The following is a 56,501-nucleotide window of genomic DNA, read 5'->3' as shown; positions in this document are numbered from 1 at the left end:
CCCTGCAGGACGGCCCCGAAGTAGCGGGCCAGGCCCGGCGCGTCGGTGTCCGCGGGCAGGATTCCCGCCGTCACATCCGCGCGGATGGCCGCCTCGAACGCGTCGACGTTCGCCCGGCGCAGCGTCGCCAGTAATTGCACGACAGCGGAATTGCTGGTGTTCACCCCGGCGCTGATCACCATGCAACCGGGCGGGCGGCCGGGCAGGGTGTACTCGCGCGCGGCCTCGTGCAGGGTGCGGGTGATGGCCGCGCGGGCGGTCGGCTCCTCGGCCAGGGCGGTCGCGGCGAAACCGCCGTAGCGCAGGCCGTAGGTCTCGACGGCCTCGTTGAAGAGCTGCACCTTGTCGCCGAACGCGGCGTACAGGCTCGGGGCGCCGATGCCGAGCTCCTTGGTGAGGTCGCTGATCGAGGTGGCCTCGAAGCCGCGATCCCAGAACAGGCGTAAGGCCTTGTCCAGTGCGGATTCTCGATCGAAGGAGCGGGGGCGGCCCCGCGCTGCTGTGGCCATGTCAGGCATTTTATAGCGATCGCTATTTAATGTGCTACGGTCCCCTTCTGTAACGATCGCTAGAGAAAGGAGAGGGCGTCGTGGGCGCACTCACTGGCAAGACGGCACTGGTCACCGGCAGCGGACGTGGCATCGGACGGGCCATCGCGGAACGACTCGGCCGCGACGGCGCACGAGTCGCCGTGCACTACAACGAAAATGCCGCCGCCGCAAAGGAAACCGTCGCCGCGATCGAGACCGCCGGCGGCACGGCTTTCGCCATCCAGGCAACCCTCGGCGTCCCCGGCGACGCCGAAGCCCTCTGGGCGGCCTTCGACGCACACGCCGACGGCCTCGACATCCTGGTCAACAACGCCGGCACCGACGGCGTCCGGGAACCCATCGGGGGTACCGACGAAGCAGCCTTCGACCGCGTCTTCGCCATCAACACCAAGGCCCCCTTCTTCGTCACCAAACTCGGCCTCGACCGCCTCCGCGACGGCGGCCGCATCATCAACGTCTCCACCGGCCTCACCCGAGGCGCCCACATGCCCGAACTAATCGCCTACACCATGACCAAGGGCGCAATAGATTCCCTGACCAGCGTCCTCGCCAAGGGCGTAGGCCCCCGAGGCATCACCGTCAACGCGGTAGCCCCCGGCGTAGTGGACACCGACATGAACGCCGCCTGGCTCCGCAACGACGAAGCCTGGTCCGCCACCAGCACCCTCTCCCCCCTCAACCGCGTAGGCCACCCCACCGACATAGCCGACATCGTCGCCTTCCTCGCCTCCGACGACGCCCGCTGGATCACCGGCCAATGGATAGACGCCACCGGCGGCGCACTCCTCTGACGCCGGGCCATCGGTTGGCGTAGCCCCTGGTGGCTTGTGGGCGCAGCACCCAGCGGCGCTTGGGGGTCCGGGGCGCAGCCCCGAAAGCGCGGTTGGGGGTTCGGGGGCGAAGCCCCGGCGCAGGGGGGTGGAGCCGTGAGTCTCGAGAGTTGGGTCTCCCCATTAGGCTGGGCGCCGTGCTGTCAGTTGTGCCCAGTCCCGTCGTCGTGCGCGCGCCGTCCAAGGTGAATCTGCACCTCGGGGTGGGTGATCTCCGTGAGGACGGGTATCACGACCTCACCACCGTTTTCCAGGCGCTGTCACTCAGCGACGATGTGCAGCTCTCGCCGGCCGCCTCACTCACGGTGAAGGTGACCGGCGAGAGCGCCGACCAGGTGCCCACCGACCGCACCAACCTGGTGTGGCGTGCGGCCGTGCGGCTGGGCGAGGTGGCGGGTAAGCCGCCGCTGCTGGATATCGCCATTGCCAAGGGGATTCCGGTGGCGGGCGGCATGGCCGGCGGCAGCGCGGACTGCGCCGCCACCCTGGTCGGTTTGAACGACCTGTGGGAACTCGGCCTGGGCCGTGCCGAATTGTCCGATATCGCAGCCGAACTCGGCAGCGATGTCCCCTTCGCCCTGCACGGCGGCACCGCCCTCGGCCGCGGTCGCGGCGAGAAACTGCTTCCGGTGTTGTCCCGCAACACCTTCCACTGGGTACTGGCCCTCGCCAAGGGCGGCCTCTCCACCCCCGATGTCTTCCGCGAACTGGATCGTCTCCGCGAGGCCGGCGACCCGCCTCGCCTCGGTAACCCGGAAGACCTGCTGCAGGCCCTGGCCTCCGGCGCCCCCGCCCAGCTGGCCCCGCTGCTCGGCAACGACCTCCAGGCGGCGGCCCTCTCCCTGAAACCCGAACTGCGCCGCACCCTCCGGGCCGGCGTCACCGCGGGCGCCCTGGCCGGTATCGTCTCCGGCTCCGGCCCCACCTGCGCCTTCCTCTGCGAGAGTGAGGAATCCGCGGTCGCGGTGGCCGCCGAACTCTCCGGCGCCGGCGTCTGCCGCAGCGTCCGCACCGCCTACGGCCCGGTCCCCGGCGCCCGCGTCATCAGCGACACTCCGGACTCGGCCAAGCGCTGAGCGGCTCGGCGTTGCCGAACCCTCCGGCACCGCCGTCGCCCGAGCGTCGAACCTGCCGGCGCCCGCCGATCGGACTGTGGCGGTGGGGTTTCGATCGGCCCGGCGCAACCAGCAGGTGCGGATCCGCTGTCAGGTCGCCACGGGCACTTGCCCGCTCGGCTGGGTACCGAGGCGGTGTGCGAAGTTCGCGGCGGGCGGGCTCCTGATCAGAGCAGGGCGTCGGCGAAGCGGTCGACTTGGCTGGGGTCGGTGCCGTAGCAGTAGAGCATGACTTCGTCGGCGCCGAGGTCCTCGAATTGTTTTACGGCGGAACGCATCTCATCGACGGTGGTGAGCATGCCCGCGGCCGTCTGGTCGGCGTGGCCGCTGAATTCGTAGTAGTCGAGGATCGAGGCGCGGGCCTGATCGACCAGCGGCCGCGGACCCAGGACGGCATTCACCTGGGCCACGATGCGCGGCGAGCCGGTCCGGCCGTGCTCGGTCCAGGAGCGGCGGGCCAGGTCGAACAGGTTGCCGGCCCAGGCGGGCGCCGCGGCGGCGAGCAGCCCGCCACCCCAGCGGCCGACCCGGTCGATGGCGGCGGGCTGGAAGCCGCCGAACAGCAGTTCGGGGCCCGCCGGGGTGAGGGGAGCGGGGCCGATCGGACCGCAGGTGTCGCTGAACGGTGCACCGGACCAGAGGCCGCGCATGATCGCCATCTGCTCGTCGAGGCGTCGCCCGCGCGTGCGGATATCGGTGCCGGTGGCTTCGTGATCGTCTTCGCGCCCGCCGACGCCGAGGCCGAGTACGAACCGGCCCCCGGACAGCCGGTCCAGGGTGGCGGCCTGCTTGGCGAGCAGGGCCGGATCACGCAGGGGCGCGAGCAGCACCTCGGTCTGCAACCGGATCCGGGAGGTGGCGCCCGCGAGCACCGCGAGCGTGATCAACGGTTCGGGATTGTGGAAGACCAGCCGGTCGAGCAGGCCGAGGGTGGAGTACCCGGCCGCGTCCGCGCGGTGGGCCCATTCGGGTAGGACGGCAGGGTCGGCAATGGGAAGGCCGAGGCCGATGTGCATGGAATCCTCCGGTGAAGTGGGTGTGCGTCATCACGTCGCCCACTCCTCACCTCATGAACAGAGGCTGGGCTCCCTCACTGCGACAGTACTGCTGGAGAGCCGATCGGATTGCCGCCCACAGTACGACGGATTTCGTCGGGAGCGCAATTGGCCCCCAAGGCGACAACTGATTTCGTGCGGCTCCGGGTAACTCATCGGGTACCGGCTGAGTCTCCACATATGCGCCCGCCGGTCCGCAACGCGAGCTGAGTAGGCTTCGACGGTTCGGCTGAAGGCGCGGAGAGGCGGATTAGTCCAATGGCCAACCTGATCAACCTGGAAGCGGTCACCAAGAGCTTCGGCATCACACCGCTGCTCGACAACGTCTCACTCGGCGTGCAGGAGGGTGAGCGGATCGGGGTGGTCGGTTTGAACGGTGGCGGTAAGACCACCTTGCTGGAGGTGCTGACCGGTCTCGAGCCGCCCGACAGCGGGCGCGTCTCCCGGCGCGGCGATCTGCGGATGGCCGTGGTCACCCAGCGCGGCGTGCTGCCGGAAGGCGCCACCGTGGGCGAGGTCGTGCTCGCCGGTCTGGCTGAGGATCAGCGCACCGACGGCGTCGCAGAGCACGAGTGGGCCGCCAACACCCGCATCCGCAACGTGGTCGAGGGCATCGGCATCGCCGGCCTGGGCCTGGACACCCCAGTCGCCAACCTCTCCGGTGGCGAGCGCCGCCGCACCGCGCTGGCCGCCGCCCTGGTGCGCGACCTGGACCTGCTGGTGCTGGACGAGCCCACCAACCACCTCGACGTCGAAGGTGTGCAGTGGCTGGCCGAGCACCTGCTCTCCCGCCGCAGCGCCCTCGTGGTCGTCACCCACGATCGCTGGTTCCTCGACACCGTGGCCACCCGCACCTGGGAGGTGCAGGGCGGCGGCGTCGAAACCTACGAAGGCGGTTACAACGACTGGATTTTCGCGCGCGCCGAACGGGTCCGGCAGGCCGACGCCAGCGAGCAGCGCCGCCAGAACCTGGCCCGCAAGGAACTGGCCTGGCTGCGCCGCGGCGCGCCCGCCCGGACCTCCAAGCCGCGCTACCGCATCGAGGCCGCCGAGGCCCTGATCGCCAATGTGCCGCAGCCGCGCGACTCCGTGGAACTGGCGTCGTTCGCGCGAAAGCGCCTGGGCCGCGTGGTGATCGAACTCGAGGACATCACCCTCGCCACCCCGGACGGCCGCGAACTGGTGCAGGACCTGACCTGGCGGCTTGCGCCCGGTGAGCGCGTGGGCCTGGTCGGTGTGAACGGATCCGGCAAGACCACCCTGCTGCGCGCGCTCGCGGGCGACGGTGAATTGAAGTCGGGCAAGCGGATCCAGGGCCAGACCGTGAAGATCGGCTGGCTGCGCCAGGAGCTCGACGACCTGCCGCTGGACATGCGCGTACTGGAGGCGGTTCAGGACGTGGCGCAGCGAACCATGCTGGGCGACAGGGAGATCTCCGCCGGCCAGCTGGCCGAACGCCTCGGCTTCACCCCCGCCAAGCAGCGCACCCCGGTCGGCGACCTGTCCGGTGGCGAGCGCCGCCGCCTGCAGCTGACCCGAATCCTCATGAGCGAGCCCAACGTCCTGCTGCTCGACGAGCCCACCAACGACCTCGACATCGACACCCTGCAGCAGCTGGAGGACATCCTCGACGGCTGGGCCGGCACCATGGTGGTCATCTCCCACGACCGGTACCTGATCGAGCGCATCTGCGACTCCACTTGGGCGCTGTTCGGTGACGGCAAACTCACCAACCTGCCCGGCGGTATCGAGGAGTACCTGCGTAAACGCATCGCCCTCGTGGCCGCGAAGACCGCCGCCTCGGCTCCCGCCCCCGCGAGTTCCGCTGCCCCCGCCACGGATTCGGCCGCCTACCGCGCGGCGCGTAAGGAATTGGCGCGCCTGGAACGCGCGCTGGAAAAGCTCACCGAACGTGAGGCGAAGCTGCACACCGCTCTCGCGGAGGCGGCTACCGACCCCGACAAACTCGTCACGCTGGGTACCGAACTCAAGCAGGTCCAGTCCGAAAAGGACGCCACTGAGGAGCGCTGGCTCGAATTGGCGGACAACGCCTGAGTTCGAAAAGCGGGCTCTACCCGTGCTGTTCCAGGACCTGAGCGTCCAATAACGGCACGGGTAGGCAGGTCCGCACGAAACCCGCACCGAACGAGGTCAATTCGATGGTGCGGTAGAAGACCTTGGTGCCGAAAGCGGTGCGCTTGAGCATGCGCCGCACTTCCGGCAACGCTTCCAGCAGCTGATACCGGTTGGGATTGCCCAGCGGCTCGCGCGTGACATCGATCAGCCCGAGCCGATCCAGATTGACCAGGTACTCGCTCACGCGATTCGGATAGCGCAAAGCCGCGTCATCACCGAGCAGGCAGAAATCCCCACTGTGAGAACGCCGTCCAGTCCGCACTGATACCGACGGCTGCGGCCCGTCGAGGTATAGATGCCGCACGACCCGCGCCTCATCGGGCGCGAGCTCGCTGAGGATCCGCGCGTACGCGGTGTAGTGGTGATTGTCGTCTTCGGCATGAATATCGGCCGACCGGTGAATCAATTCCGCGCCCCGTGCACGCAGCACGGTCGACGTACATTGCTCCGGCGCCGCCACCTCGGCCACCTCGGGCGCCGCGACTCCCAGCGCGTCGCGCACCGAATTCCGCACCTGCGCACCGGCTTCGGAGAGGATCTCGCGTGGCGCCTGCCCGGCGATACTGCCCCGCAACACCACGGAGGTGACGCCGAGCGCGGTACTCAAACTCCACGCGCTCGCCTCCACCGCGGCCGAGACGGCCACGCGCACAATGCCGGTCGCGGCGCGCATGGGCGCCCCGCTGGACCTGCGCGGATCGACCACCGCCGGCAGCCCGGCGGGTTCCCGCACAGCCACCTCGGTGGAGGCTGCCGCGTGATCGTCCTCGCCCGTGCCGGTTTCGGTCATATCCATGTCGTAGCCACTCCTGTTCCGAAGATCAGGAGGTGAGCGTAACCGGCGATGAGACCCAACACGCCGCCATGCACGAACAAAAGCCATTCATCTTGTTTGATGGCCGATCGCAGCATGTCCACGAACTCGGGAGGCGAGAGCGCCGACATTTGTTTGGCGATGTATTCCTGCACCTGCCGCCCCTGCTGCGCGTTGAAGGCGGGGTCCGCGAAGGCGACCGGGGCGAGCGCCATGGCCTCGGAGGTGAAACTGTCCTGCAGCGAGTCGTATTCGCGGCTGCCCAGGGCGAACTTGACCACCGACTTGGCCGGGCCCAGCGCCCGGTCGGCGGCGGGCCGCAGGGTGTCCTCGAGCATCTGCATGGTGCGGTCCGAGCGCGGGCCGTTGAGCAGTTCGTCGCCGATATTGGCGACGGTCATGATCTGCGAGGCCACCATCTCGGCGTAGCCCTCGGTGATCTCGGGCTGCCGCTTGATGAGCAGCCCCTGCCGCCACGGGCACCACCACTTCGGATAGGCCGGCGCGAAGATCATGTTGATGCCCACCCAGTTGACCACCCAGCCGATGATCACGCCGCCGATCGGCAGCACCACCAGCGGCGACCAGCCGGTCCAGTGCAGCAGCCCGACCAGCACGACACCCATGGGTGCGCCGAAGTAGAAGCCGAAGTTCTGCATGAACCGCAGCTCCTTGGCGCCGAGCACCTGGAACACGTTGTTCAGCATCTGCGGGCGCGCCTGGAAGTAGCGGATGCACATCTGCTTGACGTCGAGCAGCTGATCGATGTTCGCGCCGAGTTCATCGGTGAGTTCGTGCAGAATCTCGGGGAGTTGCTCGCGGACGCGGTTGTGCACCATCTCGCGGACGCCGGTGGGCAGGTTGTACCAAAGCTGCGGATGGTCGCGCTTCAGGATGTCTTCGACAATGTCGCGAATCTGCAGATCCGCAATTTCCACAAAGTGCTCGGCGAGCTTGTCGGGTTGCAACTCGCGATAGAAATCGGCGACGCTCCCGAGTTTCGCGAGCCCTTTGTCCACGGCGATGCTCGCCATCTTGTCCGCGCGCGACGGCACGATCCCCTGCCAGCCGACACGCCCGTCGTACTGCAGCAATGGCAGCACCTGAATCCGCTTGGGCAGCAAAGGAAACACCGCGGCGAGACCGGGCATATGGAAGCCGTGGAACTTGATCGGCCGGAACAACATCAGGACGCCGGTCCAGTTGGTGATGTAACCGATGATGCCGGTGAAGAGGGGGATGGTTATAACTTCAAGCAGGATTGTCGGACGTACCCCGAAGAGACTCTCTAGCACGACACCCTCCTGCCGACCCACACCGGAACCGCCGCCGGCGTCTGGACCCCATCGGCGATTCGGACCTTACTGTCTATTTACGAATCGAGTCCAGCGGTGGAGTGTCTGAGTCGGAGATCTCGGTCACACTGGCCGCTCTCGGGTTCCTTCCTCTCCATAGGACCACGAGAATGGCGGGGACCACAGTCAAATCGGACGCGGGTCGGGCGTGCGAGCGGGGCAGGGCGCCGGGAGGGGATCGCATGTTGGGCGTCGGGGGCCTCGCGTGAACGAGTAACCTTTCGCATGGTTTGCCGGGTTCGACATGCTCGGCCGTCCGGTGGCGGCAATAATCTGTGGACGATGGGTTCACCTGGCGATATTCGGAGATGACGTGGCAGAGGACAGGACCGGGCGGGACGTGGTCCGTCCGGGTTCGCGCGCCGTGGAACGCAGCTCGGATGTGGAGCAGCGTCAGATCAGTAACGAGGCGCGACTGATCCGCGGAGCGTTCCGGGCGGCCGGCCTGGTGGCCGGCACCGCCGTACGCGGTAGTCAGTGGGCCGTCGGCACCAGCTTCGAGATCACCAAGCAACTGACCCAGGCGGCACTGGACGGCGAATCCTCCGCCGATATCGCCGAGCGCACGGGGGCGGCGCTCCGGTCCATCGCACGCAGCGCGCTCGGCGTCACCGAGGGGTCGGTGCGCGAAATCGTCAGCTACGTGCCGACTCCCGTGGGCGCGCCGCAGCCGACTCTCACCAATGGACTGCTGCGTTCGGGCACCAACGAGGATCTGCGCCGCCGCGGGGACGCGTTGCTCGCGCGGTCGGCCGACGTGTACTTCACCGAGGACGTGCACCCCGCCTACGACCGGATCCTCGATCAGCTCGCGCCGGACGAGGCGCGGATCCTGCGGTTCATGGCGCAGAACGGGGCGCAGCCGACCGTCGATGTGCGGACCAATCGGCCGCTGGGGATCGGGTCCGAACTGGTTGCGGGGGATCTGACTTCCGTGCCGGAGCAGGCCGGCGTGCGGTATCCGGATCGGGCCCGCCACTACCTGATCAACCTCAACCGGCTCGGACTGACGATGATCTCCGAGGATCCGGTCGTGCTCTCTCGCTACATGGTGCTGGAGGTCCAGCCGGTGGTGGAGCAGGCTCTCAAGAAGGCCGGGCGAGTTCCCAAGATCGTCCGAAAGAGCCTGCGCCTGACCGAATTCGGCGAGGACTTCTGCAACACCTGCTTCTCGATCGCCTGATCAACCCATGGTGCCCGTGCCGTCGGTGCTGGACGGCTCGGTGCGTGGACTGTCGGCCGGGTCTCGGGCGATGAGGCCCCAGCGGCTGGAAGTCAGTCTGAGACTGGGTAGGTCCGAGAGGGATAGCACTACTTCGTAGGTGCGCTCGTAGCCCGTGTGCGCGATGCGCCATCGGCCGTCTTCGCATTTCACGTACTGGTCGCTGTAGAAGGCGGCCCCGCGGAGCAGCATATTGTGCCCCGGGATCAGCACCGTATCGGCGAGGTACCAGGTGCCGGTCGCGGTATCGCCGTTCACGTCGATCTCGGGGTGATCGCAGCGGTGTTCGGTGATGACGTGCGGCCCCAGCGTGTTGCGCATGAAGGCCAGAAACGCGTCGCGCGATTCGAACTGGAGGTACTCGCTGTAGGTGGCGGTGGCCTCCGGAATCATGGTGTCGGCGAACTCGTCCCACGCCTTGGTGTCCAGTGCGCGCAGGTAGCGGAACTTCAGCCGGCTGATCGCCGCGACGGCATCGGAATCCATGCCCTCCACAATCCCATCCGGTATCGGGATCCTTAGGGGATTGGTACGTATTTGTATCGGATCGCTATCAGAACTCTTCACCAGCGAGCCCCGGAGGGGTCCTCCCGGCCGGTCGGAGCGGCTGCGGGCGCCGATAACGACAGCCGAGGCCAATCCGTGACATCACGATGCAACTGCCGATCGTGACTCGCGACCACGACGGCCGCGCCGGTCGCCCGCAAGGCCTCGGTCAGTTCGTCGACCAGGGCGATGGACAGGTGATTGGTCGGCTCGTCCAGTAGCAGCACATGCGGCCGGGTCGCCAGCGCGCATGCCAGGTCGAGCCTGCGCTGCTGACCCATGGACAACTCGCCGACCCGCTTGTTCGCATCGCGGGCCGAGAGCAGGCCCAGCGCCGCCAGCCCGGCCGCTTCACCCTCGGCGAGCAGGCCCCGCGTCGTCAGTTCCGCGATCTGCTCGGCGAAGACCTCCCGGGCCGTGCGATGCGGCGGTTGCGCCGACTCCTGCCGCAGCAGCCGCACCCGCGCCTGCCGCGCCCGCTGCACCGTGCCGCTGGCCGGGGCCAGCAGGCCGGCCAGGACCGCCAGCAGCGTGGACTTGCCCGCACCGTTGCCGCCGGTGACCAGCAGGTGATCACCGGAAGCCACCACGAGATCGACCGGCCGCGGCAATCGCCGTGCGACAGTCACGTTTTCGGCCCGGACCAGGAGTACGCCCGGGCGGACCGGCAGCTCCGGCATGGTGAACCGCTGCGGGGGAACGGGTGCGGTGAGGCGATGGCGTTCCAGCTCGTCCTGCCGGCGATGCACCGCGCGAGTCAAGGCTCCGGCCCGGGTGGCGCGCTGATGTTTGCCGGTGCCCTTGTCCGGCCGCCAGCCGGTGACGAGGCGGTTCTGCGCCTTCGACAGATCCTGCGCCAGGCGCGTGCGCTCGGACTGCTGCTCGGCGTATTCGGTTTCCCAGCGCTCGATTTCGGCGCGGCGGCCCTCCCGATAGCCGGGGAAGCCGCCGCCGTAGACACGCGGGACGCCGTCCGGTGTCGGATCCAGGTCAAGGATCGTATCGGCGACATCCGTGAGCAGCGCCCGATCGTGGCTCACGACCACCACGCCGCCCGGATGGACGCGCAGCCGGGCGGTGAGGAAATCCAGTGCGGCCCCGTCGAGATGATTGGTCGGCTCGTCCAGTAGCAGGAAATCGTCACCGCCGGCCAGCAATACGGCCAGCCGCACCCGATAGCGTTGTCCCACGGACAGACTCGACAGCGGGCGGGTTCGATCGGTGTGCGCGCCGAGTCCCGCCAGTGCGATATCGACGCGCCGGTCGGCGTCCCAGCCGTCCAGTAGTTGCACGAGATCCAGTGCGGCACTGTACTCTTCGTCCGCTCCGGGCTGTTCCGCGGCGAGCGCCAGCGTCGCTTCGTCGAGCCGGTGCAGGGCCGCGCGCGTGGCGGCGAGCTGTTCGTCGATGACATCGCCGATGGTGCGGTCGTCGTGGCCGGGCATCTCCTGGGTGGCGAGGGCCAGCGTGCCGATGCGCTGCACACTGCCCGCGTCGGGGGTGAGCTCACCCGCGAGAACATGCAGCAGTGTGGATTTGCCGCGCCCGTTCTCACCGACGATGCCCCAGCGCGAGTTCGGTGTCACCCGCATGTCGACGCCGGTGAGCACTGCGCGGTCGCCGCGCTGCACCCGAATGTCCGAACAGGTCAGTTGTGCCCGGGCACGGGCAGGGTGGGTCCAGATGGTCATGGTTCTTCCTCCGGGCACACGTCATCCGCCGCAGCGGGAAAGGGTGTGGTGTGCCGTGACTCGATGAAGGACGCACTCGGGGCGCGTCAGGGCATCGAGGTATCTCAGAGGAAGAAGGGAAGTTGCACGTCACCGAGGCTAACAAGGGCCCCGGTGACGCGTCGACCCATTTTCCGGCTATTCGGCGCCGGCGACCAGGGTTTCGAGGGTGAGGGTGGGGTGTTCCTTCTGGACGTAGGCCAGTTTCCACTTGTCGCCGAAGAGGGCGAGGAGGACGCCGTCGGTGCGGGTGAAGACCTCGACGCCGCGCTGCCGGGAGAGCTCCGGGGCCGATTCGGCGTCGGTGCGGCGGGCGATCTGGTACGGCAGGTGGTCCATGGTGGTTTCGACGTTGTATTCGCCGATCATGCGCGCGGTGACGACCTCGAACTGCATGGGGCCGACCGCGGCCAGCACGGGGGCGGCGTCGCCGCGGGCGTCGTTGCGCAGGACCTGCACCACGCCTTCGGAATCCAGCTGGTCGATGGCCTTGCGGAACTGCTTGTACTTGCCGGCGCTCTGCGCGCGCAGCACCGCGAAGTGCTCGGGGGAGAAGGACGGGATGGGCGGGAATTCCACCTTCTTGTCCACGAACAGGGTGTGGCCGGGGGCCAGGGCGGTCGCGTTGACGAGGCCGACCACATCACCCGGGTAGGCGGTGTCGACGGTGGTGCGTTCGCGGCCGAAGACGGTGAGCGCGTACTTGGTGGCGAACGGGCGCCCGGTCTGCGCGTGAGTCACCACCATGCCGCGCTCGAATTCGCCGGACACGATGCGCATGAAGGCCAGCCGGTCGCGGTGCGCGGTGTCCATGCCGGCCTGCACCTTGAAGATGACGGCGCTGAACGGATCCGCGGTTCCGCGTTCGCCGCCGTTCGCGTCCTTGCGGGCGCGCGGCGCGGGCGCGAGTTCGATCAGCGTCTCGAGGATCTGGCGCACACCGAAATTCAGCATGGCGGAGGCGTAGATGACGGGGGAGGTCTGCCCGGCCAGGAACATCTCCTGATCGTGGTCCTGCCCGGCGGCGGAGAGCAGTTCGCTCTCCTCGGCGGCGGTCTCCCACACATCGGTCTCGCGTTCGGCGGCCTGCTCCGGGGTGTAGTGCTCCTCGGGGGCGATGGTCGCGCCGCCGGCGGTGCGGGTGAAGTGGATGTACTCGGTGGCCGCGCCCTCTTCGCCGCGGCGTAACAGGCCGCGGAAGTCACCGGCGATACCGACCGGCAGGAACAGCGGGGTCGGGGTGAGGCCGATGCGCTCGAGGATCTCGTCCAGCAGTTCCAGCGGCGCGCGGCCCGGCCGGTCCCACTTGTTGATGACGGTGATCACCGGAATGCTGCGGTCGCGGGCGACCTGAAAGAGCTTGAGCGTCTGCGGTTCCAGGCCCTTGGCGGCGTCGATGAGCATGACCGCCGCGTCGACCGCGGTGAGGACCCGGTAGGTGTCCTCGGAGAAGTCGGAGTGACCGGGGGTGTCCACCAGGTTGATGACGCAGTCCCCGTACTCGAACTGCAGCGCGGTCGAACTGACCGAGATACCGCGCGCCTTCTCCATCTCCATCCAGTCGGAGACGGTCGACTTGCGCCCGGCCTTGCCGTGGATCGCGCCCGCCTCCGAGATGACCTTGGCGTGCAGCGCCAGCGCCTCGGTGAGCGTCGATTTACCCGCGTCCGGATGCGAGATCACCGCGAAGGTGCGCCGCCGCGCCACCTCGTCGGCCAGCCGCCCGGTGCTGGGTGCGGTGGTCGCATCGGTGTTCGGCGAACTCACTGGGGACTCCTTTTGCGCAGACGATGGCAGCCGTTCCAGGGTACTGGTCGGCGCGGCCGGTCAGCGCGCGAGGCCGAGGAGGTCGATCTCGATGGTCAGCGGGACAGTGACCGCGAGGGTGCCGCGGTGGATCCCGGTGGGTACGTAGAAGCGCGTCGTGGCGTCCAGTTCGTACGAGTGAATCGCCGGTTTGCCGTCCTCGTCCTCGACGCGCCAGTAATGCGGAATGCCGGCTCGTGCGTATTTGAACGGCTTCGTTTCGCGGTCGCGTTCCATCGATTCGTCGGAGACCACCTCGACCAGGAGCAATACCTGCTCCGGCAGGAATTGGGTGCGATCGGGGTCGTACGGAACACGGCCGATGAGTACGTCCGGTTCGGGCCGGCTGGTCTTGCTCAGCCGCACGGTCATCTGCGCCTCGACGGTATGCCCTTCCGGCACTTGCCCTTCCAGCGCCGCGGTGAGCCGTCGGATCACCCGATCGTGCCACGACCGTTGCGGAGACATCATGAAGATCAGCGCTCCATCGATCAATTCGGTGTGACGGGGCAGGTCCGGAATGCGATCCAGGTCGTCCGCTTCCCAGCCGGTAGGCCGCGGCGGATACATCCATGCCGGTAGCGTTGCGGTCATTTGGCATCCGTTCCTGGCTGCGGTGATCTCCTGAACCCAGCCTAACGGTCGACGGTGACCGGGGTCAGGCGGGAGTTCCCAGGTATTGGGCCACGGCCCACTCGACGAGCAGGGGTACGTCGGTGCCCGGGGCGATCGCCTCGTAACTGCGGTTGGCTACCACGACGGCGATGCCGTGCAGGTTCGTCCAGAGGCTGAGGGCGCGGGCGCCGGACGGATCGTCGACGGCCGCGGCGACCAGGCCGCGCCAATGCCGGAACAGCGGCAGGGTGGCGGTCTCGCACAGGTTCTCCCCGGCGCCTTCGAGCAGGTCGTGCCGGAACATGAGGGTGAACATCTCGCGGCGGCGGGTGGCGAAATCCACGTAGGCCAGGCCGGTGCGGATCAGTCGTTCGCGTGGCGAATCCGCTTGTACCGCTTCGATTTCGGTGCGGAGATCGGCGTAGCCGCGGGCGGCGATGGCGGCGAGCAGGGCGTTGTGGGTGGGGAAGTACCGGCGGGGTGCGCCGTGTGAGACGCCTGCCGCCCGGGCGATGGCGCGCAAGCCCAACTGACCCGCCTCGATGTCCTCGAGCATTTCCACGCCGGCTGTCACCAGCCGATCCCGCAGGGGCTCAACCGCACTCATAGGTCACCTTCATCGCCAAACAGGAGTACTTCACCGAAGGTGGCTTCCGCGGCCGGATCAATCGCTGGGTCATGAAGGCCACCGGACAGGTCCCGGTCGACCGGACCGGCGGCGGTAGAGGCTCCGATTCGCTCGCTGCCGCGGTCCGTATTCTCGAGCAGGGCGGAATCTGGGGCATTCACCCCGAGGGCACCCGTTCCCCCGACGGCCGTATCTATCGCGGCCGCACCGGTGTCATCCGCGTCGCCATGGAGACGGGCGCGCCCGTGATTCCCGTCGTCCTGTCCGGCACCGATCGCGTGAACCCGCGCAACCGGCGTTTCCTGCGTCCCGCGAAAGTGCGTGTCTCCTTCGGCCGCCCCCGTTATTTCCTGCCCGCCGATCAACACGGCGTGCGCACCGCCACCGACGAGCTGATGGCTGATATCGTGCGGCGGTCCGGGCGCCCGTATGTGGACTGCTACGCCACGACTTTCAAGGCGAGCGCCTGATAGTGCATCAGGGGCCCCCGTTGCAAGGGGTTTCGGGGCTGCGTGTTAGAGTTCTCGGGTTGTCTCGGCGAGGGTGCGGCACCAGCTGCCCACCGTGATCGACGCGGCTCGGCTATCGCGCCGTCTGTGTTCGTTCCATTTCGCCCGACGAGCAGACCAATACGAGTCAGGACGCCACCGTCTCCTGACGCGCATGCAGACCGAAGCCGACAGCCGTAGGAGCCAATCGTCATGTCCGACGTTTCCATTCTCGAAGCCACCGTTCGCACCGAATTCGGCAAGGGTGCCGCCCGCCGTACCCGTCGTGACGGCAACGTCCCGGCCGTGCTGTACGGCCACAACGAGGAGCCGAAGCACCTCGCCGTGAACGCCCAGGCCTTCGCCGCCATCCTGCGTCAGAACGGCACCAACGCCATCCTGAACCTGGAGATCGAGGGTCAGAAGCAGCTCGCGATGACCAAGTCGGTCGTCGTGCACCCGATCCGCCGCTACATCGAGCACGCCGACCTGCTGATCGTGCGCCGGGGCGAGAAGGTCACCACCGACGTGAACGTCGCCCTGGTCGGCGATGCCGCGTCCGGCACCCTGGTCACCCAGGGCACCACCGTGCTGTCCATCGAGGCCGAGGCCCTGCACATCCCCGAGTCCATCGAGGTCTCCATCGAGGGCGTCGAGGCCGGCACCCAGATCCTCGCGGGCCAGATCGCGCTGCCGAAGGGCGTCACCCTGGCCGGTGACCCGGAGGCGCTGATCGTCAACATCATCGCCGCCCCGGCCGCCGAGGCCGCCGAGGGTGAGTCGGCCGAGGGCGCCGACGAGGCTGCCGCCGAGTAATTCGGTCTCGCACAACGGTTCTCGATGACCGAGGCAACGGCCGGGCCCGTGCTCGTGATCGGACTGGGTAACCCCGGACCCGAATACGAGCGCACCCGGCACAATGTCGGCTTCATGGTCGCCGACGTGCTCGCGGAGCGCGTCGGCGGCCGTTTCACCGTGCACAAGAAGTCCGGCGCGGACCTGCTCGAGGCGCGCCTGGACGGCCGCAAGGTGCTCATCGCCAAGCCGCGTTCCTTCATGAACCTGTCCGGGCGCCCCGTCGCGGCGCTGGCCAAGTTCTTTTCCGTGCCCGCCACCGATGTGATCGCCGTGCACGACGAACTGGACCTGCCCTTCGGCACCATCCGCCTCAAGCGCGGTGGCGGCGAGGGCGGCCACAATGGCCTGCGCTCCATGTCGCAGGCGCTCACCACCAAGGACTACCTGCGGGTCCGCTTCGGTATCGGCCGTCCGCCCGGCCGCCAGGATCCCGCCGATTACGTCCTGAAGCCGTTCTCCGCACCGGAACGCAAGGAAGTTCCGGTCATCGTGGAACAGGCGGCCGACGCCGTCGAGCTGTTGCTCCGCGTCGACCTCGAAACAGCCCAGAACCAGCTGCACTGACGCTGGCTCGCTGAAAACCTTTGTCAGGCAAGCCGATCGGCCGTCGCCGCGCGGCGTAGCTTGCCCGACGAGGTTTTCGGCAGCGCGCCCGGGCCCAGCACCGTGACACTGCGCGGCCGCGCGCCCACATCGGCGAAGACGGCGTGCACGATCTCGTGCTCGATGCGTTTCACCTCGTCGGGATTCTGAAAGTCGTTGCTTTCCACCACGATCGCGAAACTCTCGCGTTTCTGCCCGGCGTCCAGCCGCACGGCCACCGCATTGCCCGGGCGTACGCCGTGGATACGCAGCGCGGCGCGTTCGATATCGGTGGGGAAGATATTGCGGCCGCCCATGATGATGACGTCCTTGATACGGCCGCACACCACGATCAGGCCCTCATCGGTGAAATAGCCGATATCACCGGTGTCGAGCCAGCCGTCCGCATCCTGGGCGGGCCGGAAACCGGACACCGTCACATAGCCGGAAGTGACCGCGGGACCGCGTAATTCGATGACACCGACACTGCGCACTGGCAGTGGTTGCCGCTCGTCGTCGACGACGCGGCCCTCCAGATTGTCGACCAGGTGGCCGAGCGTGGGCAGGCGGCGGATCGCGCTCTGATGGTGTTCCGGATTCTTCACCGGGACCGCCTTGCCGAGCGCCTCCAGCAGGTCCGCGTCCACGACGTCGAGTACCTGCCCGAGTCCCGGATCGGGGACGGACACGGCCAGGGTGGTCTCGGCCATGCCGTACACGGGGGTCAGCGCCATCGGGTTGAGCCCGAACCGTTTTCCGGCCTCGGTCATGGCCTCCATGGTGTCCGGATCGACGGGTTCCGCGCCGTTCCACATGTACCGGATGCTGCTCAGGTCGAGCGCCCCGTCCTCGGCATTGCGGAGTCGGCGCGCCAGCAGCGAATACGCGAAATTTGGTGCCGCGGTGACGGTGCCGCGGTATTTGGAGATCAGCTCGGCCCACAGTAGCGGCCGCGTCAGGAAGTCCAGCGGCGTCACGCACACCACTTCCGCGCCGAATTGCATGGGCACACTGAGGAATCCGACCATGCCCATGTCGTGGAACAGCGGCAGCCAGCTGATCATCACATCTTCGGCGAGCTGGAATTTCACCCGATCGAACATGGCGTAGGCGTTCACGAAGAAATTGCCGTGCGTGATCCGCACGGCCTTCGGCGAACCGGTCGACCCGGACGTCAGCTGCTGCAGTGCGATATCGGATTCCGCGGTGGGCACCGGATCGATCGCCGGGCCCGCGCGCATGCTGTCGATGGTCACCACCGCGATGCCGCGTTCGCGCAGAATCGGTTCCGCCGCTTCGAAAGGCGCGCCCAGGATCACCGCCCGCGCCTCGATCATCCGCAGCACGGTTTCGGTGTCGCGCGCCCACAGCGCCAGATCGGTGCGCGGGGTCGGCTGGTGCAGCATGGTGATGGAGGCGCCGCGCATCCAGATCGCCTGGCAGGCGGGCGCGATATCCACCGGCATGCCGGCCAGCACACCGACCGCGTCACCGTGGCCGATCCCGGCCGCGGCCAGCCCGCCCGCCATGCGCCGGGCGATGCGATGGATCTCGCCCCAGCCCTGGCGGCGCGGCGCGTCCGGTTCCCCGGTGACGAGACCGCGCTCGGACAGGCGTGCGGTGGCATACATTTCGTCGGTGAAGCGGCTCACGATCGGCTCCTCGAGACGGCGTCCGGCTCACCCCAATATCCCGCGTCCGCGGAGGCCCGTTAACCGTTTCGGCGTTACGCGAGTGCTTTGACCGCTTCCACGAAGCGATCCAGCTCGTCGAACCCGACAAAGCAGTGCGGCGAGGCCCGCACCACCGACGCCAGACCGCGGTCGCTCATATCCAGCAACGTCGAGGAACGATGGCTCACCGTCACGGTGATGTCCTGCGCGCGCAGCCGGTCGCGCACCTCGATCGGATCCAGCTCGCCGACGGTGAAGGACACGATGCCCGCGTGCTGGGTGCCGCGGTCCCGCACCGTGACACCCGGAATCTCCGGGAGCGTCTTGCGCAGGTACGCCGCGCGTTCCGCAATGGCCTCGTACACCTGCGCCGGACCGAGATCCAGCAGGTAGCGCACGGCGGCGCCGAGACCGAGGCGGGCGGCCACATCGCATTCCCAGAATTCGAACCGGCTTGCATCGGGGGCCAGCGTGTAATCGTCGGGCGCGGTCCATTCCGCGCTGTGCAGATCGAGGCGGCCCGGTTCCATGGACATGGCCAATTCCGGCCGCACGTACAGGAATCCGGTGCCGCGCGGCCCGCGCAGCCATTTGCGGCCGGTGGCCGACAAGGCGTCCACATCCAGTTCGGCCACGTCCAGCGGCAACTGCCCGGCGGACTGGCACGCGTCCAGCAACACCAGCGCCCCGACCCGATGCGCGATGCGCGCGGCCTCGGCGACCGGGTTCACCAGGCCGCCATTGGTCGGAACGTGCAGCAGCGAGACGAGTTTCACGCGCTCGTCGAGCATCGATTCGAGCGCGTCGAGATCCAGCTGCCCGCTGCTGTCGCTCGGAATCGTCTCCACCACGGCACCGGTCTGCCGGGCCCGCTGCAAGGCCGCGATCGCATTGCTCGCGTAATCCGCGCCGGAGATCAGAATTCGATCACCCGCGGCCAGCGGCACCGCGTAGAAGAAATCACTCCACGCGCGACTTGCGCTGTCGCCGAGCGCGATAGCCCCGGGATCGGCATTGACGAGTTCGCCGATCGCCGTCTTCACCGCGTGCAGGTCGTCCAGCCGCTCGTTCGCCGCGGCATAGCCGCCGATCTCGGTCTCGCGGCGCAGATGCTCGATCATGGTGTCCAGCACGACCCGCGGCGGCAGCGACGATCCGGCGCTGTCCAGGAACACCCGGGATGGCTCGGTGGAGTCGTCGAAAGCGGCGATGTCGGCCCGGAGGCGAGTCAGATCCAGCACTCTTTCGACGATAGTCAACGATCGCACGGCCCGGGGCGACCGTTCGGTCCCCTCGCCGGCGGCCGTGCGCGGTGAGCCGAGGCCGTGGATTCATGGCCGATATCCGCTGGCGTGGGTTTGCGGACTTGCCTCGTGAACCGGCATCGCGGGGATCTCCAGGTGCGCCGGTGCTCACGGGCTGAGCAGGGCGAATTCGGTCGATACCGACATTTTCCGCCGATCGGCGGACGTCGCGGAATCCGCAGGGGCGGCTGGGCTGTTCCCCAATTCGTCAGATTTTTTGTCATGGGTGGTCGTTACCCTGGTTTGGGTCGCTGTCGATCCCCACGGCGACTATCCGTTGAGCGGAGGTTGGTCATGGCCTTCACGGCTTCCCCTGCCGACGCCCTGCGAAACGGTCTTGCCTTACAGACGCCCGACGGCGAGTTCAGCTCACGCGCCGCCGCCGAAGCGTATGTCGAGAAGATCTGTTTCAAGCAGGGCCCACCGGCACTCATAGGCGCCGAACTGGAGTGGCTCACCGCGCAAGGTGAGTCTTCGGCGTCCGACCCGCGTCCCGACCTGGAAGTTCTGGCCGACGCACTCGGACCGTATGCGCCAAGGTCCATTTCCCCTGATTCCCCGGCGGTGCCATTGCCGGGAGGCAGCCGGGTCACCATCGAACCCGGCGGTCAGATCGAATTGTCCAGTGCCCCCTTCGGCAGTGCCGCCGAACTGTGTGAGCGCCTGCGGTCCGATACGGCCCGCCTGCGGGAGCTGCTCGAATCCCGCACCATCCGAACCTTTTCCGCCGCCGCCGACGCGCATCGGCCTTCCCGGCGGGTCCTGCAGTTGCCGCGTTACCGCAGCATGGAGCAATCCTTCGCCGGTATCGGGCCCTACGGCGCGCTCATGATGTGCAATACCGCCGCCACCCAGGTGAGCGTCGACGCCGGTAGCGATCGGGGGGAGATCGCCGCGCGCTGGCGGGCCCTCTACGCCGCCGGACCGGCCCTGGTGGCGGCGTTCGCCTGTTCACCCGTGCTGGAGGGCGCGCCGCCGGGCACGTGGGCCTCACAGCGCATGCGGGCGTGGTTGCGACTGGACCACCTCCGTACCCGGCCACCCGTGCACGATTGGGCCGATCCCATCGCGGGCTACGCGCGCTGGGCGCTGGACGTGCCGCTACTGTGCGTCCGCTCGGACGGCGCGGACTGGACCGCGCCGGCCGGGGCCACCTTCGCCGACTGGCTGTGCGGCGCGCTCGACGGGGAGCTCGACCGCCGGCCCGACCGCGCCGACCTCGACTATCACCTGACCACGCTGTTCCCGCCGGTGCGCGCCGCCGGGTACCTCGAGGTCCGGTACATCGACGCCCAGCCGGAGGCGGACTGGGCGGTGCCGGTGCACGCCGTCGACGCGCTCATGTCCACCCCCGCGACCGTCGCCGAGGTGAGGACGCTCGCCGCCGGCACGGCCGGTCGCTGGTCCGAGGCCGCATGCCACGGGCTGGCCGATTCCGAATTGCGTTCCACCGCAAGCGACCTGCTCGAGCTGGCCGCCGCGCGTGCCGCAACCCCCGGCGCGGCACGGCAATTGGCCGCCGCCGCCGAACGATGTCGCAGCGGCCGCACTCCGCTCGACGATTCCGAACCACGAGGTGTGCTGTCATGAGTATTCAGTTGCCCGGCACCGACCGGGCCGAGACCGAGCGGTTACGGGAGAAGATCGCCACCACCCTGGAACGGGCCCGCGCCCGCACGGCCGGGCTCACCGCCCTGGACGAAGCCGAACTGGTGGCACAACATTCGCGCATCATGAGCCCGCTGGTCTGGGATCTGGCGCATATCGGAAATCAGGAAGAACTCTGGCTGGTGCGGGACGTGGGCGGGCGCGAACCCGTGCGCGCCGATATCGACCAGCTGTACGACGCGTTCAAGCATGCGCGGGCGGATCGGCCCGCGCTGCCGTTGCTGAATCCGCAGGAGGCCCGCGCGTATGTGGGCACCGTGCGGGAGAAGGTCTGGGATGTGCTGGAGCGCAGCCCCTTACGCGGCAATGAGCTGGTGTCGGACGGTTTCGCCTTCGGCATGATCGCCCAGCACGAGCAGCAGCACGACGAGACCATGCTGGCCACCCACCAGCTGCGTACCGGGGAGGCCGTGCTGTCCGCGCCGCCCGCTCCGGCCGCGCGGGTGCGGGTCAGCGGTGAAGTCGTCATTCCCGCAGGCGAATTCGTCATGGGCACCGATACCGACCCGTGGGCGCTGGACAATGAGCGGCCCGCGCATCCGGTGCACGTACCCGGGTTCGCCATCGATGCCGCACCCATCACCAACGAGCAGTACCTGGCCTTTCTCGCGGACGGCGGTTACGAACGCCCGGAATTGTGGTCCGAGCGCGGCTGGGCGCATCGTGCCGAGGCCGGTCTGGTGTCCCCGCAGTTCTGGGAGCAGGACGGCGGCGGTCATTGGTGGCGGCGCGTTTTCGGCACCATGCAGCAGTTGCGGCCCCAGCAGCCGGTGGTCCACGTCTGCTGGTTCGAGGCCGAGGCCTACGCGAACTGGGCGGGCAAACGCCTGCCCACCGAAGCCGAATGGGAGAAGGCCGCGCGCTTTGACCCGGCTACCGCCCGCACCCGCCGCTACCCCTGGGGCGACGCAGATCCGGACGATTCGCTCGCGAATCTCGGTCAGGCACACCTGGAACCGGCGGACGTCGGCGCCTACCCCTCCGGTGCCTCGCCGGCGGGCGTGCATCAGCTGATCGGTGACGTCTGGGAGTGGACCGCCTCGGGCTTCGACCCGTACCCCGGCTTCCACGCCTTCCCGTACCGCGAATACTCCGAGGTCTTCTACGGCGGCGACTACCGCGTCCTGCGCGGGGGCTCCTTCGGCGCCGACCAGGTGGCCAGCCGCGGCACCTTCCGCAACTGGGACCACCCCATCCGCCGCCAGATCTTCTCCGGTTTCCGCCTGGCCAGAGACTTGAGATCGGACGAACGCTGATGTGCCGCCACCTCGCCTACCTCGGTCCCCCCACCGCGGTCGGCGACCTCCTCACGCGCGGCCCCCACTCCCTCCGCACCCAATCCTGGGCCCCCCGCGAAATGCGCGGCGGCGGAACAATAAACGCCGACGGCTTCGGCGTCGCCTGGTGGCATCCGGCGGACCCCGCCGTGCACACCCAGGGCCCCGGCGTGACATGGCACGGCGGCCTCACCCCCGCGCCCGCCGCGTCCTCCGATCCGGCCAATGCCCTGCTTGCCAGCCGATATCGGAACGCCGCCCCGATCTGGACCGACCCGGCCGTCGATGAGGTGCTGCCGCAACTACATTCGACCGCCGTCCTGGCAGCCATCCGCTCGGCGACCGTCGGTATGCCGGTCGAACGGGCTGCCTGCGCCCCGTTCACCCACGGCCGCTGGGCTTTCAGCCACAACGGCGCGATCCCGAACTGGAGGCGAGTCTTGACTGCCGTAGCGGCGCAATTCGGTTCGCCATCGCTGCTCGAGGCGGAATCGCTGACGGATTCGGCCGCCCTGTGGGTGATCCTGCACGGGTTGCTCACCGACGGGCAGTCTCCGGGCGGTGCGGCTGAGCAAGCCACGTTGGCGGATGACGGCGCGGTGCAGTCCTTTTCGTCCGCGTCGTCGGTTGCCTTCGGGTCGAGCGTGAGCGTGTCTGCGGTATCGGGGAGCGCGCCGCGGGTGGCGGCGTGGAGCCGGACCTCGGTGGCGGGTGGGGCGAACGTCTCCGGTTCCGGGGGCGCGGCGGCCGCCGGCGGCTTGCCACCCGAGGTCGCGTTGCGGCTGGTGACCGCGGCGGTGCTGGCGGAGGAGCCGGGGGCGCGGCTGAATTTGCTGTTGGGGGATGGGGAGACGGTTTGGGCCACTACCAGGCATCACTCGTTGGCGGTTCTTGCTGGTGAGGGGTTTGTGGTGGTGGCTTCGGAAGCTTATGACGATGATCCGGGCTGGTTGGCGATTGCCGAAGGGCAGTTGGTGGTGGCGCGGGTCGGGCGGCTGAGTGTGGAGCCGCTGGAAAAACTTAGTGGAAAGGCTTTTTCATGAGTTCGGCGACGCTGGAAGTTCATTTGACCGACGAGGATCTGACGGCTGGGCTGCGCGAGGATGTGCGGCTCGGGCTCACGGCGGAGCCGAAGTGGCTGCCGCCCAAGTGGTTCTACGACGCGCGGGGGAGTGAGCTGTTCGAGAAGATCACCGAGCTGCCGGAGTATTACCCGACGCGGACCGAGCGGGCGCTGCTGGAACGCGTGGTCGGGGAGATCGCGCAGGTTGCGCAGGCGGAGATCCTCGTCGAGCTGGGGGCGGGGTCGGCGGCCAAGACCCGGCTGCTGTTGCAGGCGCTGACCGCCGGTGGGCCGTTGCGGACCTATGTGCCGCAGGATGTTTCCGGTGCGGCGCTGAGCGCGTCGGCGGCGGAGGTGGCGGAGGAGTTCCCGCAGCTGAACGTGCACGGTGTGGTCAGTGATTTCACGGCCACGCTGGACAATCTGCCGCGCGGCGGCCGGCGCATGATCGCCTTCCTGGGCGGCACCATCGGCAATCTGGTCCCGGCGGAGCGGGCGGATTTCCTCCGCGCGATTCACGATGTGCTGGAACCGGGCGAGCAGTTGCTGCTGGGCGCGGGATTGGTCATCGATCCCGCGGTGCTGGTGCCCGCGTACGACGATGCGGCCGGTGTCACCGCCGAATTCAATCGGAATGTGCTGCATGTACTGAATGCCCGGCTGGGTGCGAACTTCGACCCGGAGAAGTTCGCGCATGTGGCGTTGTGGGATGCCGAGCAGGAGTGGATCGAGATGCGCCTGGAGGCAACCGAATCCATGACGGTCGAAATCCCCGAGCTAGAACTGACCGTCCAGTTCGATAAGGGCGAACAGCTGCGCACCGAGATCTCCGCCAAATTCCGCCGCGAAGGTCTCGAAAGCGAGCTGGCCGCAGCCGGTTTCACCACCGAGCGAATCTGGACGGACGCAGACGACCGGTTCGCACTTTTGCTGGCCGAACGCCGCTAGAAACCGGCATTCACGGCACCGCCGCACTGCCTCCGATTTAGTATCGGAGGCAGTGAAGCCGTGGGAGATATTCGGCCTCGCCCTGGGCGTCGTCGCATTCTGCCTGGCCCTGCCGCTGCTGCTGGGCTGGAGCCGGGAACGCCTGTGGTTCGGCGGCGGCACCCTGCTCCTGCTCGGCGCTCTCGCCCTGATCCTGGTGCCCCTCCCGCATCCGGCCGGCCCGGTCGACTGCGGCACCGTGCTCGCGCCCCGGCACACCTGGACCGGTCAATCCCTGTGCGCCGCCGAATCGAACTGCAGCAACCCCGATTTCCGCCTGCAATGCGCCGACAATCGCACCGCGCGCTGGCAGACCATCGCCATCGTGACCACCGGCTCGCTCGCGATCATGACCGTGAGCGGCGCCCGGGTCATCCCGTCACGGCCGCCAGCCACTCGATGAGCGGCCGCAACTGCTCCCAGGCCTTGCGGATCTCCTTGCCGGCGCGCGGCGTGTTCAGCCATTCGGGCGCGCCGAATTCCCGGCTGGCGACGAGGGATCGGTGCCGCAGTAGTTCGATGCGCGGATGGTCGAGGTCGTAGCCCTTGGGCTTGGTCTTCAGCTTGTCCCCGCCGATGCTGTACCCCTTCGAGTTCAGCTGGGACAGCAGGGCTTCCAGCTCCGGCCCGCGCACGTCATTGTCGATGGTGGTGCGCAGGCCGGCCAGCTGATCGGGCGAGGGGCCGTAGATGCCGCCCGCCACGAACAATCCGGCCGCCCCGATCTGGACGTACCAGCCCGCCCCCGCCGAGGAATGCACGACCGCGCCCTGATGATCCTTATAGGGCGACTTGTCCTTGGAGAACCGGACATCCCGGTACGGCCGGAAAATCTTGGCCTCGCCGAAATCGTTCTCCAATTCGGCCGCAAGGGCTTTCATCGGGTCCCGGACCGACTCCTCCCAGACCTGCTTGTTCGCATTCCAGAAGGCCTTCGAGTTGTCGGCTTCCAAGTCCTCGTAGAAATCGAGTCCCGTGAGCGGGAATCCGGTGAATTGCGCCATGGCTACTTATTCTTGGGCATGACCCCGGAACCGTAGATCGCCAGGCCGATACCGAAACCGATCACCATGCACACGCCCGCGGCGATGGCGGCCCACTTACCCAGCGGCTCGCCCTTCTTGTTGCCGACGATGCCCAGCACGATGCCGGCGATGCCGAAACCGGGCGGGCAGAACAGCAGTGCGATAGCGGCACAGACGAATCCGATGATGGAGTAGGTCTGGGCGCCGGTCCGCGGCGGGGGCGGCATCTCGCCGTAGGGCTGCGACGGGTACGGCTGGTACGCCGGTTGCCCGTAAGGCTGCGGCTGCCCGTACGGCTGCTGACCGTAGGGCTGCGGCGGCTGGCCGTAGGGCTGCTGACCGTAAGGTTCCGCCGGCTGCCCGTACGGCTGTTGCCCGTAAGGCTGCTGACCATAAGGCTGTTGCCCGTACGGCTGCTGCGCTTCGGGCCCCGCCGGGTAGGTCGGGTATCCGCTCGGCGGCTGGTCGGTGGGCGGGTACTTGAACGTCTCGCCGGCGGGCGTCTCGCCCTCCGGCGTGGCCGGGGCTTCGGGCTTCTTGAACATGTCGTCCGGTCCCGTACCGGGTTCGTTCGGCGGCGTGCTCATATCGAGCCCTTCCTCGTGATGGTGTCAAGCCTTCACATGGGTATCACAATGCGGGGCCTTCTGCGCAACACGTTTCAGTCGCCCGGTTCGTCCACTATGTCCATAGCGGCGAGCTCGGCGGGCCGGTCGTCCTCGGCGGCGTTCTCCTCGCGCCGGCGACGGCGGGTCCATTCCTGATCGAGTTCGGCGCCGATGCCCAGGCGGCCCTCGTCGTCGCTCTCGCGATTGGTGATGACGAGGTCCCGGGGCGGGTCGGTGATGTACCGCTCGTACTCGCGGATCTCGTCCTCTTGATCGTCGTCGCCGAGGTCGTAGTCGACATTGTCGACGTCGCTGTCGAAGACCTGGTCGGTGTCGAAGACCTCGTCCATCAGGCGGGCGTCGTCCTCATCGGGCCGGTCGGCCATTCGGCACCACCTCTCCGCGCCTTTCAGCGCACCAGTAGCAAACCCTGAGTCCGCGTTCAACGCTACCGCCTGACCCGCCCGATTCATACGAGCCCGTTTCAAACTCGCGCCAGGTCTCCGCGCACGAAAAAGCCCTCCCGCGTGCGCGGGAGGGCTCTCGTGTCCGGGTGCGGTGCGCGGGTTACGCGTTCCCGTTGAAAAGGCCGGTGACGGAACCGTTTTCGAAGACCTCGCGGATGGTCATGGCCAGCAGCGGGGCGATCGACAGCACGGTCAGCGTCGGGAACTTCTTGTCCTCGTCGATGGGCAGCGTGTTGGTGACCACGACCTCCTTGGCGCCGCAGTTGGCGAGGCGCTCGGAGGCGGGGGCGCTGAGGATGCCGTGGGTGGCGGCGATGATCACATCGTTCGCCCCGGCCTCCTTGAGCACCCGGACCGCGCCGGCGATGGTGCCACCGGTGTCGATCATGTCGTCGATCAGCACGCAGGTGCGGCCTTCGACCTCACCGACGACGCGGTTGGCCACGGTCTGGTTGGGCACCAGCGGATCCCGCGTCTTGTGGATGAACGCCAGCGGCGCGTCCGCGAGCGAGTTGGCCCACTTCTCGGCGACCTTCACGCGGCCCGCGTCGGGCGAGACGACCGTGATGTTGGACAGGTCGTAGTTGTTGCGGACGTGCTCGGCCAGCTGCACCTGGGCGTGCATGTGATCGACCGGGCCGTCGAAGAAGCCCTGGATCTGATCGGTGTGCAGGTCGATGGTGATGATGCGATCGGCGCCCGCGGTCTTGAGCAGGTCGGCGATGAGGCGCGCGGAGATGGGCTCGCGGCCGCGGTGCTTCTTGTCCTGCCGGGCATACGGGTAGAAGGGCAGCACCGAGGTGATGCGCTTGGCCGACCCGCGCTTGAGCGCGTCGATCATGATCAGGTGCTCCATGACCCACTGGTTCAGCGGGGCCGGGAAGCTCTGCAGCACGAAGGCGTCGGAGCCACGTACCGATTCCTCGAACCGGACGAAGGTCTCTCCGTTCGCGAAATCGCGTGCGGTCTGGGGGGTGACGTGGACGTTGAGTTCCTTGGCCACCGCCTCGGCGAGCTCGGGATGAGCGCGTCCGGAGAACAGCATCAGGTTCTTCTGGTTATCGGTAGAGAACGCGGTCACTGACGTTCGCCATCCTTTTGCTCGTCGGTAATCTCATTGGCCGTCATCGCCGTCTTCACGGTTGGCCTTTTCGGCGGCTTCCGCCGCACCGGTGCCCGGTCGATTCCGTTGCACCCAGCCCTCGATATTGCGCTGAGCTCCACCCGATACCGCGAGGGCACCCGGAGGAACATTTCTGCGCAGTACAGTACCCGCTGCCGAGTACGCGCCGTCACCCACCGTTATCGGAGCGACAAACATCGTGTCGCTTCCCGTTCGCACATGTGAACCGACGGTGGTGTGGTGTTTCTTCACCCCGTCGTAGTTGACGAACACGCTGGACGCGCCGATGTTGCTGTACTCGCCGATGGTGGCGTCGCCGACGTAGGTCAGATGCGGGACCTTGGAGTGCGCGCCGATGGTGGCGTTCTTGGTCTCCACGAAGGTGCCGATCTTGCCGTCCTCGCCGAGCGAGGTGCCGGGCCGCAGATAGGCGAACGGGCCCACGCTGGCGCCCGGTCCGATCTTGGACTTCTCGCCGTGCGTGCGGATCACCTTCGCGCCGTCGCCGACGGTGACGTCGGTGAGGGTGGAGTCCGGGCCGATCTCGGCGTCCTCGCCAATGACGGTGTCGCCCAACAGTTGTACGCCCGGCCGGATGACGGCGTCGCGGCCGATGACCACATTGCCGTCGATCCAGGTGGTGGCCGGATCGATGATGGTGACCCCGGCCCGCATGTGCCGTTCCAGGATGTAGCGGTTCAGCGTGCGCGCCGCGCCGGCCAGTTGCACCCGGTCGTTGACGCCGGTCACCTTGGCCCAGTCCAGCAGTCGCGCACCGTGAACCGGATGCCCGGCCTCGCGGGCCAGCTTCAGCACATCCGTGAGATACAGCTCGTGGCGGGCATTGGCGGTATCGATGCGCGAGATCATGACGCGCAGCACAGCGGCGTCGAAGACGTAGACGCCGGAGTTGACCTCGGTGATGGCGGCCTGCTGCGGAGTGGCGTCGGCGTGCTCGACGATCTCCAGCAGATGACCCTCGGCATCGCGGACGATGCGGCCGTATCCGTTCGGATCTTCGGGCACGAAGGTCAGCACCGTGACCGCGGAACCGTCAGAATAGGAATTGTGCTCGTCGAGCAGGGCGTTCAGCGTGTGCCCATCCAGCAGTGGCACATCCGCGTAGGTGACCAGGACATTGCCCTGGTAGCCGGCGGGCAGTGCGGTGAGCGCGCACTGCACGGCGTGCCCGGTGCCGCGTTGTTCTTCCTGGACCGCCAACACGATCTGGCGGCCGATTTCTGCTCCCACCTTGCCCACCGCGTCGCCGACCTGTTCGCGGTCGTGCCCGATCACGGTGATGAGGTGCGTCGGATCGATCTCGTTCGCCGCATGCAGCGCGTGCGCGAGCATGCTGCGGCCGGCCAGCGGGTGCAACACCTTGGGGGTCTTGGACCGCATTCGGGTTCCGGCTCCGGCGGCGAGAACGACGACGGCGGTCTGCTGTGGCATGGATCTCCCTCGGCTGCCGGTCATCGTGCTGAGTTCTTGTCGTTGCTTAGCCACAGTGGTGGGTCAGCGATGTGCGGGGCCAACGATAGTGACCCTGCTCGCGAGCTCCGCCGCCAGGACTCGAACCTGGACAAACTGAACCAAAATCAGTTGTGCTGCCATTACACCACGGCGGATTGCAGCGTCATGCGGGGCCAATCCTCGCATGAACCAGCCCCATTCGTCGAACCGCTTCGGGGGACCGGTCGGACGTGTTGCGTTCGGCCAGCGCGTCGCTGTCCCGTAAGTTTGGGAACGCAACAGCAGATTGGCAGGGTCCGGGTAACTCCGGGGGTACGGGCGAACTCGGCAGGGTCGCCGACCGCCGGTCCGCGACGCAAACCGAGTTACACCTGACATATCGGCAAAAGGCGCGGAGAGGCGGATTAGCGCGATGACGACGGACGGGAGCCGGCCGGCGCGGGCGCGCATGACCGGGACTCAGCGCCGTCAGCAGCTCATCGAGATCGGGCGGGCGCTGTTCGCCGAGCGCGGGTACGACGCGACCTCGATAGAGGAGATCGCCGCGCGGGCGCAGGTCTCGAAACCCGTGGTGTACGAGCACTTCGGTGGCAAGGAAGGTTTGTACGCCGTGGTGGTGGATCGCGAGATGTCCACGCTGCTCGCCATGATCACCGAATCGCTCATCGAGAACCGGTCGCGGGTGCGCCTGGAGCAGGTGGCGTTGGCGTTGCTGACATATATGGAGGAGCGGACCGATGGGTTCCGGATCCTCATGCGAGACCAGCCGGTTTCCGCGGCCGAGGGCACCTACTCCAGTCTGCTGAACGAAGCGGTGAATCAGGTGGCGCACATCCTCGCCGGAGATTTCGAACGCCGCGGCTTCGATACGAGTTTGGCCACCCTCTACGCGCAAGCGCTGGTAGGCATGGTCGCGACCGCCGCCACCTGGTGGCTGGACGAGCGATCTCCCTCCAAGGAAGTGGTAGCTGCGCACCTCGTGAACCTCTGCTGGAACGGTCTGACCCATCTGGAGGCGGACCCGAAGCTGGGCTCGGAATGGCCCAGCGGCAAAGGGTTGAAGAACCCCTCGGTCTGATAATCCGTCGGTACCGGGGCGGAACTGGACAGTTAACCAGCGAATTGCGAAGGAGGACGGGTCGAATGCTCGAATCGGCTGGCATCCGGCAGCCGGGTGGTACGGTTCACCCATCCTACGAGTGCTGTTCGAACTGTGATGTCGGTCAACTTCGGGATGTCGGTCTACTTCAGGATGGCTGGTTTGATGACAGGCGGATCTGATGGCTAGGCAAGCGCGTGCGGAGATCACTCGCGATTCCGTCCTCGCGGGCGCGGCCGATGTCTTTCTGCGGCTGGGCTACGCGAACGCGTCCCTGTCCGAGATCATCGCGCAGTCGAATGTGACCAAGGGCGCCCTGTACTTTCACTTCGGCTCCAAGGAGGAGCTGGCCCGCGCCGTGGTCGATCAGGGCAACGAGCGGCTGGTCAGCGCCTGTCAGGGATTCTTCGATCCGCGGGTGCCGGCGCTGGAGGCCTGCATCGGAATCACCTATGTGGTAGCCGATCTCACCATGAACGACCCGATGGTCGGGGCCATGCTCAAGCTGACCCACCAGATCGGCGACTATCGCGGCGCGGGCGGCGAGAACATCGCCAAGACCTGGGGTGAGACGCACCGGCTGCTCGCCGAAAGGGCCATCGCCCAAGGCGATCTCGAAGCGGGCCTGGATCCGGAGACCATCGGCCTGCTGCTGCAGGAGATGACCACCGGCGTGCACATCGTCGCGGTCAGCACCGAGTCCATCGACCAGATGGCGACGCGCATGGAACGCGCCTGGTACTTCCTGCTGCCGTCGATCGTTCCGGACGAAAAGGTCGCGTACTTCAGGGAATTCGCGGCGCGCCGCCTGCGCCGCTACGTCCAATGAACTGAGCCAACCGCGGGGGAGCTTCGGGGGCAAGCCCCGGAAACCCCCGTCCCGGCGGCTACTTGACGCCGGCCTTCCACTTGTCCAGCGCCTTGTTCAGGACCGTGGTGGCCTCGCTGTCGACGTAGTCGGTGCTGTTCGCGTTGTAGTCGAAGATCCAGAGCTTGTTGCCGGAGCGGGCGGCGTAGTGCAGGCCCTTGGCCCGGCCGCCGCCGTCGGTGGTCGCGTCCAGCTGCCAGCCGACGATTTCGTCTCCGGCACTGGGTGTTCCGCCGGTCTTCGTGTAGCTGATGCGGAGTCCGTCGTAGATGACGGCCGGGCATTTCTCGAAGACGTTCTTCTCCTGCTGGAAGTCGGCTTCGGCCTGATCGTCGGTTTCGTATTGCACCGAAGTCTTCACGGTGGGACCGGAAACCGTGCCGGTCCGCGCGAACGCGGTCTTCGCCTTCGCCAGCGCGGGGGCGCCCGGGGTCGAGTACTGGCGGAGCAGCGTGGTGCAGTCGGGCGTCTCGCCGGAGACCTTGTTCGCGTCGTCCGGATCATCCCAGTTCTCCCGGTCGGGCGTCTCCGTCCAGGCGCTCGGCACATCGGATTCGGACAACAGGAGTGCCGTGAGGTCCGCGGTGCTCGGCGCGGCGGCGGGCGCGGCCGAGGTGGTCTCCGCGGCGGGGGCCGGGGCGATGGGAGTGGCCGGGCTGCTCGTCCGGGTGGCGGGGGTCGCGCGCTTGATCCCGTCGTCGGACAGGGTGGCCACGATCGCCACCACGGCGCCGAGCGCCAGGATCACGACCGCGCCGAGGACGGCCAGCAGGATGAGCCGGCTCTTCCGGGGCGGGGGCGGCGACGGCTGCCGGGTGAACTGCCGCAGGAACTGTTGCTGCTGCGGGAGCTGTTGCGGTGGTGGCGACTGCGGCGGAAGTTGCTGCGGTGGTGGCGACTGCGGCCGGCCGTACGCGGGCTGCCCGTAACCCTGGTGCCCGTAGCGTGGATCCTGCGGCGGTGTCGTCATGGCGTCCCCGAACTTCCGGGGTGTGTCGAGGCGATCCGGACAGGGCCCCGAAATCTCCTGCCCCGCGGACAATTGGTATCACAGCCGATTCGGCTCGTCCTGTTTGCACCTGCGGCGGATCACCCGCTGTCGGTGACAACTACTAGACTCGGCTGGCCGTCTGAAACGCTGATCTGCGCCCAGGAGTCTGCCTCATGTCGACCCATCGCCCGCCCCTGGCCGGCCTTGCCGCGGTGGCCGGTGCCGATACCGCCCTCCAGCAGGTCGAGAGCCTGATCGGGCGGGACTCGGCCATGCTGGTGGCGCCCTCGGCGGTGCGGCCGTTCGTGGCCGCGACCATTGCCGGGCAACGCCCCCTGGTGGTGGTGACGGCGACCGGTCGCGAGGCCGACGATCTGACCGCCGAACTGTCGGAGATGCTCGGCGCGGGCGTCGCGGTGTTCCCCTCGTGGGAGACGCTGCCGCACGAGCGCCTGTCGCCGGGCGCCGATACGGTGGGCCGCCGCTTGCAGGTGCTGCGCCGGCTGGCGCATCCGGAAGATCCGGGGTTCACCGAACCGCTGCGCGTGGTGGTCACCACGGTGCGTTCGCTCATGCAGCCGATGGCGGCCGGGCTCGGCGATATCGAGCCGATCGTGCTGCGCCGGGGCGCGGAACACGACTTCGACGAATTGCTCACGCGGCTGGTGGAATTCGCCTACGAGCGGGTGGACATGGTCGGCAAGCGCGGCGAGTTCGCGGTGCGCGGCGGCATTCTGGACCTGTTCCCGTCCACCGCGGATCATCCGGTGCGCGTGGAGTTCTGGGGCGACGAGGTGTCGGAGGTGCGCGCCTTCTCCATCGCCGATCAGCGGTCGCTGCCGGAGGTGCCGGTGGAGCTGGTGGTGGCGCAGCCGTGCCGGGAGTTGCTGCTCAGCGACGATCTGCGGGCGCGGGCCGCCGAGGTGGCGGCCGAGAATCCGGCGGACGCCGCGCTGGTGGAAATGCTGGAGAAGATCTCGCAGGGCATCCCCGTGGAGGGGATGGAGGCGCTGCTGCCGGTGCTGCAGCCCGGCGAGCTGCGGCTGCTCACCGCGGCGCTGCCCGCGGGAACCCATGTGCTGCTGTGCGATCCGGAGAAGGTGCGCACCCGCGCCGCCGATCTGGTGCGCACCGGTCAGGAGTTCCTGGAGGCGTCGTGGACGGCGGCCTCGTTCGGCGGGGCGGCCCCGCTGGGCGCGCACGGCCTGGATCTGGCGGCCTCGTCGTACCGCGGGCTCGATGTGGTGCGCGCGGATGCCGAGCAGCGTGGCCTGCCGTGGTGGACGCTGAGCCCGCTGGCCGCGGACGATCCGAACGAGATCGTGCTGCCGGTGCTGTCGGCGGCGTCGGCGCGTGGCTCCGAGGAACTGGTCGCCACCATCTTCGCGTCGCTGCGCGCGCATGTGGCGACCGGCGGCCGGGCGGTCATCGTGGTGGCGGGTCACGGTACGGCGCAACGCATTCTGGAGCGGTTGTCCGATGCCGAGGTGCCGGCCGCCGCACTCGAGGCCGGTGCGGAACCGGTCCGCGGACTGGTCGGTGTGCTGTGTGGTTCGCTGCACGACGGCATCATCTTCGACGACGCCAAACTCGTGGTGATCGCGGAATCCGACCTCACCGGCAACCGGGTCACCGCGCCCGGCGAAGGCAAGAAGCTCGCCGCCCGCCGCCGCAATCAGGTGGACCCGCTGGCACTGAGCTCCGGCGACATGGTGGTGCACGATCAGCACGGCATCGGCCGCTTCGTGGAGATGATCGAGCGCACCGTGGGCGGCGCCCGCCGCGAGTACCTCGTCATCGAATACGCCCCCGGCAAGCGCGGCCAGCCCGGTGACCGGCTGTTCGTGCCCATGGATTCCCTGGATCAGCTGTCCCGCTACGTGGGCGGCGAGATGCCGAGCCTGTCCAAGCTCGGCGGCTCGGACTGGGCGAATACGAAACGCAAGGCGCGCAAGGCGGTTCGCGAGATCGCCACCGAGCTGGTGCAGCTGTACGCCGCCCGGCAGGCCGCGCCCGGTCACGCCTTCGGCCCCGACACGCCGTGGCAGCAGGAGATGGAGGACGCGTTCGCGTTCACCGAGACCGTCGACCAGCTCACCGCCATCGCCGAGGTGAAATCGGATATGGAGAAGTCGGTCCCCATGGACCGGGTGGTCTGCGGTGATGTCGGCTACGGCAAGACCGAGATCGCGGTGCGCGCCGCCTTCAAGGCGGTGCAGGACGGTAAGCAGGTCGCGGTGCTGGTGCCGACAACCCTGCTGGCGCAACAGCATCTGCAGACCTTCACCGAGCGCATGGCCGGTTTCCCGGTGAATGTGAAGGGCCTGTCCCGCTTCACCGATGCCGCGGAATCGCGCGAGATCATCGACGGCATGGCGGTCGGCGAGGTGGATGTCGTGGTCGGCACGCACCGGCTCATCCAGACCGGGGTGCGCTGGAAGGATCTCGGCCTGGTCGTCATCGACGAGGAACAGCGGTTCGGCGTCGAGCACAAAGAACACATCAAGGCGCTACGCACGCACGTGGACGTGCTCACCATGTCCGCCACCCCGATTCCGCGCACCCTGGAGATGAGCCTGGCCGGCATCCGCGAGATGTCGACCATCCTCACCCCGCCGGAGGAGCGGCATCCGGTCCTCACCTATGTCGGCGCGTACAACGACAAGCAGGTGGCGGCCGCGCTGCGCCGCGAACTGCTGCGCGACGGCCAGGTGTTCTACGTGCACAACCGGGTGTCCTCGATCGACAAGGCGGCCAAGCGGATTCGCGATCTGGTGCCGGAGGCGCGGGTGGCGGTCGCGCACGGCCAGATGCACGAGGACATGCTGGAGAAGACCGTGCAGGGCTTCTGGGAGCGGGAATTCGATGTGCTGGTGTGCACCACCATCATCGAGACCGGTCTGGACATCTCCAATGCCAACACCCTGATCGTGGAACGTGCGGACGCGCTGGGTCTTTCGCAGCTGCACCAGCTGCGTGGCCGCGTGGGCCGCTCGCGGGAACGCGGGTACGCGTACTTCCTGTACCCGCCGGAGAAGCCGCTCACCGAGACCGCCTACGACCGGCTGGCGACCATTTCGCAGAACTCGGATCTGGGCGCGGGTATGGCGGTGGCCATGAAGGACCTGGAGATTCGCGGTGCGGGCAATGTGCTCGGCGCGGAGCAGTCCGGGCATGTGGCCGGCGTCGGCTTCGACCTGTACGTGCGCCTGGTGGGCGAGGCGGTGGAGGCGTACCGCGCCGCCGCCGACGGCCGGCCCATCACGGTGGACGAGGAGGCCAAGGAGGTGCGCATCGATCTGCCGGTGGACGCGCACATTCCGCCCGATTACATCGCCTCGGACCGGTTGCGCCTGGAGGCGTACCGCAAACTGGCTGCCGCCCAGGACGATTCGGGTCTGGCCGCGGTGGTGGAGGAACTGGTCGACCGGTACGGGCCATTGCCCGTGGAGGTGGGCCGCCTGGTGTCGGTGGCGAAGCTGCGCCTGCTGGCCCGCGAGTACGCCATCGCCGAAATCGGCGTCACCGGAACCACTCTCAAGGTGTCGCCGCTGCAGCTACCCGATTCCAAGCAGCTGCGGCTCAAGCGGCTCTACCCGAATGCCACCTACCGCGCGGCGACCGGCATCGTGCAGTTGCCGTTGCCGCGGGTGGAGGACAGTGTGGGCGCCGCGCGGGTGCGCGATGTGCAGGTGCTGCAGTTCGTGGCCGATCTGCTGCTGGCGCTGGACGGCAAAGCGCCCGGGGCCGTGGATGTCCGGGTCGCGTCCGAGGCCTCGGCGGCGCGATGACCTTGGAGACGACTCGATGACCCTGGACCGCGCACAGGCGACGGCTCAGCTCACCGAGGGCCTGGCCGAGGCCGTCGACGTGATGGATCGGTTGTGGCGTTTCGGCGGCTGGGAGATCACCCAGACCCACGATTCGCTGCGCCCGTACCTGCTCGAGGAGACCTACGAACTCCTCGACGCCATCCAGGACGGCGATGCGGAGACCATCAAGGAGGAACTGGGCGACCTGCTGCTGCAGGTGCTGTTCCACTCCCGGATCGCCGAGGCCGCAGGCGAATTCACCGTCGCCGACGTGGCCGCCGCCCTGGTCGCGAAGCTGGTGCACCGCAGCCCGCACCTGGTGGACAACGGCATCGACCCGGCCGCGAGCATCGAGGAGAAGGTCGCCGCGCAGGAACGCGCCTGGGACGAGCGGAAATCCGCGGAGAAGTCCCGCCGCTCCTGCCTGGACGGCATCGCCATGGCGCAGCCCGCCCTGGCCCTGGCCGAGAAGGTCCGCTCCCGCAGCAGCAAGGGGGGTTTACCGGAAGAGTTGATCCCCGAAGCATTACGTGTCATCCACCTCGGCGGCCCCGGCAGCGCCGAAGAACAGCTGCGCAAGGCCACTCTGGCATTCGCGGCGAAGATTCGCGCCGCCGAGGACGCGGCGGAAAACGATCGTGCCGAACGGCGTCCCCTGACCTCGGCGGACTGGCTGCGGTACTGGCCGCGCGGCTGACCCCCTGAGTTGGGCCACAGCACATTTGGTGGGATTGCGGCAGTGTTGCCTCGGGCCGGAATCGGCTAGCGTCTGACGTGTGCATGATGAGGGCCGTGAGCAGGTGACCGAGTACTACCCCTCGAAGTCGGGAACGATCGGCGCTCTAGCCTTCTGTCTGCTCATGACGGCGCTGCCCGCGGTGGTGGTCTTCGACAACGGCGAGACGCCGCCCTGGCGGGCGATGGCCGGATTCACCATGCTGCTCTTCGGATTCGGCGTTTGTGCCATGGCACGAGAGATCGTCCGGCCCGAGCCGACGCTGGTGCTCAACGAGCACGGATTCACCTATCACGGCTATCCGCACGTGGCCTGGAACGAGGTCGAGAAGCTGCGCTTGCGGGTGGGCCGGCTGCGCAGCGGCGGCCGCGAGGAGCGGATCGCCGAAGTGGTCATGCGCGATCCGGACGACTTCCGCGCGCGGGTCGTCGCCCTGGGTGACGCGGCGGCGAAACGGGCGGCGCCCCGCTCGTTGCTGATCGTCCCGGAGCGGCTGCCGGTGCCGCTCGACGAAGTGCTGGAGGCCATGCGCCGCCACCATGCGGGGTTGCTGGTGACCGAGGCCGGCAACGAGCCGCAGTTCCCGCCCGCGCCGCCGCGGTCCGCGGATCGCGACATGGTGGAGAGCGCCCTGGTGAGTGCGTTCACCGATATGCTGCCGGTCGGCTGGCAGTTCTCGGTGCTGTGGTTCTCGCTGGTCGGCGATGAGGGTCATGCGGGCATCCAGGTGCAGCTCGACGGTGACGACACCGATGACATCAAGCCCGACGAGGAGGTGCTCACGCTGCTGAACCGCCTCAAGGAAGTCTGCTACGACCAGATGACGGGCACCTGGCTGAGCGGCCAGATCGCGCTCAAGGCCGATGTCGACGAGGCCCAGTTCAAGCTGTCGTTCAAGGAGATTCCGGATTGGCTCCCGGTGCCCGACGCCGATGAATGCCGCCGCGAACTGGCCGCGTATCCGCGGGCCGGTGACGAGATACCGGAATGGATGCGCGAGCGGATCTCCTGACCGAGCCCGGGCGGTTCGTCCCCTTACCCGGCTATGCTCAGTGTGGTTTCGGGTTCGTAGGAGGGCCAATGCGGGGGCGCAGTTTTGCCGGTTGTCTGGGTTTGATGGTGCTGGTTCCGTTCGCGGCCGCGGGGTGCAGCCAGGTGGTGAGCGGTACGGCCGCCCCCGATCCGGTGGTCGCGAAGATCCCGCGGATGACGCCCGATCAGATCCCGAACGTGCTGCTGACCACGGCCGAGATGAATCCGCTGGTCTCCTCGAGCACCCTGACGCAGAAGTTCGAGAACACCTCGCCGACGACGCCGAACTTCACCTACGACCAGCCCACCTGCGGCCCGATGGTCTACACCGGTGATTCGGACACCTACGGCGACCAGTGGAACGGTTACCGTCTGCGCTCCTATCGCGAGCCCGGCGACAACTACGACCACGCCATCTTCCAGACGGTCACCACGTTCGCGAACTTCCTGGTGGCCGAGGATCTGGTGGCCAAGTATCGCGACATCCTCGCGCAGTGCCAGAACAAGGACATCCTGAACACGCCGAAGGATCCGAAGGACGGCAACCCGAGCACCCTGCACATCACGCAGGTGGCCCACAACAGTGATCCGTCCGCCGATTCGGTCGATTGGACCACCGGCGCCACCGGCGATACCTGGGTCTGCTCCGACACCATGCGCACCGAGGGCAATGTGGTCATCGAAGTCTCCAGTTGCGCCAACTCCGATGCCCGCACCGCCGCCGTCATCGCCGACCGCATAGCCGCCAAGATCCAGCAGCAATCCTGACGGCTGTCGCGGTCGTTCGAGTTCGGCTGGGACGACTCAGTTTTCGGCGAGGTAGCGTTCGACGGTCGCCACCTTGGCGGTGATCGCGTCGGTCACGCCCGGGCGGATATCGGCCTTCAAGACGAGGCTGCAGCGCGGCGCCACGGCGAGGATGGCGTCGGTGGCCTGTTTGACCACGGCCATCACCTCGTCCCATTCGCCTTCGATCGTCGTGAACATGGCGCTGGTTTCGTTGGGGAGGCCGCTGGCCCGGACCACGCGTACTGCTTCGGCGACCGCGCGGCCCACGTCCGCGCCGGTGCCGAGGGGGGAGACCGAGAAGGCGATGATCATACGTTCACACCGTAGTCGCGGGCGATGCCGGCGAGCCCGGAGGCATAGCCCTGGCCGATGGCGCGGAACTTCCATTCGGGGCCGTGGCGGTAGAGCTCGCCGAAGACCATGGCGGTTTCGGTGGAGGCGTCCTCGGTGAGGTCGAAGCGGGCGAGTTCGCTGCTGGTGACGGCGTCGAGGACGCGGATGTAGGCATTGCGGATCTGGCCGAAGGATTGCCGGCGCAGGTCGGCCTCGTGGATGGAGACCGGGAAGAAGATATTGGTGATGGTCGGCGGGGTGTTGGCGAGGTCGACATTGATCACCTCGTCGTCGCCCTCGCCCGCGCCGGTGAGGTTGTCGCCGGTGTGCTCGATGGTGCCCTCGGGGGAGCGCAGGTTGTTGTAGAAGATGAAGTGCTGATCGGACAGCACCCGCTGGTCGGCGCCGCAGGCCAGCGCGCTGGCATCCAGGTCGTAGTCGGCGCCCGTGGTGGTGCGCACATCCCAGCCGAGCCCGACGGCGACCTTGGTCAGGTTCGGGGCTTGCTTGGATAGCGAGACATTGCCGCCCTTGGCCAGGCTGACAGACATGGGTGAACTCCCTTCCCGACGGCGCGCGTCGGCGCCGGTTCCGCTTCCGATTATGGTCGAAAGCGGCACGGGTCCGGGAGAGTCCTCAGTTGCGTTCGGCCGCCATGGCTTTCAGTGTGGCGACGCGCTTCTCGAGGTACCGCAGTTCACTGTCGTCGAGGACGGAACGCTGGATGCCGGTGGTCACCGCGAACGCCGACTGCCGATGATCGTCGATCGCCTCGACGTCGATGGCCACCGCGGCGTAATCGTCGGCGCCCGGCATGGGATCGGCGAGTACGGCCGCCGTGCCGCGGGCGGCCAGCGCCACATTGCCGCCGCCGAGGATCAGCAGCGCCACCTCCGGCCGCTCCCGTAGCCGGGCCAGCGAACCGCGATCGGACTTGAGGCTCAGCAGGATTCGGCGATCGCCGGCGCGTACCGGCCAGGACACGGGGATGGCGTGCGGGGCCGGGTCGGTGGTGACGAGGACCGCGATCGTGTCGAGCGGCCATTCGGGGAGGGCATCCAGTTCGGGGTGATCGGACACCGTAGAGGGCTCCTGACGTTCCCGCGCTTCGGCTACCATCTGCACACCTCACCATCGGGTCTCACACAGCGGGCTGGACTGTGTTGCCATGAAGTGTATGCCGTTGCCGCCGTGGCTCGCTGGCCTCCACGGTGGGTACCCGGATCGCGAGCGGCGTCCGCTTTGTCGGTTACGAGTGTGAAAACACCGGCGGACCTGCGGGGTAATGGATTGACGAGAAGCGGTTACAGTTGCATCATTCGTTACAGTCCCTCGACTGATCGAGGTCATGCGAGTAACCGGCCGATGACCGTCCGGGGGCCCGGGGTGGAGTAGGCCCATAGATCGTCCACCGCCGCCGGTGCGGGCGAACGCAAGCAGTATCAAACCCTGGCGCAGTGGGCGCCATGTGAACGAGTGAGGTGAGTGCGAATGGGTTTCCGGCCGTATCCGACCCGGCCGATGGCGATGGTCACCGGTCTTCCCGCATCTCGCCCCGCTCTCTCCGCACCGTTCCGCTGAATGCGCGCAACGGTTTTCACGGCTGCCGCCGGTCCCGCTGCGTGGGCCGGCGTGAGTTCGTGTCACCGCGAAGGTCAGACGTGAGGTGAAGAGCGCGAACAGAGCGGAGAACGGTGATGGTGAGTGTGAATCTGGTGGTGTCGGCGGCGGTTATCGACGATCTGCGCTACCTGCGGGGGGAATTGACGCTGGCGGAGGTGCCCTACCTGCTGGTGCGGGACGGCGACCATCGGCTGGTGCTGGCGGTGGACAGCATGCACGCGGCCGCGGTGCGGCGGGTGCTGGGCGCGGCCATGGTGGCAGGGTTCTCCTGCAATGAGAAGCAGCACAATGTGTTCCGCCTCGGCCGCGATTGGGATCCGGCGCATCACGTGGAGATCGAACTGTGGAAGTACCACGGTGACACCGTGGAGTGCCCGCGCCCGAATGCCTTGACCCGCACCGTCTTCGACCTCGACGATGTCGAGTTCACCACGGTGCTGCTGTACGACGCCAGCTGGCCCACCCTGGCCGGCATGTTCACCCGGCATCCCACCGATGTCGGCTTCGACATCGACCTGGTCTACTCCTGGGTGGACGGCGCCGATCCCGAATTCCGGGCCCGCCGTGCGGGAATGCTCGCGCAGGTGGTGGTCGGCGAGGGCGATGACGCGGACGCCCGCATCCGGCAGATCGACGAACTGCGGTACGCGTTGCGCTCGGCGCACAAGAACGCGCCCTGGCTGCGCCGCATCTTCATCGCCACCGATTCCCGGGTGCCGGACTGGCTGTCCGAGGATCCGAAGGTCACCATTGTGCGTGCGGTGGACCATTTCTCGGACACCAGCGGGCTGCCGGTATTCAATTCCCATGCGGTGGAATGCCAATTGCAGCACATCGACGGGTTGTCGGAGCATTTCCTGTACTCCAACGACGATATGTTCTTCGCGCGTCCGGTGCGGCCGTCCATGTTCTTCACGCCGGCCGGGATCAGCCGCTATATCGAGGCGGGCACGCGGGTGGGGCCGGGCGCGAACAATGAACGGCGCAGCGGATTCGAGAATGCCGCGCGGAGGAATCGGCAGTTGCTGGCCGAGCGGTTCGGTCATGTCATCACCCGGCATCTGGAACATACGCCGGTTCCCTTGCGGCGCAGTGTGCTGCTGGAAATGGAACAGGTCTTCGCCGAGGATTTCGCCCGCACCCGGGCGAGCCGTTTCCGCGCCGCCACCGATATCTCGGTGACGAATTCGCTGTACCACTACTACGCCCTGCTCACCGGCCGCGCCGTGCCGCAGGAGTGCGCGAAGATGCGGTACGTGGACACCACCATGTACACCGGCCTGGCCTTGCTGGACGGACTTGCCAAGCGCCGCAATGTGGATTTCTTCTGCCTCAACGACGGCAGTTTCCCGGAGGTGCCGGAAGCCGAACGGGTACGGGCGGTTTCGGAATTCCTGGAAACCTATTTCCCCGAACCCGCCCCCTGGGAGAAGCCGGATACCGTGGCCGCCTTCGAATCCGGCGCGGCCTGACCCCTAGTAGACGGCTTCGCCGTCGGCCTCCTCGGGAGTGGAGGTGCGACGGCGAAGGACGTGCGGGATGCGGGCGGCGGGCGGTATGACGATTCCGGCGTCCGCCAGCCGTTTCGCGGCCTCTTCCGGAGTGGCGGGTTCACCCACGGTCCGGCCGTGCCCCAGCGGCACCACCGAGTGCACGACAGTGTCGGGGTAGATGTGCACGTAATTGAACGATTGCGCCCCGTCCCGGCCGCGCTGGCCGCCGTTGCGGACCGCCAGATCCTGGCTGTAGCAGGTGGCGGAAGCAACCGACACCGGGATCCCGGCGAAGCTCGCACTGGTCGAGAAGTGCAGGTGCCCGGCCAGAATGGCGCGGACGTCGGAGCCGTCCAGCACATCGGCGAGCCGGCGCTGATCGCGTAGTTCGACCGTGACCGCCAGGTCCTGCACGCAGGGAATGGGCGGGTGGTGCATGCCGAGCACGGTGCCGAAGGGCGCCGGTTCGGCGAGAACCTCACGCAGCCAGTCCAATTGGGCGTCGGTGATCTCGCCCCAGTGGTGTCCCGGCACGGTGGTGTCGAGCGAGACGATGCGTAGCCCGTCGATCATGTGCACCGAGTCGAGCGGTGCGCCGGAACCGTTCTCGCCGAGTAGTTCCTGGCGTAGGACCGAGCGGTCGTCGTGATTGCCCGCCACCCAGACCACGGGCGCCCCGATGCGGGCGGCCCAGGGCTCCACCAGTTCGCGTAGCTTGCGATACGCGCCCGGCTCACCCTTGTCGGTGAGGTCGCCGGTGAAGACGATGGCGGTCGGGCTGATATTGCTGTCCTCTGCCTGCCCGAGCAGCTCGCGGAGCCGCTGGACGGCATCGACATCGCCGTACAGTTCGGCCTCGGCGGCGATCAGGTGGGTGTCGCTGAAATGGAACAGCACATGGTCTGCTCGTGGGTACTCGGCGACTCGCGTGATGTGCACGGATCTCTCCCCGGCGTGTGTAGTGCGCCCTTGCTGCTACTGGTAGCCAACGGTCTTGCCGATTCCGTCGCCAGAATAGCGAAGCCCGTTTCTTTCAGGTTGCCCACGCCCAGTGACGACATGCTTGCGGGAAGGTGAGTATTGCGTGTCGGCCTAATGGCCGAGGCTACCGGCCAGCACTCGGGGATGTTCCTGCTCACGTGCATGCAGCAGGGTGAAGTAACGACGCAGCATCAGGACAGCGGTGGTGGCCAGACCGGCCGTCAGCCCCCACCAGACGCCCGCCGCGCCGAGCCGCGCGGGGAAGGCGAGCAGCAAAGCAGTGGGCAATCCCACACCCCAGTAGCCGACGAGTGACAGCCGGAAACCGGCCTTGGTGTCCTTCAGCCCGCGCAGCAGACCGACCCCTACGTTCTGTGCCGCGTCGAAGAACTGCAGCACGATGGCGATGAGCAGCAGCCCGTGCGCGAGGTCCACGGTGGCGCTGTCGGAGTCCACCAGGAACGGCCGCAGCACCCAGTCCGGGGCGAGCACGTAGGCGATGCCGGTGACGGCCGCGACCAGGGCCACGCTGCGCAGCGCCAGCCACGCGACCGACCGCGCGTGCGCGAACTCGTCGCGCGCCACCGCCTTGCTCACCAGGATCGAGGCGCCGTGCGAGAGCCCGATGGCGACCTGGAACACGATGTAGACGAGCTGGTAGACGATATTGTGCGCGGCCAGCGCGGCCGCGCCGATGCTGCCCATGACCAGCGCCAGCACCGAGAACATGCCGGCCTCGGACCCGTAGGTGAGCGCGATGGGGGTGCCGAGTTTCAATTCCGCCGTGACGGTGCCCAGCTGCACCGGCCACATCCGGAGCGGCAGTGTCGCACCGAGTTTGGCGTCCCGCCGCACCATGGTCCAGAACACCCCGAAGGTGATCAGGAAGACCAGTGAGGTGGCGACGCCGATCCCGGTGAGTCCCAGGTCCGGCAGGCCGGCCCAGCCGTGCATGAACGCCAGTGCGAGAGCCAGATTCAGCGCCACCGACCCGACCGTGACGAACAGCAGCGCCTGCGGCCGCTGCATGCCGACGGTGTACTGCCGCAGCACCTGGAACCACAGGCAGGGCAGCAGTCCCGGCGCGAGCGCGACCATCATGGGCCGCGCCTCGGCCAGTACGGCGGCGTCCTGGCCGAGCCAGTGCAGCGACCAGCCCAGCCCGATGAGCAGTGCGCCGCCGAGTAATCCGGCGAGGGTGGCGATCAGGAAGCTCGACCGCACCACCTCCCGCACCTCGCGGTCGACCCGGTTGCCCTGCTTCTCCGCCCGGCTCACCACGGTCGCGACCTGATTGCCGGTGCCCGTGATCAATCCGACGCACATGGTCCGAATCTGGTTGAACAGCACCAGCGCCAGCCCGCCCGCCGCGACCTGCCGCACCCCGAGCGTCCCCATCAGCGCGATATTGGTGGTGGACACCGCAACCTGAGCCAACTGCGTCAAAGCGATAGGCGTGGCAAGCGCGGTCAGTTGCCGCCCATCGGATTGCCGGAGCGCACCGATCATTTGGCGGCAGCCCCCTCCAACTGCGCGATGGCCTGCTCCACCCTGCTCGCCTGATCCGCGAGTCGCTTGCGATGCGTCTCCAGCGCCTGCCGCACCCCGTCGCCGGATTCGTCGGCCAGCGCCTCGCCGATCTCGTGGATCGGCATGTCCACCAGATGCAGCAGGTGGATCAATTTGGCCTGTGGCACTTGCCCATCGGCGTAGTCGTGCAGGGTCGCGCCGGTCAGCCCGTTCTCGATGGCGAACGTGTCCGGCAGCGCGTAGTGCAGGTGCCGCAGCACGCCGATCTCCCGCGGGTCGGGCCGCTGCGGCGGCCGCAGCGCACCGAGCAGTTGCGCGACCTCCCACTGCTTGCCCTTGTCGATCAGATCCCGATCGCTCATCCATTCCTCGTCGAACACGGTGTCCAGGTACTTCTCCCCGTCGTCGTTGATGATCACGACGATGGTGGAGTAATCCGGATACTCGTTGATCCGGGTGAGCGCCGCATACACGGAACTACCCGAAGACCCGCCGATCATGAGCCCGATCTCGCCCGCGAGCGTCCGAGCGGTGGCGAAGGCATCCACATCGGAGACCTTGATCCGATCCTCCTGATCGATGAGGCGCAGATCCTGATCGACATGCACCCCCGGCACCGCCCCCTCCGGCGTCCCCGTCCCCGACTGCCAATAATCATGCGCCGGACCACCGAACGCGATGGACCCCTCCGGCTCCACCCCCACCAGCCGCGGCTCGCACCCCAGCTCCCGCAATCCCCGCGCCGTCCCGAACAACGACCCCCCGGTCCCCACCGCCCCCGCCAGAATGTCTATTTTGCCGAGATCCGCCAGCAACTCCTCCGCCAGCGAGTAATACCCCACCCCATTGGCGAGATTGTCATGCTGCGCCGGAAAATAAGCCCCCGCATCCCGCGCCATCCGCTCGGCCAACTCCTCCCGAGCCGAGGTCGACAACCCCTCGTCCCCATCCTCGTCCACGAAAACCAGCTCGGCCCCCATGGCCCGCATGCCATTCAACTTGGCCTGGCACGCATGGTGATCGACCACCGCGGTGAACCGATATCCCCGTTCCCGTGCGACCACGGCGAGCCCGAGTCCGGTATTGCCGGAGGTCGATTCGATAATGTGCCCGCCCGGTTCGAGCAGCTTGCGCCGTTCCGCATCCAACACCATCGCCCGCGCCATCCGAATCTTGGCCGCGCCGGTCGGGTTCATCGTCTCGAGTTTCAGAAATAACCTCGACCCGGTTTCGGGGCTGACGGCGAGCTCGAACAGCGGGGTCTGTCCGATCAACTCCGACACGCGCCTGGCAATAACCGGCATCTAAGGATTCTCCTCGAGGATTTGGAGCATGGATGTGGAAGGGTGCGGTCGAGCCCATCGGATTCTGTCAGATTCGGGACGCGTCGGAGTCGAGCTCCCAGAGGAATTGTCGTCCATTTTCCGCTTCCCGCAAGATGATCTTCGGGGGAATGGGTAATTCGTGGAAGCGGCTCTCGTTGCTGTCCATCTGGTACCCGGCGGTATTCGGATAGATCAGCAGGTCGCCGATCTTGGCGGGGCGGGGGAGTGGGATGCGGCGCCAGCTGAGCATGTCGTCGTCGAGGCAGGTGGTGCCGCCGACGCAGGTGGGGGTGAGTTCGTCGTTGTCGGCAGGGGGTCGGCGGGTCCAGAGGACGGGGTCCGGCAGGTATTCGGTGGCGAACCATTGCTCGGAGAGGCTCAGGCTGCTGCCGTTGACGGTGACTATGTCGTAGGCGGTGCCGTCCACGTCGCGGGTTTTGACGCCCTGGACGGTGAAGACGGTGCTGCCGGCGCGGTCCAGGAGGGCGCGGCCGGGCTCGATCGCGAGGCGAATGTGGTGGTCGCGCAACCTTTTACCGAGGCCGCCGTGCTGCAGGACGGCGGCCAGCATGGCGGGGCCGGGGGTGCTGAAGTGGTAGGGGTAGAAGGTCGAGGCGTCGAAGGCGCGGTCGCCGTGGAACCAGAGGGGATTGACCTCCTCCAGGAAGGTGCGCCAGGCCTGCTCGGGGACGTAGTTGACGCCGAATCCGCCGCCGATGGAGATGATCTCGGCGGGGTGGCCGAGGCGGCGGGCTTCGAGTACCCGGCCGATCAGCGCGGTGGCGAGTTCGGCGCGGTCGGCGATCTCGTAGCCGGTGAGGTGGAAGCTGTAGCCCTCCAGCCGGATCCGGGTGCCGGTGAGGTGGGTGAGTGCGTCGCGCAGTTCGGTGTCGGTCATGCCGAAGCGGCTGGTCGAGCCGGGTGGCAGGACGCGCAGCAGGATGCGGGCGGAAAGTGTTGTGGCGCGCAGGCGTTCGAGCTCTTCCGGATCGTCGATGGCGATCAGCGCATTGTGCGCTGCCGCCAGGCGCAAGAGCTCCGTGGATTTGGCGGGGCCGGTGACCACCAGATCCACGCCGCGCACGCCGCCCGCGAGCGCCGCGCCGAGTTCACCGGCGCTGGAGACGTCCACGCCGGCACCGGTTTCCGCGCAGGCGTGCACCACGCAGCGGGCCTTGTTGGCCTTCTTCCCGTAGTAGATGGCGCCGTCGAGGCGGTGCTTCGCGAAGACGTCCCGAAAGGCGCGGATGTTGGACCGGACCCGGTCGGGATTGAGGAGATGGAAGGGGCCGCCGACCTTCGCGGCGATGGCGGACAGTGCCCAGGGGTCCGCCAGCAGGCGTTCCTCCCACGGGTCGCGGTAGGCCGGCATCGGGCGGGCGGTGATCGCCGCGCGATCGGGCCGCGGCGCGGGGAGCGCTCTCACGATTGCTGTCAGGACGGTCTCCTTTCGTCGGGCGATTCGGCGCGGGTCAATCCCAGAGGGGCACTTCGGTGCCGCGGCCTTGTTCGATCGCGCGGGTGGCGAGGGCGTGGGCGACGGCGATGTCGGTGAGGACGAGGCCGCTGTTGTAGACGAAGATGCGTTCGTCCTCGCCGAGGCGGCCGACGGCGCGGCGGCTGAGGATCTGGGGTAGTTCGGCGTCGACCCGGCGTAATCGGCCGTCGGGGCCGGCCATATCGGTGCCGGTGAGGGACATCTGCTCGGCGCTGGTGGCGATGACGCGGTCGGCGGCGGTCAGGGTGGAGGGGGCCAGGCCGTAGCCGACGAGGACGACGGTGGCGCCGGGTTGCAGGTCTTCGGCTTCGATGGCGACCTTGGTGCCGGGGCCGGCGGTGGCGAGGATGACGTCGGCGGTGCGGGCGGCGGCCACGGGGTCGTCGACGATCTCCAGTTCCGCGCGCGGATGATGGTGCAGCAGTTCGCGATTGACCGCGTCCAGGCCCTCGGGATGGGTGCCGTAGAGCATGAGCCGCTCGAGTTGCGGGTTGGCGGCGAGCAGGTGCGGGAGGGCATTGCGGCCCTGGGTGCCGGTGCCGATCAGCAGCACGCTGCGCGCGCCGGGGCGGGCGGTCTCGCGCACCAGCAGCGCCGAGACCGCGGGCGTGCGCAGGGCGCCGACGCGCGCGCAGTCCATCATGGCGACGGGCATGCCGGTGGCGTCGTCGTAGAGCGTGATGGTCGTGTAGTAGCGCTTGGTGCTGCGGTCGTGGTGCGGGTCGAACTTGTAGGACGTCTTCATGGCGACCACCCGGCGGTGGCCGTCGCGCCCGAGCATGGCGTAGGCGACCGACCAGCCGTCCGGATGGGCGACGCTGAGTTTGCGCGGGTTATCCGAATCCCCGGCCGCCAGGGCGAGATACGCCTCTTCGACGGCGCGGATCACCTCGGCCGGTCCGATGGGTACGTCGGCGAGGTCGCTGCGGCTGAGTACGCGCAGCGGAGTGGGTCGGGCATTCACGGTTGACTACCTCGGGTCGTGCGGAAGGGCGCCACCACACGCTGGCCGTACCCGTTCTCGGCCGCCTCGGCCGCGGCGCGGCGACGGTGTGGCAATCGGATGTTGACCCGTTTGAGCCAGCGGTCGGTGCCGTCGTAGCGGGGGGTGAACGGCACCCGCCCGTGCACCACAACATCATTGTCCACCAGCAGGAGTTCTCCCGGGGTCAAAGCGGCGGTGATGCACACCCTTTCGAGTTCCGCGCTCAAATGGTCGTAGGCGGCGCGGAATTCGTGATCGGCGTCGTCCAGCGGGGTGTACGCGGGGTCGAAGCGCAGGGTGAGTCGTCCTTCGTCGTCGCCGAGGGTGGCGACGGGCGGCGCCGCGGCGTCCGGGAAGTCGCTGCCGTAGGAGACGTCGGGCAGGATGGGCAGTTCGGCCCGGCCGAGCCGATCACGTTGCGCCGCATCGAGTTCCACCCGCCGCACCGAGGAGACGGTGGTGCCGACCCGGTCGGGATTGCGCAGGCAGCCGAGCATGAGCAGGTTGGCGCGCCGCGGGTGGAAGGCGTCCTCGGTGTGCGGGCAGAGCAGCGTGGTGCTGCTCGCGCCGGACTGTTCGTGCTCGTGTCCGGGGGTGGGCAGGATGTTGTTGACCAGGCGTCCGCCCTGTTGCCCCTCCCAGCCGAACGGTTCGCCGGCGCAGCGGGCCAGCAGCAGCATGGTGAGGTCGAGCGCGAACGAGCTGGAGTCGTGCGCCGGGTCCCCGGCCTGCGCGGCGGCGATGCGCCAATCCCGCGGTGTGCGGCCGAGTTCCGTGTCGCTCAGCGGTAACCGGCCGACGACGGTGACGCCCGCGCTGGTAGCGGGCGGTCGCAGCGCCTCGCGGACCGCGGCGGGCAGTTCGGCGGCGCGCACGTCGATGTGGTGCAGCAGGGCCGGATCCGTCAGCGTGGCCGCGGTCGCGGCGCTCGCACCGACTATGACCGTGATCTCATCGGCGAGGGCGCGCACCGCGTACGCGGCGTCGTCGGGGAGGGTGCGTCGTTCGAGTTCCGAAGGGTGAAGCGTCTTACGTTCGAAGAGAACGCTTTTCGCCAAGGGAGTGCCTTCCCGGGCTCGGAGGTGACGTGGGGATTTCAGACTCGCTGAGCGAAACTAGTTCGTCCGCAGACGTTTGGCAAGGCTTACCTAATGGCGTGTCCGGTTGATAGCTAATAGGTATCGGAAGCAAGACCGGAGATTAGCTCGAGCCCGGCCCCCGGTGCGACTCGCGCCGTTCGGCGTTCACCTGGTGGATGCCGGGACGATCTATCTGGATGATGAAGTGGTGCGTTCCATGACGGCCGGCCCACGCGGCGCCAAGACTCGCGCCGGCCTCTTGGGCGCGGCGGCTGCTCTATTACTGCTGACGGGTTGCGGCACAATGCATCTCACCCCGGTCCCCGACGATATGCCGCCGCCCGCGGGTGCGCCGCTGCCGCCGATCAATGTCGACGCGCCGGGACGCGCGGCGCTGCAATTGAAACCGTGGGCGGAGACGCAATCCGACTCGACGGGCATTCCGGTCACTGCGCTGGAGGCCTACGGGTACGCGGCCGCGGTCATGGCGCAGAGCAAACCCGAATGCGGTATCCGCTGGACGACTTTGGCGGGCATCGCGAGCGTCGAGAGCCATCACGGTTCGCACGGCGGCTCGCATCTGAACGACGACGGTGAGGTCACGCCGCCCATTCGTGGTCTGGCACTGGACGGTTCGCCGGGGCGCGCGAAGATCGTCGACACCGATGCGTCCACACCCGGCAATACGGTCTACGTCCGGGCCATGGGCCCGTTCCAGTTCATTCCCGAGACCTGGAAGCGCTGGGGCGTGGACGCGAACGGCGACGGCGTCATCGATCCGGACAATATCGACGACGCGGCTTTGACTGCGGCGCGCTATCTCTGCGCGATGGGCGGCGACCTGACCGGTGCCCCCGGCTGGCAGAAGGCGCTGCTCACCTACAACCAGTCGCAAGAATATATGAACACGGTGCGCTACCGAGCGGCCGCTTACAGCGTTGGGCGGCGCGCCTGACACAACCCGCCGGATCTGGCCGATCCTTTTGCCTGTACACAACGTTCAAGTCCGCGGCCCGGCTCGGTCTGGACTGACGGAGCGGGGGAGCGAAGCGGAGGAGCGGAGGAGGGAAGACCGAGCTTGCAGGGCTGCGGACACGCCCGGAGCGGAGCGGAGGGCCAAATAGGCACTGCTAGGCTCGGAGCTGCACGGGTTCACCGTGCGACCTGCCGTGTCAGCAGCCGAAGGAGTGTCGTTTCGTGGCCATCATCGAACAGGTCGGAGCTCGCGAGATCCTGGATTCGCGCGGCAACCCCACCGTCGAGGTCGAGATCGCTCTCGACGACGGCACCCTCACCCGCGCGGCCGTGCCCTCCGGCGCGTCCACCGGTGAGCACGAAGCCGTCGAGCTGCGTGACGGTGGCGACCGCTACCAGGGCAAGGGTGTGCTGAAGGCCGTCGAGGGCGTCCTCGACGAGATCGCGCCGGCCGTCATCGGCCTGGACGCCGTGGAGCAGCGCAGCGTCGACCAGACCCTGCTGGATCTGGACGGCACCCCGGACAAGTCGCGCCTGGGCGCGAACGCCCTGCTGGGTGTTTCGCTGGCGGTGGCCCGCGCGGCCGCCGAGTCCTCGGGCCTGGAGCTCTTCCGTTACCTCGGCGGCCCGAACGCCCACGTGCTGCCCGTCCCCATGATGAACATCCTCAATGGTGGCGCGCACGCCGACAGCGGCGTGGACGTCCAGGAATTCATGATCGCCCCCATCGGCGCGCCCACCTTCAAGGAGGCGCTGCGCTGGGGCGCCGAGGTCTACCACACGCTGAAGTCGGTGCTGAAGTCCCAGGGTCTGTCCACCGGTCTCGGTGACGAGGGCGGTTTCGCGCCGTCGGTCGCCAATACCCGTGCGGCGCTGGACCTGATCGCCTCGGCCATCGAGAAGGCCGGCTACAAGCTGGGCAGCGAGATCGCGCTGGCCCTGGACGTGGCCGCCACCGAGTTCTACACCATCGGTGAGGGTTACAAGTTCGAGGGCAAGCTGCACTCCGCCGCCGAGATGACCGAGTTCTACACCGGCCTGATCGGCTCCTACCCGATCGTGTCGATCGAGGACCCGCTGTCCGAGGACGACTGGGACGGCTGGGTCTCCCTGACCGACCAGATCGGCGACAAGGTGCAGATCGTCGGCGACGACCTGTTCGTCACCAACCCGGAGCGCCTGGAGGAGGGCATCGCCAAGGGCGCCGCCAACGCACTCCTGGTGAAGGTCAACCAGATCGGCACCCTGACCGAGACCCTGGACGCGGTCGACCTGGCCCACCGCAACGGCTACAAGACCATGATGAGCCACCGTTCCGGCGAGACCGAGGACACCACCATCGCCGACCTCGCGGTCGCCGTGGGCTCGGGCCAGATCAAGACCGGCGCGCCCGCTCGCTCCGAGCGTGTCGCCAAGTACAACCAGCTGCTGCGCATCGAGGACGCCCTGGGCGACTCGGCACGCTACGCCGGTGACGTGGCCTTCCCCCGTTTCGCGTTCGAAGGCTGAATAATCGGTAACTCGAAAGGTCAAACGATCGGCTGAGTTTCGAGGTGTGTAGATGACGGAGCGACGAGCGCGCGGTACGAGTCCGGCCGGACGAAGTGACCGCCGCCCGTCGCGGTCCGCCAAGTCCAAGGCGACCGCGGTGTCGAAATCGCGGTCGACCAGCGGTAAGAAGGACACGACCGCCGCCGGGACGAAGACCGCGAAGCGCCGCACGACCAAGTCGAAGCCGGCCGCGAAAACGGAACGGCACGAACACAAGATCCTCGGCCTGTCCACGGGCCGCGCGGTATTGCTGGCCGCCGTGCTGTGCGGTCTCGCGCTCACCCTGGCCGTCCCGCTGCGCACGTATTTCACGCAGCGCGCCGACGCCCACGCCCTGGCCGAGCAGAAGCACGATCTGGAGAACGAGGTCGCGAGTCTGCGCGATCGCCGCGCCCAGCAACAGGATCCGCAGTACATCAAGGCGGAGGCGCGTGACCGTCTGCGCCTGGTGATGCCCGGCGAGACGCCCTATATCGTGCAGGTCCCCGGTATGGAGCAGGCCGCCATTCCCGCCCAGACCCCCAAACCGCGGGCGCCCGACTCCTGGTACACGGAACTGTGGCGCAGCATCTCGTCGCCGCAGTCCGCCGCCGAGCCGCCCGCGAACCCCGCGCCCCCGCAGGCGCCCCCCGCCCCCGCCCGCAGTCAGGAAGGACAACCTCGGTGACAGCCCCCGATGCCCGCCACCTCCCTGGGGACCCACCCACCGAACGGGATCTCGAGATCGTCGCCGAACAACTCGGCCGGGCTCCCCGAGGCGTTCTCGCCATCGCGTATCGCACCCCGGACGGCCTCCCCGCCGTCGTGAAGACGGCCCCCAAACTGCCTGACGGCACGCCCTTTCCGACCCTGTTCTACCTGACCGACCCCCGGCTCACCGCCGAGGCGAGCCGGTTGGAGACCACGGGCATCATGAAGGACATGACCGAAAGGCTCGCCCAGGACACCGAATTGGCCGCCGCCTACCGCGCGGCCTACGAGGGCTACCTGGCCGAGCGCAATGAGATCGAGGATCTGGGCACCGATTTCGCGGGCGGCGGCATGCCGGACCGGGTGAAGTGCCTGCACGTGCTCATCGCGCATGCGCTGGCCAAGGGCCCGGGTGTGAATCCGCTCGGTGACGAGGCGGTGGCGCTGGCCGCCGAGCACGGCCTGCGCGGCAAGGCCATCCCGGCCGATTGGCCGAAATACGAGGGAAGCTTTCAATGACCGAGCGGATCGCCGGTATCGACTGCGGCACCAATTCCATCCGGCTGCTGATCGCCGATGTCGCCGAGAGTGTTTCGGGCGCACCGCATCTCACCGATGTGCGTCGCGAGATGCGGATCGTGCGGCTGGGTCAGGGCGTGGACGCCACGGGCGCCTTCAATCCCGAGGCCATCGAGCGCACCCGGCTCGCGCTGCACGATTACGTGGATCTCATGATCGAGCACGGCGTGACGAAGGTGCGCATGGTCGCCACCTCCGCCACTCGTGATGCGAGTAATCGCGAGGATTTCTTCACCATGACCGGCGTGGAGCTGGGCCGGGTGGTGCCGGGCGCGCAGGCCGAGGTCATCACCGGTGACGAGGAGGCGCGGCTGTCCTTCGCCGGCGCGGTCGGCGAGTTGTCCAGTGCGGACGGGCCTTTCGTGGTCGTGGACCTGGGCGGCGGTTCCACCGAGGTGGTGCTGGGTGACAGCACCGGCGTGCAGTCCGCCTACTCCGCCGATATCGGTTGTGTCCGGATCACCGAGCGCTGCCTGCACGGCAATCCGCCTACCCGCGAGGAGGTCGCCTCCGCGCGTTTCTTCGCTTCCGAACGCCTGGCGCAGGCTTTCGGCGTGGTGCCGGTGGAGCGTGCGCACACCTGGGTCGGTGTCGCGGGCACCATGACCACGCTGGCGGCGGTGGCGCTGGATCTGCCCGAATACGATTCGGAGAAGGTGCATCTCACCCGGCTCCCGTTGAGCGAGGTGCGCGCCGTCTGTGATCGGCTGATCGCCATGAACCATGACGAGCGGGCGGCGCTGGGTCCCATGCATCCGGGCCGGGTGGATGTGATCGGCGGCGGTGCGGTGATCACCGAGGTGCTGGCCGATGAATTGGCTCGTCGCGCGGGTATCTCGGAGCTGATCGTGAGCGAGCACGACATCCTGGACGGTATCGCTCTGTCCATCGCGTGAATGCCCGGTGGTGAACCTGTGGCAAACTGAGCGGTCTTGTTTGGTGCATTACACCCGAACTGCGCACCCCGGAATGTGACGAGAGTCAACTTCTGAGGTTGCTGTCGGATTGCGCCTTATGGGAAGGTCTCCGTTATGTCAGGAGTAGCACACGACGCGAAACCGAGCACCGAACGCACACTGTTCGGACATCCCATCGGCCTCGCGAATCTGTTCGGCGTCGAGTTGTGGGAACGTTTCTCGTTCTACGGCATGCTCACCATCCTCGGCTACTACCTGTACTACTCGGTCACCGACGGTGGCCTGGGCATGGACAAGGCCACCGCCACCGGCATCGTCGGCGCCTACGGCGGCCTGGTGTACCTCTCCACCGTGCTCGGCGGCTGGATTGCCGACCGCGTGCTCGGTATGGAACGCACCGTGCTCTACGGCGGTGTGGTGGTCATGGCCGGTCATATCGCCTTGGCATTGATTCCCGGCCTGGCCGGCGTCGCGGTCGGCCTGGTCGCCATCGCGCTGGGCTCCGGCGCACTCAAGGCGAACGCCTCCTCGCTGCTGGGCACCCTGTACGAGAAGGGCGACGCCCGCGCGGACGGCGGCTTCACCCTCTTCTATCTGGGCATCAATACCGGCGCCTTCGCCGGCCCGCTGATCACCGGCGTGCTGCAGTCGAATGTGGGCTTCCACTGGGGTTTCGGCGCCGCGGCCGTCGGCATGGCGCTGGGCCTGACCCAGTACGTGGTGTTCCGCCGCAATCTCGGCACGCACGGCCGTGAGGTGCCGAACCCGTTGCCGCGCACCGCGGCTCCCAAGGCGGTCGCCGCGCTGGCGGGTGTCATCGTGCTGGTGGCGGCCGCCTGGGCGACCAAGCTGCTGACCCTGAACAGCCTGCCGAATGTCACCACCGGCGTGATCGTGGTGGCCTCCATCGCCTACTTCGCGATCATGCTGACCAGCCCCAAGGTGGATGCCCTGGAACGCACCCGGGTGCGCGCCTTCATTCCGCTGTTCGTCGCGAATGCCGTGTTCTGGTCGCTGTTCCAGCAGATGTTCACCGTGCTCGCGGTGTACTCCGACGAGCGCATCGACTGGGATGTCTTCGGCTGGACCGCGCCCTCCAACTGGATCGGTTCCATGGAGCCGGTGTGGATCATCGCGCTGTCGCCGCTGTTCGCCATCCTGTGGACCCGGCTGGGCAATCGCGCGCCGAGCACGCCACGCAAGTTCGCGCTGGGCGTGGTCGGCATGGGTGCGGCCTTCCTGCTGTTCACCCTCTTCTCCGGCTCGCACGGCAAGTCGGTGCCGATCCTGTTCGTGTTCGTGGTGCTCGGCGGGTTCGCCATCTCCGAACTGCTGCTGTCGCCGATCGGCCTGGCCGTCACGACCAAGCTGGCCCCCAACGCCTTCCGCGCGCAGATGATGGCGCTCTACTTCTTCTCCGTCGGCATCGGCACCTCGATGTCGGGCGTGCTGTCGAAGTTCTATCACCCGTCGAACGAGCTGGCCTACTTCGGCATCACCGGTGTGGTGGCCATCGTGGTCGGCGTGATCGTCTGGCTGTTGGCTCCGTTCGTGAGCCGCCAGATGGAAGGCGTGCACTAATAGGTACATGCTGGAGCGGTACGAGATCGAGACGTTCCTGACCCTGGCTGCGGAGTTGCACTTCGGCCGGACGGCCGAGCGATTGCGGATATCGACGGCCAGGGTCGGGCGGATCATTACGAGACTGGAACAGCGGATAGGGGTTCCGCTGTTCGATCGCACCGTGCGCCGGGTCGAACTCACCTCCATCGGCAAGCAGCTGTACGTCGAGCTGACGCCCGCCTGGGACCAGGTGGGCGTGGTCGTGCAACGCGCCATGGTCGCCGCGCACGCGCTGACCGGAACGGTGCGGGTCGCCTTCGACGGCCCGGCGAGCGGACTGCTGCTGACCCGGATCTCCGATTTCTTCCGGAAACGGCTGCCGGACTGCGATGTCCAGTTGCGTGAGGTCCGGCTCCGTGAGCTCACGCTCTGGCTGCTCGGGGGCGAACTGGATATCGCGCTCAGTACCCTGCCGATCGAGGAGCCGGGGTTGACGCAGGGCTCGGTGCTGGTATCGGAGCCCCGCCTGCTGGCGGTGGCCGCGGATCATCCCTTCGCGCAGGAACATTCGATCTCGCTCGAGGATCTGGCCCGGATGACGGTGCTCCAATTGCCCGACACCCTGCCGGAATCGCTACGCGCCGACCGCACTCCGAGCACGACTCCGGCGGGTCACCCGATCCGGCTCGGGCGCTCCGCGGATACCTTCGACGAGATACTCACCCTGGTCGGGACGGGCCACGGCGTCTTCCCGGTCGGCGCGCAGGCGCGGCGCTATCACGTCCGGCCGGATATTGTCTATGTGCCGATTCGCGATGCGCCGCCGCTGAAGTGGGGCCTCATCTGGCGCACCGGCGCCGAATCGCCTCGCATCCGCGCCTTCGACGATGCGGCGCGTGATCTGCTCCGGAGGAGCTTCTCCGCCCCGGCCTGACCCCCGCGATCAGAGAGTGAGCACGATCTTGCCGCGCCCGCTGCGGGATTCGAGCAATTCGTGCGCCTTGGCGGCCTCGGCCAGTGGCAGCACCTGCTCCACATGCGGTACCAGCTTGC

General features: G+C 67.8%; 51 protein-coding genes, 1 tRNA gene and 2 pseudogenes (2 of these 54 running past the window's edge). 26 read left to right on the top strand and 28 right to left on the bottom strand.

The features are described from left to right. On the bottom strand, positions 1–509 hold the 5' portion of the coding sequence (locus tag ACH438_RS02385) for a TetR/AcrR family transcriptional regulator (RefSeq protein ID WP_397000265.1). It extends 85 nt beyond the left edge of the window; the window shows 509 of its 594 coding nt (coding positions 1–509); it begins with the start codon at positions 507–509; the stop codon falls past the left edge of the window. An 80-nt stretch (positions 510–589) separates the two neighbouring features. On the opposite strand from ACH438_RS02385, the gene ACH438_RS02380 reads away from it, so the two are divergent. Both ACH438_RS02380 and ACH438_RS02375 read left to right on the top strand, forming a co-directional pair. Continuing rightward, positions 590–1,342 carry an SDR family oxidoreductase gene (locus tag ACH438_RS02380; protein WP_397000263.1) on the top strand — a complete coding sequence of 251 codons (753 nt, stop codon included), beginning with the start codon at positions 590–592 and terminating at the stop codon, positions 1,340–1,342. Positions 1,343–1,518: 176 nt separating this feature from the next. Continuing rightward, positions 1,519–2,457: a 4-(cytidine 5'-diphospho)-2-C-methyl-D-erythritol kinase gene (locus ACH438_RS02375; RefSeq protein ID WP_397000261.1), complete on the top strand. Its 939-nt coding sequence runs from the start codon at positions 1,519–1,521 to the stop codon at positions 2,455–2,457. 206 nt (positions 2,458–2,663) lie between these two features. On the opposite strand, the gene ACH438_RS02370 is transcribed toward ACH438_RS02375, so the two are convergent. Continuing rightward, the gene (locus ACH438_RS02370) at positions 2,664–3,512 is read right to left on the bottom strand and encodes an LLM class flavin-dependent oxidoreductase (protein WP_397000259.1); all 849 of its coding nucleotides are present in this window, start codon (positions 3,510–3,512) and stop codon (positions 2,664–2,666) included. 297 nt (positions 3,513–3,809) lie between these two features. Here ACH438_RS02370 and ACH438_RS02365 point away from each other — a divergent pair, with 297 nt between their 5' ends. Beyond that, complete coding sequence (locus tag ACH438_RS02365) at positions 3,810–5,606, top strand: ABC-F family ATP-binding cassette domain-containing protein (protein WP_397000257.1); 1,797 nt, start codon at positions 3,810–3,812, stop codon at positions 5,604–5,606. A 16-nt stretch (positions 5,607–5,622) separates the two neighbouring features. Here ACH438_RS02365 and ACH438_RS02360 read toward each other — a convergent pair whose 3' ends face one another. Continuing rightward, a complete protein-coding gene (locus ACH438_RS02360) occupies positions 5,623–6,483 on the bottom strand; it encodes an Abi-alpha family protein (protein WP_397000255.1) in 861 nt (286 codons plus the stop codon). Beyond that, positions 6,474–7,796: a hypothetical protein gene (locus tag ACH438_RS02355; protein WP_397000253.1), complete on the bottom strand. Its 1,323-nt coding sequence runs from the start codon at positions 7,794–7,796 to the stop codon at positions 6,474–6,476. The genes ACH438_RS02360 and ACH438_RS02355 overlap by 10 nt, the downstream gene beginning before the upstream one ends. A gap of 373 nt (positions 7,797–8,169) precedes the next feature. Between ACH438_RS02355 and ACH438_RS02350 the strand changes: the two genes are divergently transcribed. After that, the gene (locus ACH438_RS02350) at positions 8,170–9,039 is read left to right on the top strand and encodes a DUF4393 domain-containing protein (protein WP_397000251.1); all 870 of its coding nucleotides are present in this window, start codon (positions 8,170–8,172) and stop codon (positions 9,037–9,039) included. Here the strand turns inward: ACH438_RS02350 and ACH438_RS02345 are convergent, their stop codons facing one another. The 5 genes from ACH438_RS02345 to ACH438_RS02325 form a co-directional block, all read right to left on the bottom strand. Beyond that, positions 9,040–9,564: a nuclear transport factor 2 family protein gene (locus tag ACH438_RS02345; RefSeq protein ID WP_397000249.1), complete on the bottom strand. Its 525-nt coding sequence runs from the start codon at positions 9,562–9,564 to the stop codon at positions 9,040–9,042. It lies immediately after the preceding gene. A gap of 77 nt (positions 9,565–9,641) precedes the next feature. After that, positions 9,642–11,315 carry an ABC-F family ATP-binding cassette domain-containing protein gene (locus tag ACH438_RS02340; RefSeq protein ID WP_397000247.1) on the bottom strand — a complete coding sequence of 558 codons (1,674 nt, stop codon included), beginning with the start codon at positions 11,313–11,315 and terminating at the stop codon, positions 9,642–9,644. A gap of 177 nt (positions 11,316–11,492) precedes the next feature. Beyond that, positions 11,493–13,121 (bottom strand): peptide chain release factor 3, encoded by a 1,629-nt coding sequence (locus ACH438_RS02335; RefSeq protein WP_397000245.1) that lies wholly within the window; start codon positions 13,119–13,121, stop codon positions 11,493–11,495. Positions 13,122–13,181: 60 nt separating this feature from the next. Then, positions 13,182–13,754, bottom strand: coding sequence for a Uma2 family endonuclease (locus tag ACH438_RS02330; RefSeq protein ID WP_397000243.1), 573 nt, complete (start codon positions 13,752–13,754; stop codon positions 13,182–13,184). Positions 13,755–13,818: 64 nt separating this feature from the next. After that, positions 13,819–14,382 carry a TetR/AcrR family transcriptional regulator gene (locus ACH438_RS02325; RefSeq protein ID WP_397000241.1) on the bottom strand — a complete coding sequence of 188 codons (564 nt, stop codon included), beginning with the start codon at positions 14,380–14,382 and terminating at the stop codon, positions 13,819–13,821. Positions 14,383–14,393: 11 nt separating this feature from the next. Between ACH438_RS02325 and ACH438_RS02320 the strand changes: the two genes are divergently transcribed. The 3 genes from ACH438_RS02320 (at position 14,394) to pth (ending at position 16,313) form a co-directional block, all read left to right on the top strand. Next, positions 14,394–14,873 (top strand): lysophospholipid acyltransferase family protein, encoded by a 480-nt coding sequence (locus ACH438_RS02320; protein ID WP_397000739.1) that lies wholly within the window; start codon positions 14,394–14,396, stop codon positions 14,871–14,873. A 231-nt stretch (positions 14,874–15,104) separates the two neighbouring features. Further along, positions 15,105–15,707, top strand: coding sequence for a 50S ribosomal protein L25/general stress protein Ctc (locus ACH438_RS02315; protein ID WP_397000239.1), 603 nt, complete (start codon positions 15,105–15,107; stop codon positions 15,705–15,707). A 24-nt stretch (positions 15,708–15,731) separates the two neighbouring features. Then, positions 15,732–16,313 carry an aminoacyl-tRNA hydrolase gene (pth, locus tag ACH438_RS02310; protein WP_397000237.1) on the top strand — a complete coding sequence of 194 codons (582 nt, stop codon included), beginning with the start codon at positions 15,732–15,734 and terminating at the stop codon, positions 16,311–16,313. 23 nt (positions 16,314–16,336) lie between these two features. Here pth and ACH438_RS02305 read toward each other — a convergent pair whose 3' ends face one another. Both ACH438_RS02305 and ACH438_RS02300 read right to left on the bottom strand, forming a co-directional pair. Further along, the gene (locus tag ACH438_RS02305) at positions 16,337–17,983 is read right to left on the bottom strand and encodes a fatty acyl-AMP ligase (RefSeq protein ID WP_397000235.1); all 1,647 of its coding nucleotides are present in this window, start codon (positions 17,981–17,983) and stop codon (positions 16,337–16,339) included. A gap of 74 nt (positions 17,984–18,057) precedes the next feature. Then, entirely contained in the window at positions 18,058–19,245 is a 1,188-nt protein-coding gene (locus tag ACH438_RS02300; protein WP_397000233.1) for an aminotransferase class V-fold PLP-dependent enzyme, read from the bottom strand. Positions 19,246–19,602: 357 nt separating this feature from the next. On the opposite strand from ACH438_RS02300, the gene egtA reads away from it, so the two are divergent. The 5 genes and pseudogenes from egtA (at position 19,603) to ACH438_RS02275 (ending at position 24,706) form a co-directional block, all read left to right on the top strand. Continuing rightward, the gene (gene egtA / locus ACH438_RS02295; RefSeq protein WP_397000231.1) at positions 19,603–20,898 is read left to right on the top strand and encodes an ergothioneine biosynthesis glutamate--cysteine ligase EgtA; all 1,296 of its coding nucleotides are present in this window, start codon (positions 19,603–19,605) and stop codon (positions 20,896–20,898) included. After that, a complete protein-coding gene (gene egtB / locus ACH438_RS02290; protein WP_397000229.1) occupies positions 20,895–22,232 on the top strand; it encodes an ergothioneine biosynthesis protein EgtB in 1,338 nt (445 codons plus the stop codon). The genes egtA and egtB overlap by 4 nt, the downstream gene beginning before the upstream one ends. Next, positions 22,232–22,792 (top strand): annotated as a pseudogene (locus ACH438_RS02285) (hypothetical protein); the annotation flags it as partial. The gene egtB and the pseudogene ACH438_RS02285, both read left to right, overlap by 1 nt. Positions 22,793–23,292: 500 nt before the next feature. Then, the gene (gene egtD, locus ACH438_RS02280; RefSeq protein ID WP_397000227.1) at positions 23,293–24,264 is read left to right on the top strand and encodes an L-histidine N(alpha)-methyltransferase; all 972 of its coding nucleotides are present in this window, start codon (positions 23,293–23,295) and stop codon (positions 24,262–24,264) included. A 52-nt stretch (positions 24,265–24,316) separates the two neighbouring features. Further along, complete coding sequence (locus tag ACH438_RS02275) at positions 24,317–24,706, top strand: hypothetical protein (protein ID WP_397000225.1); 390 nt, start codon at positions 24,317–24,319, stop codon at positions 24,704–24,706. Here the strand turns inward: ACH438_RS02275 and ACH438_RS02270 are convergent. The 6 genes from ACH438_RS02270 to ACH438_RS02245 all read right to left on the bottom strand — a co-directional run bounded on the left by ACH438_RS02270 (position 24,675) and on the right by ACH438_RS02245 (position 29,154). Then, positions 24,675–25,307, bottom strand: coding sequence for a DUF2461 domain-containing protein (locus ACH438_RS02270; protein ID WP_397000223.1), 633 nt, complete (start codon positions 25,305–25,307; stop codon positions 24,675–24,677). The two genes, ACH438_RS02275 and ACH438_RS02270, sit on opposite strands and share 32 nt — an antisense overlap. A 2-nt stretch (positions 25,308–25,309) precedes the next feature. Next, positions 25,310–25,915 (bottom strand): hypothetical protein, encoded by a 606-nt coding sequence (locus tag ACH438_RS02265; RefSeq protein ID WP_397000221.1) that lies wholly within the window; start codon positions 25,913–25,915, stop codon positions 25,310–25,312. Between the two features lie 74 nt (positions 25,916–25,989). Continuing rightward, positions 25,990–26,322, bottom strand: a complete 333-nt coding sequence (locus ACH438_RS02260) for a hypothetical protein (protein WP_397000219.1) — start codon at positions 26,320–26,322, stop codon at positions 25,990–25,992. A 181-nt stretch (positions 26,323–26,503) separates the two neighbouring features. Further along, on the bottom strand, positions 26,504–27,484 hold the full coding sequence (locus ACH438_RS02255) for a ribose-phosphate diphosphokinase (protein WP_397000217.1): 981 nt from the start codon (positions 27,482–27,484) through the stop codon (positions 26,504–26,506). Between the two features lie 33 nt (positions 27,485–27,517). After that, positions 27,518–28,978 carry a bifunctional UDP-N-acetylglucosamine diphosphorylase/glucosamine-1-phosphate N-acetyltransferase GlmU gene (gene glmU, locus ACH438_RS02250; protein WP_397000215.1) on the bottom strand — a complete coding sequence of 487 codons (1,461 nt, stop codon included), beginning with the start codon at positions 28,976–28,978 and terminating at the stop codon, positions 27,518–27,520. A 105-nt stretch (positions 28,979–29,083) separates the two neighbouring features. Continuing rightward, positions 29,084–29,154: transfer RNA gene (locus ACH438_RS02245), tRNA-Gln, on the bottom strand. 293 nt (positions 29,155–29,447) lie between these two features. Here ACH438_RS02245 and ACH438_RS02240 point away from each other — a divergent pair. Together ACH438_RS02240 and ACH438_RS02235 are read left to right on the top strand one after the other, a co-directional pair. Continuing rightward, positions 29,448–30,077 carry a TetR/AcrR family transcriptional regulator gene (locus ACH438_RS02240; protein ID WP_397000737.1) on the top strand — a complete coding sequence of 210 codons (630 nt, stop codon included), beginning with the start codon at positions 29,448–29,450 and terminating at the stop codon, positions 30,075–30,077. 202 nt (positions 30,078–30,279) lie between these two features. Next, the gene (locus ACH438_RS02235; protein WP_397000213.1) at positions 30,280–30,927 is read left to right on the top strand and encodes a TetR family transcriptional regulator; all 648 of its coding nucleotides are present in this window, start codon (positions 30,280–30,282) and stop codon (positions 30,925–30,927) included. A gap of 58 nt (positions 30,928–30,985) precedes the next feature. Here ACH438_RS02235 and ACH438_RS02230 read toward each other — a convergent pair whose 3' ends face one another. Further along, a complete protein-coding gene (locus ACH438_RS02230) occupies positions 30,986–31,936 on the bottom strand; it encodes a hypothetical protein (RefSeq protein ID WP_397000211.1) in 951 nt (316 codons plus the stop codon). Between the two features lie 194 nt (positions 31,937–32,130). Here ACH438_RS02230 and mfd point away from each other — a divergent pair, with 194 nt between their 5' ends. From mfd to ACH438_RS02210, 4 genes are all read left to right on the top strand, one after another. Continuing rightward, the gene (gene mfd, locus ACH438_RS02225) at positions 32,131–35,748 is read left to right on the top strand and encodes a transcription-repair coupling factor (RefSeq protein ID WP_397000209.1); all 3,618 of its coding nucleotides are present in this window, start codon (positions 32,131–32,133) and stop codon (positions 35,746–35,748) included. Between the two features lie 16 nt (positions 35,749–35,764). After that, positions 35,765–36,466 carry a MazG family protein gene (locus ACH438_RS02220; protein WP_397000207.1) on the top strand — a complete coding sequence of 234 codons (702 nt, stop codon included), beginning with the start codon at positions 35,765–35,767 and terminating at the stop codon, positions 36,464–36,466. 79 nt (positions 36,467–36,545) lie between these two features. After that, positions 36,546–37,517 carry a hypothetical protein gene (locus ACH438_RS02215; RefSeq protein ID WP_397000205.1) on the top strand — a complete coding sequence of 324 codons (972 nt, stop codon included), beginning with the start codon at positions 36,546–36,548 and terminating at the stop codon, positions 37,515–37,517. Between the two features lie 68 nt (positions 37,518–37,585). Next, positions 37,586–38,305: a sensor domain-containing protein gene (locus tag ACH438_RS02210; RefSeq protein ID WP_397000203.1), complete on the top strand. Its 720-nt coding sequence runs from the start codon at positions 37,586–37,588 to the stop codon at positions 38,303–38,305. 36 nt (positions 38,306–38,341) lie between these two features. On the opposite strand, the gene ACH438_RS02205 is transcribed toward ACH438_RS02210, so the two are convergent. The 3 genes from ACH438_RS02205 to ACH438_RS02195 all read right to left on the bottom strand — a co-directional run bounded on the left by ACH438_RS02205 (position 38,342) and on the right by ACH438_RS02195 (position 39,778). After that, complete coding sequence (locus tag ACH438_RS02205) at positions 38,342–38,638, bottom strand: MTH1187 family thiamine-binding protein (protein WP_397000201.1); 297 nt, start codon at positions 38,636–38,638, stop codon at positions 38,342–38,344. Beyond that, positions 38,635–39,210 carry a TerD family protein gene (locus tag ACH438_RS02200; RefSeq protein ID WP_397000199.1) on the bottom strand — a complete coding sequence of 192 codons (576 nt, stop codon included), beginning with the start codon at positions 39,208–39,210 and terminating at the stop codon, positions 38,635–38,637. The genes ACH438_RS02205 and ACH438_RS02200 overlap by 4 nt, the downstream gene beginning before the upstream one ends. Before the next feature lie 85 nt (positions 39,211–39,295). Next, positions 39,296–39,778, bottom strand: a complete 483-nt coding sequence (locus ACH438_RS02195; RefSeq protein WP_397000197.1) for a hypothetical protein — start codon at positions 39,776–39,778, stop codon at positions 39,296–39,298. A gap of 578 nt (positions 39,779–40,356) precedes the next feature. Here ACH438_RS02195 and ACH438_RS02190 point away from each other — a divergent pair. Then, entirely contained in the window at positions 40,357–41,754 is a 1,398-nt protein-coding gene (locus ACH438_RS02190; protein ID WP_397000195.1) for a stealth family protein, read from the top strand. A gap of 3 nt (positions 41,755–41,757) precedes the next feature. Here the strand turns inward: ACH438_RS02190 and ACH438_RS02185 are convergent, their stop codons facing one another. The 6 genes and pseudogenes from ACH438_RS02185 to ACH438_RS02160 form a co-directional block, all read right to left on the bottom strand. Further along, entirely contained in the window at positions 41,758–42,714 is a 957-nt protein-coding gene (locus ACH438_RS02185; RefSeq protein WP_397000193.1) for a phosphodiesterase, read from the bottom strand. A gap of 153 nt (positions 42,715–42,867) precedes the next feature. After that, positions 42,868–44,265: an MATE family efflux transporter gene (locus tag ACH438_RS02180; RefSeq protein WP_397000191.1), complete on the bottom strand. Its 1,398-nt coding sequence runs from the start codon at positions 44,263–44,265 to the stop codon at positions 42,868–42,870. Between the two features lie 284 nt (positions 44,266–44,549). After that, positions 44,550–45,590: pseudogene (locus ACH438_RS02175) on the bottom strand (PLP-dependent cysteine synthase family protein); the annotation flags it as partial. Positions 45,591–45,657: 67 nt separating this feature from the next. Then, entirely contained in the window at positions 45,658–47,037 is a 1,380-nt protein-coding gene (locus tag ACH438_RS02170; RefSeq protein WP_397000189.1) for an alanine racemase, read from the bottom strand. A 46-nt stretch (positions 47,038–47,083) separates the two neighbouring features. Beyond that, a complete protein-coding gene (locus tag ACH438_RS02165; RefSeq protein WP_397000187.1) occupies positions 47,084–48,073 on the bottom strand; it encodes an ornithine cyclodeaminase family protein in 990 nt (329 codons plus the stop codon). Further along, positions 48,070–49,152: a TauD/TfdA family dioxygenase gene (locus tag ACH438_RS02160; protein ID WP_397000185.1), complete on the bottom strand. Its 1,083-nt coding sequence runs from the start codon at positions 49,150–49,152 to the stop codon at positions 48,070–48,072. Before ACH438_RS02160 ends, ACH438_RS02165 begins: the two co-directional genes overlap by 4 nt. Before the next feature lie 238 nt (positions 49,153–49,390). Between ACH438_RS02160 and ACH438_RS02155 the strand changes: the two genes are divergently transcribed. The 7 genes from ACH438_RS02155 (at position 49,391) to ACH438_RS02125 (ending at position 56,382) form a co-directional block, all read left to right on the top strand. Further along, positions 49,391–50,128, top strand: a complete 738-nt coding sequence (locus ACH438_RS02155) for a lytic transglycosylase domain-containing protein (protein WP_397000735.1) — start codon at positions 49,391–49,393, stop codon at positions 50,126–50,128. A gap of 242 nt (positions 50,129–50,370) precedes the next feature. After that, on the top strand, positions 50,371–51,657 hold the full coding sequence (gene eno / locus ACH438_RS02150; RefSeq protein ID WP_397000182.1) for a phosphopyruvate hydratase: 1,287 nt from the start codon (positions 50,371–50,373) through the stop codon (positions 51,655–51,657). Between the two features lie 52 nt (positions 51,658–51,709). Then, positions 51,710–52,366: a septum formation initiator family protein gene (locus tag ACH438_RS02145; RefSeq protein WP_397000180.1), complete on the top strand. Its 657-nt coding sequence runs from the start codon at positions 51,710–51,712 to the stop codon at positions 52,364–52,366. Further along, complete coding sequence (locus tag ACH438_RS02140; RefSeq protein WP_397000178.1) at positions 52,363–52,908, top strand: DUF501 domain-containing protein; 546 nt, start codon at positions 52,363–52,365, stop codon at positions 52,906–52,908. Before ACH438_RS02145 ends, ACH438_RS02140 begins: the two co-directional genes overlap by 4 nt. Then, positions 52,905–53,864: an exopolyphosphatase gene (locus ACH438_RS02135; protein ID WP_397000176.1), complete on the top strand. Its 960-nt coding sequence runs from the start codon at positions 52,905–52,907 to the stop codon at positions 53,862–53,864. Before ACH438_RS02140 ends, ACH438_RS02135 begins: the two co-directional genes overlap by 4 nt. A 135-nt stretch (positions 53,865–53,999) precedes the next feature. After that, the gene (locus ACH438_RS02130; protein ID WP_397000174.1) at positions 54,000–55,466 is read left to right on the top strand and encodes a peptide MFS transporter; all 1,467 of its coding nucleotides are present in this window, start codon (positions 54,000–54,002) and stop codon (positions 55,464–55,466) included. 7 nt (positions 55,467–55,473) lie between these two features. Further along, positions 55,474–56,382, top strand: coding sequence for a LysR family transcriptional regulator (locus tag ACH438_RS02125; RefSeq protein WP_397000172.1), 909 nt, complete (start codon positions 55,474–55,476; stop codon positions 56,380–56,382). Positions 56,383–56,391: 9 nt separating this feature from the next. Here ACH438_RS02125 and ACH438_RS02120 read toward each other — a convergent pair whose 3' ends face one another. Next, on the bottom strand, positions 56,392–56,501 hold the end of the coding sequence (locus ACH438_RS02120; RefSeq protein ID WP_397000170.1) for an NADP-dependent oxidoreductase. It continues 823 nt past the right edge of the window; the window shows 110 of its 933 coding nt (coding positions 824–933); the start codon falls outside the window, past its right edge; its stop codon occupies positions 56,392–56,394.

Source organism: Nocardia sp. NPDC020380 (genome assembly GCF_044386975.1).
In the GTDB taxonomy this organism is placed as follows: domain Bacteria; phylum Actinomycetota; class Actinomycetes; order Mycobacteriales; family Mycobacteriaceae; genus Nocardia.
The sequence above is the reverse complement of the archived record's forward strand: the minus strand, read 5'-3'. Positions and strand labels throughout refer to the sequence as shown.

Excerpts from the sequence above, each read along its gene's own strand:
- egtD (WP_397000227.1), top strand. The coding sequence starts at position 23,293 with ATGAGTTCGGCGACGCTGGAAGTTCATTTGACCGACGAGGATCTGACG.
- ACH438_RS02195 (WP_397000197.1), bottom strand. The coding sequence starts at position 39,778 with ATGGTAGCCGAAGCGCGGGAACGTCAGGAGCCCTCTACGGTGTCCGAT.
- ACH438_RS02210 (WP_397000203.1), top strand. The coding sequence starts at position 37,586 with ATGCGGGGGCGCAGTTTTGCCGGTTGTCTGGGTTTGATGGTGCTGGTT.
- ACH438_RS02345 (WP_397000249.1), bottom strand. The coding sequence starts at position 9,564 with ATGGATTCCGATGCCGTCGCGGCGATCAGCCGGCTGAAGTTCCGCTAC.
- pth (WP_397000237.1), top strand. The coding sequence starts at position 15,732 with ATGACCGAGGCAACGGCCGGGCCCGTGCTCGTGATCGGACTGGGTAAC.
- ACH438_RS02325 (WP_397000241.1), bottom strand. The coding sequence starts at position 14,382 with ATGAGTGCGGTTGAGCCCCTGCGGGATCGGCTGGTGACAGCCGGCGTG.
- ACH438_RS02180 (WP_397000191.1), bottom strand. The coding sequence starts at position 44,265 with ATGATCGGTGCGCTCCGGCAATCCGATGGGCGGCAACTGACCGCGCTT.
- ACH438_RS02145 (WP_397000180.1), top strand. The coding sequence starts at position 51,710 with ATGACGGAGCGACGAGCGCGCGGTACGAGTCCGGCCGGACGAAGTGAC.
- ACH438_RS02370 (WP_397000259.1), bottom strand. The coding sequence starts at position 3,512 with ATGCACATCGGCCTCGGCCTTCCCATTGCCGACCCTGCCGTCCTACCC.
- ACH438_RS02220 (WP_397000207.1), top strand. The coding sequence starts at position 35,765 with ATGACCCTGGACCGCGCACAGGCGACGGCTCAGCTCACCGAGGGCCTG.
- ACH438_RS02230 (WP_397000211.1), bottom strand. The coding sequence starts at position 31,936 with ATGACGACACCGCCGCAGGATCCACGCTACGGGCACCAGGGTTACGGG.
- ACH438_RS02130 (WP_397000174.1), top strand. The coding sequence starts at position 54,000 with ATGTCAGGAGTAGCACACGACGCGAAACCGAGCACCGAACGCACACTG.
- ACH438_RS02270 (WP_397000223.1), bottom strand. The coding sequence starts at position 25,307 with ATGGCGCAATTCACCGGATTCCCGCTCACGGGACTCGATTTCTACGAG.
- ACH438_RS02135 (WP_397000176.1), top strand. The coding sequence starts at position 52,905 with ATGACCGAGCGGATCGCCGGTATCGACTGCGGCACCAATTCCATCCGG.
- mfd (WP_397000209.1), top strand. The coding sequence starts at position 32,131 with ATGTCGACCCATCGCCCGCCCCTGGCCGGCCTTGCCGCGGTGGCCGGT.
- ACH438_RS02315 (WP_397000239.1), top strand. The coding sequence starts at position 15,105 with ATGTCCGACGTTTCCATTCTCGAAGCCACCGTTCGCACCGAATTCGGC.
- ACH438_RS02260 (WP_397000219.1), bottom strand. The coding sequence starts at position 26,322 with ATGGCCGACCGGCCCGATGAGGACGACGCCCGCCTGATGGACGAGGTC.
- ACH438_RS02360 (WP_397000255.1), bottom strand. The coding sequence starts at position 6,483 with ATGGATATGACCGAAACCGGCACGGGCGAGGACGATCACGCGGCAGCC.
- ACH438_RS02235 (WP_397000213.1), top strand. The coding sequence starts at position 30,280 with ATGGCTAGGCAAGCGCGTGCGGAGATCACTCGCGATTCCGTCCTCGCG.
- ACH438_RS02125 (WP_397000172.1), top strand. The coding sequence starts at position 55,474 with ATGCTGGAGCGGTACGAGATCGAGACGTTCCTGACCCTGGCTGCGGAG.
- ACH438_RS02155 (WP_397000735.1), top strand. The coding sequence starts at position 49,391 with ATGACGGCCGGCCCACGCGGCGCCAAGACTCGCGCCGGCCTCTTGGGC.
- ACH438_RS02205 (WP_397000201.1), bottom strand. The coding sequence starts at position 38,638 with ATGATCATCGCCTTCTCGGTCTCCCCCCTCGGCACCGGCGCGGACGTG.
- egtA (WP_397000231.1), top strand. The coding sequence starts at position 19,603 with ATGGCCTTCACGGCTTCCCCTGCCGACGCCCTGCGAAACGGTCTTGCC.
- ACH438_RS02330 (WP_397000243.1), bottom strand. The coding sequence starts at position 13,754 with ATGACCGCAACGCTACCGGCATGGATGTATCCGCCGCGGCCTACCGGC.
- glmU (WP_397000215.1), bottom strand. The coding sequence starts at position 28,978 with ATGCCACAGCAGACCGCCGTCGTCGTTCTCGCCGCCGGAGCCGGAACC.
- ACH438_RS02365 (WP_397000257.1), top strand. The coding sequence starts at position 3,810 with ATGGCCAACCTGATCAACCTGGAAGCGGTCACCAAGAGCTTCGGCATC.
- ACH438_RS02190 (WP_397000195.1), top strand. The coding sequence starts at position 40,357 with ATGGTGAGTGTGAATCTGGTGGTGTCGGCGGCGGTTATCGACGATCTG.
- ACH438_RS02265 (WP_397000221.1), bottom strand. The coding sequence starts at position 25,915 with ATGAGCACGCCGCCGAACGAACCCGGTACGGGACCGGACGACATGTTC.
- ACH438_RS02240 (WP_397000737.1), top strand. The coding sequence starts at position 29,448 with ATGACCGGGACTCAGCGCCGTCAGCAGCTCATCGAGATCGGGCGGGCG.
- ACH438_RS02200 (WP_397000199.1), bottom strand. The coding sequence starts at position 39,210 with ATGTCTGTCAGCCTGGCCAAGGGCGGCAATGTCTCGCTATCCAAGCAA.
- ACH438_RS02340 (WP_397000247.1), bottom strand. The coding sequence starts at position 11,315 with ATGACCATCTGGACCCACCCTGCCCGTGCCCGGGCACAACTGACCTGT.
- egtB (WP_397000229.1), top strand. The coding sequence starts at position 20,895 with ATGAGTATTCAGTTGCCCGGCACCGACCGGGCCGAGACCGAGCGGTTA.